The organism is Caballeronia sp. INML2, from assembly GCF_023631365.1.
GTDB lineage: Bacteria > Pseudomonadota > Gammaproteobacteria > Burkholderiales > Burkholderiaceae > Caballeronia > Caballeronia turbans.
Genome location: NZ_JALQDH010000117.1, coordinates 1 through 55,544 on the forward strand (window position 1 = coordinate 1; position 55,544 = coordinate 55,544).

Consider the following 55,544-nt stretch of genomic DNA (forward strand, 5'->3'; position numbering starts at 1 on the left):
CTTCATTTTGCTTGTCCTCCGCCGTCGGATAGCAAAATTTTAGCGCTCCAAAAATGCGTTTTGACACAATCTGGGCCAGAAGCCGCAACCCGGTATCCGAAGCAAGCGGCCGTTCGAACGACAGCAATGGCCTCCGAAGCCGACGGCTACCTGCCTGCCCAAGACTTGACGCGCTGCGGCTTCGCCCGTTCATGCAGGCTCCCGGTGCCTGGGATGCATAACAACATCGGTCCGATGGTCCGATGAACTAGGATTTGAGTTAAGCACGATTTGAGCTAAGCAGGATTTGAGTTAAGCGCGGCTACGTAAAGCCAAAAGGCTAAGCCCCTAGGACAACGCAATCTGAAGTTTTTAGAGAAAGAGACCGCGTGAGACGACTTCTGCTTCGGGATCGCAGTGTTCCATCCGCTCGCCGTGATCTGTGAAAACATAGACACAGACGCGGTCAGGTCCGGCAATGATTTCGTTTGTTTTGAACTTTTCGTTCATCGGTCGCGCCTTCTAGTCTGGAAGCGCCGTAAGTACCGTCGGCTCTGCTGACTTCATGCTGAACGTTGTCCGCGCCGCTAACCCAGTTGCAACCGGCAACTCGACTTGCGCAGCTGTAGGATGGCATCCCTCAGAAATTGCTACTCGACTGACTCTACCGTTTTAGCCACGTAGCACAATTGACGTCCCCGAAACCTCATTGCGCGTCAGAACGGACTTCGCTTTGCGATCGGACCCGAACTTGCTGAGTTCCGTGTACCTCACGGACCAGTTGCTTGCGAACTCCAGATTCTCCGCTTCTTTATTAGGGACAGAGGTTTCTACCCTACCGGCGCCAAGCAGTTCCGCCGCCACGGTATTCAGGCAAACGATACGATTCGCCTGGTCTACGACAATTAAGCCTTGGCCAACGTTCTGGAGAGCTCGTGGCTGAGACCGGTTTCGAACCATAGCGCCATACTGTTCTAAGCCGCAGTAACCAATGAACTCAATTCCTTTTCATCGGGATACTCAAAAGCCCGTATTTCGCTCGACTCACAATCGAGGATCCATTCGACTCTTTCGTCGAGCATGATCGGATCGCATAACAAGAACGCGCATCGGCACTGATTTGCAAATAACCATGCCGCTGACGCTTCTGCGGATCCTGCACGCGTATCGGCTTATGTTTCTTCAGAACGTTTCCTAACACGCCGACGTCAAGCGGCTGTGCGTGGTTGCTATCACGAGGCTCGAGATTCTTATCCGACGCGTTGGACTGCATGAGCAACTGGAATGCTCCACTGGTCTCGTCAGGACGAAAGATCGCCACATCGTCTCAGCGGTAATGTTCGCACAGCATCCCGTGCAACTTTGACTTGCAGCATCTTCACTGCTGGGTTCGAAGCTTCTATGCGATCATCGAAAGAACTTGTACAGGACGTTCGCAGTATCGGAGGCCGGCAATCATGCATTCGGAAACACCTATCGTCGACGCGGTCATTCGTTCCCGCAAAGCCGTCCGGGTCTTTCTCCCGGACACAGTTTCGCGAGGAGCAATCGTCGATATTCTGGATGTCGCACGCAGCGCGCCCAGCAATTCGAACACGCAGCCGTGGCACGTTCATGTGCTAAGCGGCAGTGTCAAACAGCGACTCAGTGCAGCCCTCGCGCGTGCGCACATGGACGATAATCATCCGCCGCTGCAGCATTTTCCAGATCCGCTACCTGTTGCTTGTCAGCCGAGGCAGGAAGAATTTGGCGCACGTTATTACGGCGCGCTCGGCATCGACAAGACGGACACCGCGGCGCGCTCGCGAGCGTCCGGCCGTAACTTCGATTTCTTCGGCGCCCCCGTCGGCATGATTTTCACGATCGATGCGTGCCTCAAGAAATATAGCTGGCTCGATTACGGGCTGTTCCTGCAAACCGTGATGATCGCGGCACGGGCGCGCGGCCTCGACACATGCGCGCAAGTCTCGTTCGCGCGTTACCACGGCGTCATTGCCGATCATCTCGAACTGGCGCCCGGCCACGACGTCGTGTGCGGGATGTCTCTCGGCTACGCGGATGAAAGCTCCATGATCAACCGCCTTGCAATTCCGCGTGAATCCGTCGACCGGTTCGCGCGCTTCGCCGGCTTCGACGAACACGCGTGACGCGTCACGCGCGTGATCGCGTGCATTCCACGCCTTCTTTCAAGCACTTTTCAAACTTCTCCATGACCATCAAAGTTCTTGCACTCTGCGGCAGCGCTCGCCGTGAACCGCTGAATCGTGAACTTCTGGAAATCGCGGCGCAAGGCGCGCCGTGACCAGGGGAGCGAGATAAGTTTCATCTCCTTGGCCGACCATCCCATGCCTTTATATGACGGCGATTTCGAACAAACGCACGGTGTTCCCGACAACGTAAAAAGACTACAGCAGGTGTTCGCGGAGCATGCGGCGGTGTTGATCGCATCGCCGGAACATAACGGCGGATATACGGCGTCGCTCAAGAACGCGATCGACTGGATCAGCCGGCCACGTGAGAACGGCGACCCGGGCGTTCGGTTGTTCGCGAGCAAGGTGGCCGCCGTGATGTCGGCGTCGCCGGGACCGATGGGCGGTCTTCGTTCGATGCTCGGCATGCGCGGCGTGCTCGAAAAGCTCGGCGCCGTCGTGATTCCGCAAGGCTTTTCGCTCGGGTTCGAGAAGGATGGCACGCTCGCCGACGCAAAGGCAGACGCCGAAGTACGAACGGTCGGAGCCGGTCTCGTCGACGTTGCGCGAAGACTGGCGCGGTCCTGATTTACGATCTGCCGCTCGCAAGTCGACTGTCAACAGAGCGCAAGCGGGCGCAACGCATGCTCGGCGCGGGCGGCAAGAAGCGAAATGCGGTTATAAGACCGCTTCCGCCACGAGATGCAACGCCGGCGCCAGCTTCACGCATACGTCCGGCCGCTCCAGCGCGTAGGCCAGATTCTTCTGCGCGATCTGCACGTGCTCGGTCGCCAGCGCCTGCGCGCGCGCGCCTTCGCCGCGCGCTAGTGCCTCGACGAGACTGTGATGCTGCTGATGCGCCATGAATAGCCATTGCCGTCCTTCTTCGATGGCCGATTGCATCGGCAGCATCGCGCTCGCGGCGGCGAACGGCAGGCGATTATTCATGTCGATGGCGCGCATCAGCGCCGCATTGCCCGAACCCTCGACGATCAGCTTGTGGAAGCGGTTATTCATGTCGGTGTAGGCGGCGTAGTCGTCGAGATCGAGCTCGGACTTGGCGAGCAGACGGTCGCCCGCGCGCAGACATTCGGCGAGCGCATTCGACAACTGGCGCGGCACGCCATGTTCCGCGACGAGCCGCGCGGCCATGCCTTCGAGATGTCCGCGTACCGCGATGGCATCGGCGATTTCTGCGGCCGTAATGCGCCGCATGACATAGCCACCGGTGGGCGACGGCTCGACCAGACCTTCCTGTTCCAGTGTGGTGAGTGCGAGCCGCACGGGCGTGCGCGACGCCTTCAAGCGTTCGGCGAGCGCGACCTCGCCGAGTCGTTCTCCGGGCGTGAATTCGCCCTTGAGTATCAGATCGCGCAGATGCACCAGAACGCGTTCCTGTTGGGATTCCATGGCTTCTCTCCCGTTGCTGTCTTTGCAGATTCTAGGCGAAGGATGCGAGTCTGTGTTCGAAAAGCGCGCGATATGTTTTTGGCTGCATGCAGAAAGGCCCAAGCAATGCCCTTTTTCGGCACAGTGCGCCCATGCGGGTAAATCCCAATGAAGCAATACCAATTCATATAAATCAAGGGGTTATCGTGAAACTATCCGGTGGCCACCGAAGATAAGCACGGGCGTGCTGAATACATTGTTTGTGCAAGATGGTTCTTATAAGTATTCTTCGTCGCATGAACACGTCGCGTTTGCATACAGCTCAGCGGCGTCTGAATTCAACGAACCGGAGCCAAAGTCATGATGAGTTCGCAGCAAAACGAGACGATCACCCGCGTCGGGCAAACCACGCCGGCCGGCCAACTGTTGCGCCGTTACTGGCAGCCCGTCGCGCTGGTCGAAGAATTGCCCGCCGAGCGTCCGGTGAAGGCCGTCCGTCTGATGGGGCAGGACTTCGTCGTCTTCAGGGACGAACAGGGCCGCTACGGCATGCTCGATCGCGACTGCCCGCATCGCGGCGCGGATCTCGCAGCCGGCCGTCTCGAAGGCGGCGGATTGCGCTGCGCATTTCACGGCTGGCTCTTCGATGTCAATGGCCGCTGTCTTTCGACGCCCGGCGAGCCCGTCGGCAGCACGCTCTGCAACAAAGTCCGTCAGTCGGCGTATCCGGTCACCGAGAAGAGCGGAATCCTGTTCGGCTATATCGGCAAAGGCGAGCCGCCCGCGTTTCCGAACTTCGATTGCTTCGCCGCGCCCGATGCCTACACCTTCGCCTTCAAAGGGCTGTTCGAATGCAACTGGCTGCAGGCGCTCGAAGTGGGCATCGATCCGGCGCATGCGTCGTTTCTGCATCGCTTCTTCGAGGACGAGGATGTCAGCGAGAGCTACGGCAAGCAGTTTCGCGGCGCGTCGGAGAATTCGAGCATGCCGATCACGCAGGTCTTGCGCGAGTACGAATCGCCCGAGATTCTCGTGAGCCCGGCGGATTACGGCTTGCGGCTCATTGCGAAGCGCACGCTCGACGATGCCCATACGCATGTGCGCGTGACGAATGTGGTGTTCCCCCAAGCCTTCGTGATTCCGATGAGCACGGAGATGACGATCACGCAGTGGCATGTGCCCGTCGACGACGAGAACTGCTACTGGTACGCGATTTTCACGAGCTTCGGCGCGCCCACCGACCGGGCGCAGATGCGCGAGCAACGGCTCGAGCTGTACGAGTTGCCCGACTACACCTCGCGCAAAAACAAGCGCAACAACTACGGCTTCAACGCGCAGGAGCAGCTCAACGAAACCTACACGGGGATGGGCTTCGATATCAACGTGCACGATCAATGGGCGGTTGAATCGCAGGGCGCGGTCCAGGACCGCACGCGCGAGCATCTGGGCACGACGGACAAGGGGATCATCGCGTATCGCCGCCTGCTCGTCGATGCGATCGATAAGACGCAGGCCGGCGAGAAGACGCTGATGCTGATCGACGAAGAGGAAGCCGTGCATCTCACGGGACCGGCTTCGATCGACGGCATCGCGCCGACGGATCGCTGGGATGAGTACTGGAAAGAGTCCGATGCGAATCGCCGCGCGCAGTCGCCGTGGCCCGCACCGAAAGCCTGAACGCAACGTCCCGCCACCTGAATGGAGCGCGCCGCATACGAGCTGCAGCGCGGATCGAACATGTCTTTCGTAGAAACGCACGGATTATGGACGGACGCCCAGCATGCCGCGTATGCCGGACTCGTCGAGCGGCTGAAGAAAAGCGATGTGAAAGTGGTGCGCTTTTCGTTTCCCGACCAGCACGGCTTGTTGCGCGGAAAAACGCTCGTCGTCGACGAGGCCATCAAGGCGATGAAAAGCGGCGTCACGCTCACGACGACGCTCTTCGCCAAGGACACGTCCCATCGCACGGTGTTTCCGGTGTTCACGGCGGGCGGCGGCTTCGACATGCCCGAGATGCAGGGCGCATGCGACACGATGATGGTCGCCGATCCCGAAACGTTCCGCGTGCTGCCGTGGGCGCCGCATACGGGATGGGTGCTGTGCGACGTGCATTTCGCCAACGGGATGCCCGTTCCGTTCGGCACGCGGCATTTGTTTCGCCGCGCGTTGGATCGCCTGTCGAATCAGGGATTCGAATTCGTGTCGGGACTCGAAGTGGAGTTTCATGTCTTCAAGGTCACCGATTCGCACATGAAGCCCGAGCATTCTGGACAGCCCGGCTCGCCGCCCGATGTCGAACTGCTGTCGCACGGTTATCAGTATCTGACGGAATTGCGCTATGACGCCGTCGACGATGTGATGGAACTGCTGCGCCGCAATGCCGAAGGACTCGGCTTGCCGGTGCGCTCGCTCGAAGTGGAATACGGGCCAAGCCAGTTCGAATTTACCTTTGCGCCGACCAAGGGCATCAAGAGTGCCGACGACATGGTGCTGTTTCGCAGCGCCGTGAAGCAGATCTGCCAGCGCAACGGGTATCACGCGACCTTCATGTGCCGGCCGCGCATTCCAAATGTGGTGTCGAGCGGTTGGCATCTGCATCAGTCGCTGCTGCATGCGGGCGCCGGCTCCAACGCGTTCATGCCAAGCGACGCATCGGAACCGTTGTCGATCACGGGGCAACGCTATCTCGCGGGTCTCCTCGCGCATGCGCGGGGCGCGGCATCGCTGTCCACGCCGACGATCAATGGCTATCGGCGCTATCGGCCCTATTCGAACGCGCCGGATCGCGCGAACTGGGGGCGCGACAACCGCGGCGTGATGCTGCGCGTGCTCGGCGGCGTGAACGATGCAGCGAGCCGCATCGAGAACCGCGTGGGCGAACCGACGGCGAATCCGTACCTGTACTTCGCGTCGCAAGTGCTGTCCGGTCTCGATGGCATGCAGCGCAAGCTCGAATTGCCGCCTTCCGCGGATACGCCGTACGAGACGCATGCCGATGCATTGCCACGCAGTCTGAGCGACGCACTCGCCGCGCTGTGCACCGACGAATGCCTGCGCGAAGGCCTCGGCAGTGCGTTCGTCGATTACTTCTGCAAGCTCAAGCAGGCGGAGATCGATCGATTCAATCTGGAAGTCACCGAGTGGGAACATCGCGAGTATTTCGAGGCGTTCTGACGCTGCGCCCGCTGCCTGGATCATTGCAAGGAGAAATGTCATGCCTCTCGTAACCTACATTTTGCGCGACGGAGAGCGTCGCGAGATCGACGTGCCAGATGGCACGAGCGTGATGGAAGCCGCGATCTACAACAACCTGCGCGGCATCGATGCGGAATGCGGCGGATGCCTGTCCTGCGCGACGTGTCACGTCTATATCGATGAATCGTCGACGGCGCAACTGCCACCGCCTGATGAGTCGGAAAGCGAACTGCTCGACGGCGTCGCGGCGGAGCGCCGTCCCGAGAGCCGCCTGAGCTGTCAGCTCGTCGCGAACGCCGCGATGAACGGACTCATCGTGCAGATTCCGCAAAGGCAAGGGTGAGAACATGAATCGCACGCTCGTGATCGTCGGCGCATCGTATGCGGGCGTTCAGCTCGCGGCGTCCGCGCGGGAATATGGTTTCGATGGCCGCATCGTGCTCCTCGGCGACGAACCCGATGCGCCGTATCAACGGCCGCCCTTGTCGAAGGCGTATCTTTCCGGTGCCTTCAGTGAGGCGCGTCTGCCACTGCGTTCACAGGCCTTTTTCGACGAAGAGAGGATCGAATGGATGCCTTCGGTGCGCGCAACGTATATCGATCGCGCGCGTCATGAAGTCGAACTGCACGACGGCACGCGCATCGGTTACACGCATCTCGCGCTAACGACGGGCGCGCGCGTACGCAAGCTGGATTGCCCCGGCGCGAAACTCGACGCCGTGCATTACCTGCGCGATCTGCGCGATGCGCGGCGGCTCGCGCAAGCCGCGCGTTCGGCGCGGCGCGCGGTGGTGATCGGCGGCGGCTATATCGGTCTCGAAGCGGCGGCATCGCTGCGTCAGATGGGCATCGACGTGACGGTCGTCGAAACCGAGGCACGCGTGCTTGCGCGCGTCGCGTCGCCGTGGATGTCGGAGTTCATGCAGCGGGCGCACGAGCTGCACGGCATCGCGTTCCGATGCGGGCGCAAGGTCGTCACCGTGCAGCCCGAGCGCGATGCGGTGTCCGTCGTACTCGACGACGCTACGCACTTGCCATGCGAACTCGTCGTGGTGGGCATCGGCGTGGTGCCGAACACGGAAATCGCGGCAGAGTGCGGACTGACGGTGACGGGCGGCATTGCTGTCGATGAATGTGCCCGTACGAACGATCCCGCGATCGTGGCGGCGGGCGACTGTGCTTCGTTCGTGCCACACTGGGCGCCGGCCGACTCGCGTGCGTGCCGCGTCGAGTCGGTGCAGAACGCGAACGACATGGCGAAGACGGCGGCCGCGACGATAGCCGGAAGGCCCGAGCCGTATCGCGCGGTGCCGTGGTTCTGGTCTGATCAATACGACCTCAAACTGCAGATGGCCGGCATCAACACGGGCTTCACGCATCATGTGGTGCGCGGTTCCGTCGAGGAAAAGAAGTTCTCGATCTTCTATTTTCGTGACGATGCGCTCATCGCCGTTGACAGCATCAATCGCCCGCAAGAGCACATGCTTGCGCGCAAGCTGCTTGCCAAAGACGCGAAGCTCACGTTGAACGAAGCCCAGGATAGCGCGTTTGACCTGAAGGGAGCCACGCAATGAAGCCGCTTGTCGGAGTGGTGTGCGACCGCTTTTTTGTCGGCGAGCATGATCTGCATAGCGCGAAGCAGAGCTACGTCCGTGCGTTGATCGCGTGTGCGCGCGTGAATCCGGTCCTGATTCCGGCGTCGCGCGATATCGAATCCGTATCGGACTATCTCGACGGCCTCAGCGGCCTGCTGTTTCCGGGCGGGGCGTCGAACGTCGAAACGCGCCAGTACGGCGGAGCGGCCGATACCGCCATGCTCGTCGATCCGGACCGCGATCATGTCGCGCTCGAACTGATGCGCGGCGCAGCCGACCGCGGCATGCCGTTGCTCGGCATCTGTCGCGGTTTTCAGGAGATGAACGTCGCGTTCGGCGGCACGCTGCACGGTGACATTCACGCAGCCGGCCATTCCGACGACCATCTCGAAGACCCGAGCGAAGCGTTGCTCATGCGCTATCGCTATCGGCATGAAATCGAGCTCGTCGATCACGGCACGTTATCGATGCTCACGGGTGGCGCGCGGCGGGTGCGCGTGAATTCGCTGCATCGTCAGGGCGTGGCCGCGCTCGGCCCGGGACTCGAGGTGGAAGCGCGTGCACCGGACGGCCTCATCGAAGCGATTCGTGTGGACGGTCATCCATTCGCGCTGGGCGTGCAATGGCATCCCGAAGCGATGACCGCGAGCGATGCGCTCTCGCGCGCGCTGTTCGAATCGTTCGGCGAGGGTTGCCGATACTACGCGATGTCGCGCACGGAGTGATGTCATGTCCGCGGACCGCATCGACCTCAACCTGCTGCGCGTATTCGACGCGATCTACGAAGACCGTAATCTCGCGCTCGCGGGCAAGCGCCTCAATCTCAGCCAGTCCGCGATCAGTCATGCGCTCGGACGCATGCGCGACGTGCTCGGCGACGATCTCTTCATCCGCACCGCACGCGGCATGGAGCCCACGGTTCGCGCGCTCGCGATGGCGACGCAAGTGCGCAGCGCGCTCGCGCAAATCAAGGCGGCGCTCGAGGTGGACGCGTTCGATCCGGGCCTCGCGCAACGAACGTTCGTGATCGCCGCGAACGACTACATCACCGCGCTCTTGCTGGGGAGGCTCAGTCAACGCCTGTGCGCGGAAGCGCCTCTGGTCGACCTCGTCGTCCGCCCGTCGACGCGGCTCGATCTTGCAGGGCAGATCGATGTCGGACGCATCGATCTGGCGGTCGGCATCTTCGCCGAGCTGCCGCGCCGCTTCCGTTCGCTCCAGGTCTGGGAGCAGACGGACGTCGTGCTGCTGCATCGCGAGCATCCGGTCGCGGATCGTGCGCTTACGTGCGAGGACTTGTTGACATATCCGCTGCTCGCGGTTTCGCAGGGCGGTGAGGAAGAAGGTGCGGTGAGCGGCTTTATCGTAGAACGCGGACTCGCGCGGCAATCGGAAATGTTCGATCGAGAAGCTCTCAACCGTGCTTTCGCCGATAGCGCCGAGATGCCGCGCGTGCGCATGGCTGTTGCGCACTCGCTCGCGATTCCCGCGCTGCTGCGTCACAGCGACATGCTGTCGCTGGCGCCTTCGTCGCTGGGCCGCGAACTGGAGCGTCACGGCGAACTGAAGATGCGCGCGACGCCTTATGAATGTCCCGACGTCGCCGTGCGCGCGGTCTGGCACGAGCGCAACGATGCGGACCCCGCGCTGCAATGGCTCAGGCAGCAACTGATCGACGTTTCGCGTCAGGTGCGCTGCTGCTGATGCGCGGCATGCAAGATCGTCATGCAAGGAATTCCCCACGATCGCGTCGTTGAGCGCGATCGCCCTAACGTCGTCGAAATGCCCTGAAACTAGGACTTTTTCTGATCGAAACGCTGCTATCGCGCGGGATGTCGCATGCCGCTTCCGTGTGGTTGGCGTCGTGCGTTCGTAGCTTGCCGGGTTGTTCGCCCGCATTCGCGCTCTTAATCTGGGCACCCGTCGATAAGAGAGGAAATCATGGAAGAGACAAAGACCGTCGATGTTCAGGCGCTCATCAACACGCGCCCGTTCTCACACTATCAGTGGCTCGTGTTCGCGATGTGCTTCGTGATCGTGCTGATGGATGGCTTCGACACAGCCGCGATCGGCTTCATCGCGCCTTCGCTCGTGGCCGAATGGCACCTGAGCCGCGCCGCGCTTGCGCCCGTGTTGAGCGCGGCGCTGTTCGGGCTCGCCTGCGGCGCGATCTCTTCCGGACCGCTTGCCGACCGTTATGGACGGCGTCTGGTGCTGATCGTGTCCGTGCTGATATTCGGCGTCGCGTGCCTCGCTTCAGGCCATGCCAACGAACTGACCGGACTCACCGTATTACGTTTCGTGACCGGCGTCGGATTGGGCGCCGCGATGCCCAATGCCGTCACGTTGATGAGCGAGTTTTGCCCGCAGAGCCGCCGTGCGACCATCGTTAACATGATGTTCTGCGGTTTTCCGCTGGGCGCGGCGTTCGGCGGCTTTCTCGCAGCGTGGATGATTCCGCAGTTCGGCTGGCGCGGCGTACTGTATTTCGGCGGCGCGGTGCCTCTTATCCTGACGGCGATGCTCGTGCTCGCACTGCCGGAATCGATTCAATACATGGTGTCGCAGCGCAAACCCGTCGAGCGCATACGCCGGGTGCTCGCGCGTATCGCGCCGGAAGTTCAGTCGGCCGATGCCTTCGTGATTCGTGAGACCGTCAAGCACGGGGCAGGCAGCGGCGGCGCAAGCGTCGTGCTGTCGCGCCCATACCTCCTCGGTTCGTTGATGTTGTGGGTCTGCTACTTCATGGGCCTCGTCATCTTCTATGGCCTGATCAACTGGATGCCGGTCCTGCTCAGGGATGCGGGACTGAGTCCGCAACGGGCCGCTATGGTTTCCGCGCTGTTTCCGCTAGGCGGCGTGGGAACCGTGCTGTGCGGCATGCTCATGGATCGTTTCAATCCGAACGGCGTCGTGGCCGCGGCTTATGCGCTCGGCGCGATCTGCGTCTATGCGATCGGTCAGACTGTGGGCAATATGGGCCTGCTCGTATGCACCGTGTTCATCGCGGGCGTGCTCGTGAATACGGCGCAAGCTTCGATGCCGTCGCTCGCGGCGGCCTTTTATCCTACGGCGGGGCGTGGCACCGGTGTCGCGTGGATGCTGGGCGTCGGCCGCTTCGGCGGGATCGCGGGTTCCTTTCTCGTCGCCGAGCTTTCACGGCAGCAGATGAGCTTGTCGGGCATCTTCAGCGTGGTGGCGATGGCGGGCGCAGTGTCGTGCGTGGCGTTGCTGTTCAAGCAGTTTGGGAGCCGTCAGAGCGCGGTGCAGGAAGTGAAAGACGGACAGCCGGTGGTCATTGACGGATTAAGACATGGTGGCCTTCAGGGAAGCGCGACATGGGCGTTCGTCCGATAATCGGGCGACCTTCACTGAACGGCGGAGACGGTCATGGATAAGGTCAAGCCTTACGTCGGTCTTGACGTGCACAAAGACTCGAAACCTGGCGTTGGTTGCCGATGGTCAAAGGCCTGATGACCCTTCGTAGCATTGACCTCATCTCCGCGCTGACCATTGTCGCTGAACTTGGCGATTTGCGACGCTTCCCGCATCCACGCGAATTCATGAGCTACTTGGGACTCGTACCGTTGGAGCATTCTAGCGGGAACACAACGCAACGCGGCGGGCTGGCGAAGACGGGCAACGCACACGTGCGCAGGATCCTCGTCGAAGCAGCGTGGAATTATCGGTTGCCCGCCAGAATCGGCGAATCGCTTCAGCCTCGTCTCGGAGGCCAGCCTCAATCCATTATCGAAATTGCGTGGAAAGCGCAGCTTCGGCTCTGTCACCGATTCCGCCGACTGCGAGCACGTGGTCTTCATCAGAACAAGACGTGCGCGGCCATCGCCGCGAACTATCTGGGTTCATTTGGGACATCGGGACGCGACTGCAGCCAACCTGATCATTCTCTCGACTCCCTCATTCATTCACAGAATTACGGAGGCGCTATAGCAGAACTGAAATTTCCTACCTGATCGGTAACGCGGCAGCGGGCGCGATGAGGGGAATCCTCGGGATTTTTTTGTGAGCACGCAATTGCGTGATCTCCGTGGTTAAGAGCGAGGCAGCCCCGTGACGGAAAGATGAAATGCGGTAACCAGCCCGCGGATATGAGCTTGATCCATCGTCGATAAGCAGCCTGTCTGCCGCGTTACCCATCAGGTCGGATACGTGGACATTCCCGATCGCGGCAGCGAGGGCGGCGTTCGTCCTGCTTGCAAAAACAGGCCATATGAAAAATCCTCTGCACGCCTTTCGACTTGCAGAGGATTTGCGCTGAGCGCTTTGCGGTTTATTGTGTGGGCGGTTCAATATCATACGCAATGCGTCCCGCAGGCAGGAAGAACAATGCGATCACGGCACCGCCCTTCGCCTCCGGATAGTGATGGCTTCCCGGGGCGGGCGCCGTCCATCCTCCGTAGCACCAGCCGCTCGGTCCGTTGAGCGCGGCGCCTTCGTCGAGCGGCACCACCATGTTGAATTCGCCATACGGATGCGCGTGATAGTCGCCGCGGAAACTGCCTTCGGGATTGTTCTGCTGGTTGCCGGTGCTGTCCATGAGAACGGCCGTGATGCTGAAGTAGAACGTGTCCGGGCCCGGCTCGACGAGCCGCGCGCGCCGGTATCGCGGACCGGAGATCTCGACGTCGGCGGCCCAGCCTTCCTTCACGCCGAGCCTGATGAGGCGCGCAAGGTCCTGATATAGCGCGCTCTCGACGCCGTATTTCGTGTTGAGCCATTGTTCGACGCTCGGGTCCGTCGTCATGTCCTTGACTTCCCGAAGAAAGGGCAGACATCGCGCTACGAGTTCGTCCTTGCGGGTTACGGCGGCTTGAATCGGGGACATTGCTTTCTCTCCTTGATCTCGAATGACGGCTTTTGCCCGAACCACGATGCCACGCCGCTCTGCATGCAGGAAGCGAAGTTATTGCAAGTGGAGCTTGAATATTCTGCAAGTCGCGCATCGGCGTAATGAATGGCGGTGTGCCGATATGCGGCGATTCATCGAACCGTTCAAGAGCGGCTTGAATACATTTCATCTCCTCCATCGGACTTCGGGTGACGTGGTGCTTCGCCTTTTTCGTAGTGGATTTCTCCTTCAACGACACAAGAGAGAAAAGACTATGCCTTTCGATTGCGTGCATCGAAGCACCCTCGTCTCGTGCGCTTTTCAGGATCGTGTTCGCGAAGCATTCAACTTCGGGATTTCCCTGTTGTCGGCCTCGCACTCCGTCCATAAGCTCGCCGCAGTGATTTTCATCAAGAGAGGCAAGCGATTCGGAAGCCGAATCAATATACAAGAAAGACACAGGAGGTTTCATGAAATTTGGCCGCACCGCGATCTCGATCGCGGGATTGATCAGCGTTTCCGCTTTTGCGCAAAGCAGTGTCACCTTGTACGGTGTAATCGATACGGGCGTCGAGTATGTGTCGCATGCCAATGCAGCGGGCGATTCCATCGTGCGCATGCCCGGTATCACGGGCGAGTTTCCCTCGCGCTGGGGCATGCGAGGCGTCGAGGATCTGGGCGCGGGGCTAAAGGCCGTATTCGTGCTCGAAAGCGGCTTCAATGTGCGCGCAGGCGATTCCGGACAGGGAGGCAGACTGTTCGGACGACAGTCGTTCGTCGGCCTGGAGGGCCCGTGGGGGGCGTTGTCTTTCGGGCGTCAATACACGATGACCTACTGGGCCATGGGCGACGCCGACATCCTCGGTCCCGACATCTACGGCATCGGCGCGCTGGATGCCTATCTGCCGAACGGACGAAGCGACAACACGGTCGCCTATAAGGGCAAGTTTTATGGCGTGAGCGTGGGTGGCACGTACTCGTTTGGCCGCGACAGCGCGGGCACGGGCAATTCGCCGGGACAGGGCACCTGCCTCGGACCGGTGCCGGGCGATGTGAGCCAATGCCGCGAATGGAGCGCGATGCTCAAGTACGACGGCACATACTTCGGGCTTGCTACTTCCTACGACGAGCAGCGCGGCGGCGCGAACGCGGCGGCGAACTTTTTCGATGGCGTGACGCCGTTGCATATCACATCGAGCGGAGAAAAGGACGCGCGTCTTCAGGCGAACGGCTATGTCAACGTGATGGGCGTCAAGCTGGGCGCGGGATGGATAGGCCGCCGCGTGAGCTCGGAAGGCCCGGAGGGCAGCGTGCGCTCGAATCTCTTCTATCTCGGCGGGCAATACTACCTGACGCCGGCGCTGGCGCTCGATGGAGAAGCGTATCGCGTGATCGTTCAGCAGCACGACACACGCGCGACCATGGCAAGCCTGCGGGCGACGTACTTTCTGTCCAAGCGGACCGCCGTGTACGGCAACGTCGCGTACCTTTGGAACAGCGCCCGAGCGCGCTTTTCGGTGAGCGCGGGCGGCGGCGGGACGACGCCTGCCGCGGGCATGGGTCAGCTCGGCGCGATCGTCGGGCTGCGACACTCGTTCTGAGCGCTTGCGGCGTGCCTTGTGGCGCCGTCAGGAAAACGGATAGGGACCGCTGGCGTTCTCCGTCGCGGCCCGATACGCCCCGGTCGTAAATGAAATGGTAATTAGGTTCAGGCGGCGTTTCGCCTCGACACCGTTCGGCCGATGGGAATTGACCGAGGTCAGCAGTCCTGCTGTCGGTTTCGACCAGTTGGAGACAGTCACCAATACTCCGCTGTTGACGCACCAACGGCCGTTCTGTTCCAGACACCCGACAACTGTCCGCTGCCCTTTGTGCGGTCGGCTACGGTATCCCCAGTTGAGTGGTCATCTTCTTGTGGCCCAATGGGAGTTGCGCATGAGAGCGCTGAAATCGCGACGGACGAAGTGGGGATCCTCATAGGCCATTACATCCGCCAAACCGGTGCCCTGGGTGGTTTCGGGTCGATGCTTAAGGCTGTCATAGAGAGCACGCATGAATGCCTCGGCGAAGTCCGGCGGGTGAGGATAGGCCATCTCGATGGCGTCTCGCTGGTCGGCGGTGAAACCGTCGTAGCCGGCGCCCACTAGATCCATGTTGGCTCCCTGAGCAACGAGTGCGGCCAGCGGCGATACCTGCGACGGGATACCGTTCGTCGTATGTAGCGCAATCGCAAGCCAAACTTGTTCGCTGGCGGCTTCGGAAATTCCATGGCTTCGCAAGAATTCCCGCGCGGCGTTGGCGCCGTCAACTTCGTATCGCATATGGCTTTGAGCATATCTCTCGGTCAAGCCGAAATCATGAAACATGGCCGCGACGTACAGAAGTTGCGGGTCGTAAGGTATGCCGCTTCGTCGCGCTGCTAAGGCAGCCCAGTAGTAGACCCGTGTTGAATGCTGGAAAAGAAAGTCTCCCTCGGCGTTACGGATGTATTGAGCGGCGTCGCGTGCCACTTTGCTGTCGGGGATCGCGACGTCCGCAATTCTAGCGGTCATTTCGGCAATCTGGTGGCTAGGCGCAGAAGGGCGGTCGGCGGCACGCACGGTGGGCGCTCGAACGCAAGATATGATGAAAATTAGAAGCACAGCGCAAGCCGTGCTTAGTAAGCTACCGATTTTCATAGTGCAACTCCTTTTCAACGAGCATATGCATGCTGCCGTCATGTGGGCGAGTGATCGCTATGTCATCGCTCGCCTCCATGGTTGTTGTGCGATCCCGGCTAAGACGGTCGTGACGATGGTCACCGGGGAATTACACGTGCTGATGCGTGGGATCTTGACAAATGCAGGCGTAGTGCGAGTCGTTCCAGGTGTTGCCCAGGATGATGCTGCAGAAGTTCATTCGACGGAAGCCGGGGTCCTCGAGCGCGAGGACGTCGTCGTTGACGGTGCCGAAGGTCGAATCGGGTCGGTGCTTCATTCCCTCGTTGAATGCATCGATGGTTTGCTCCTTGAAATTGTCTCCACGTGGGTGGGCGCTGACCACCAGCTTGCGCTGCGCCTCTGTGAACTCGTTGTATGCGAGGCCAAGGACATCCATTTCGACGCCTGCGGTCACCAGTTGAACCACGGGCTTCTTGAACTGGGGAATACCGGGGGTTGTATGCAACGCTATAGCGTCCCATACCAGATCGATCTCGTCTTCCGGGATGCGATGATTTTGAAGGAAACGTCGAGCGGCGTTCGCGTCATCGACTTCGAACCGGTTCTGGGACGAGCGAATTTGGGCTGTCAGCCCGATGTCATGAAACATCGCGCCGATATAGAGAAGTTCTGGATCGTATTTCAGCTGCCTGCGCTCCCCTGTCAAAGCGCCAAAAAGAAACACGCGAGTGGAGTGATGGAACAGCAACTCCGACTCTGTGTCACGAATGAGCTCGGTGGCCGCACGTGCCATCGCGCTGTCGGGAATCTTGATGCCTGCAATGATCGTCATGGCTAGGGCTCCTTAGGTAGGAGCTGGCGCGGCAAAATCGTTTCAGTTCCGCGTTAGAGATATGGGCGCGGTATCTGCGGAATTCGAGGGGCTTCCATGGTGTGCCACCCCGTGACGTTTACTGTTCCAGCACAGCCTGAGGCGTGTTCCGGAAGCTGATTGCCATACGGTTGTAGGTGTTCATCAGGCTAATCGCGATGGTCAGGTCAACCAGTTCTCGCTCGTTGAACACGGTGCGGGCAGCCTCGTAGGATGCGTCGGGCACACCGGTCTCTGCCACCAGCGTGACTGATTCTGCCCATGCCAGTGCGGCGCGCTCGCGGTCATCGAACAGATGGCCGGCTTCCCTCCAAGCCTGCACCAGCGCAAGCTTTTCGATCTTCAGGCCTTTCTTCAGGAGATCGCGTGTATGCATGTCGAGGCAATAAGCGCAGTTGTTGATCTGCGAGATGCGCAGGTAGACGAGGTCTACAAGAACCGGCGACAGGTCGCTCTGCATGACGTAGCCGTAGACGCCGCCGAGGGCTTTCACGCCGGCAGGTGCAATCTTTGTGTAGTCAAGACGCTTGCTCATGATGTGACTCCTTGATGAGGGGTTACTTGATGGGGGTAGTCAGGGCTTGGTCGTTGCTGTCCGCGATGAAGACGGCAAGCAACTTTGCCGGCTTCTTGTTGCTCACGTTGCGGCTTATGCGGTGAACGGCGCCGGGCGCCTCGAAGAAGCTCTCGCCAGCGTGGTAGACGCGCGTCGGACCATCGTCTACCTGGGACTCGACCTCGCCCGACACGACATAGGCATAGATGAAAGCCGAGCCCGCATGCCTGTGAGCGGGCGACGCTGCACCCGGTGGGCAATCGACGACGACAGCGGTCAACGACTTCCCCGGAACGTTGAGAATGGCGTGCTGAAAGTTCGGTGTGACCGTTTCAGTCGTGCCATGCGCCGACACTGGCACGGCGATACGAAGGCCATGGCTGCGCCGGCGGCGCTCACGATGGATCGGATGTTCATGATGTCTAGCTCCTTTGTGTTGCTCCATTGTCACGTGACATTGGGGCACGCAAAAGCACCAGGAATGAACAATTTCAATGCACCAAGAGGCGAGCGGGTGCCGGAGTCGCTGATCCGTCAGTGGCGCCCGCGCACGATTTCCAGGAGGCGAGAACAGTTGGCCGCCACTGTTCTTTCATTGAGATTCGTGACGCCGAGCAGCAGGCCCTGTTGCCCGGGCTTGCGTGTGTACCAAGGCGAGAGAGGAACTGGGGCCAGTCCGAATAGTCGCGCGCGGGAAGCGATATCCGTATCCGATACGGATTGAGGCACCGCCGCCACCACAGTCATGCCTGCCGCGGCATGGACTCCGATTGATTCCGAAGCCAGTTCATTCAGGCAACGAACCAGGGCCGCCTGTCGGGCAGCATAGAGACGCTTCATACGTCGCAGATGGCGAAGATAGTGTCCATCGTGCATAAATTCGGTTACGGCATGTTGCACGGATGAAGTCGGGGCGGGCGCGAGGCTCGCCGCGACTTCGCCGAACCGGCGCGCCATGGCGAGCGGAACTACAATAAATCCCAGGCGCAGTGCCGGGCTAATTGTCTTGCTGAAGGTGCCGATGTGCAGTACGCGACCGTCCTGATCCAGCGAGGCCAGTGCCGGTGCGGCCCGTCCTTTCAGCTGCAACTCGCCGAGATAATCGTCTTCGATGATCCATGCGTCGTGCTGTTTTGCCCAGTCCAGCAGCGAAATACGTCGAAGGAGCGACATCGTCATTCCGAGCGGCGCTTGCTGGCCAGGGGTCACCACTGCGAGGGCGGCTTCGGGCGCACTTCGAATGCCTGCATCAATATCGAGCCCATCCGCGTCTACCGGCACCCCTGCCACGGTCATGCTGGCAAGGCCGAGCGCCGTACGCGTGAGCGGAAACCCAGGATCTTCCATCCAGGCCTGTCTGCCTTCCAGTTGCAACCCGCGAATCGCCAGATTCAGCGCGCCGGCGAATCCTGCCGTGACGAATACTTGCGCGGGACTGCATTGAAGCCCGCGTGAGACGCCGAGATACGACGCGATCTCCTGTCGCAACTCCGGCTCGCCCCTCGGATCGGGATATCCGACAGGGGCCGCTGCGGCCCGGCGCGCCGCTCGTGACTGAATGCGCGACCACAGCTTGAACGGAAAGGCATCCTGGGAGGGCACGCCCATCTGAAACGCCAAAGGCGCCGTGCTGAAGTCGTAAAAGAGATCAGGAAGCGGTGGTGCGTCCGGTGACCATTTGGTCGTCGCCGGCAAGGGACGCGCCGCTACCCGAGTGCCCGCAGCGCCCAAGCCGATCGCGAACTGCTCGTCGATCAAACGCTCATAGGCGGCACGCACGGTGCCCCGGGACACGCCGAGTTGGGCAGCCAAATCGGACCAGGAGGGCAGCCGCGCGCCGGCGGCAAGCTGGCCCGACTCGATCGCACCTCGAATCGAGCCGTAAATTTGCGCGGACAGCGGGATGCGGCCGGCGCGATCAAGGCTTACAGAGAGCGTTGCCATGGGCGCGATAGTACATTGAAATTCTTCAAACTTAGGCCTTTTCCGTGACGTATGCGAAGCGTAATTTCCTCGGTGTAGCGCCTTCAGCCACTTCCGGTGCGGAATAAGCCGCCGGCGTAGGGCGGTCCCGAAGTCAGTGTGCGGCAGCAATCGCACGTTCACAGCCCGAGTACATCGATGAAGCAACATAAAACAGCGCCAGCGAATCAAATGCCCGACATCGTCATTCCTGACAGTCAGCTAGTGCGGGAGGTGACTCAGCTCATCCGCGACACCGAAAGCGAGCTGCTGTTTAACCACTCGACACGGGTCTATCTATGGGGCGCGCTTTTGGGAAAGCGAAAGAGCGTCACTTTCGACCCAGAGCTGCTCTACGTCGCTGCGATGTTCCACGACATCGGTTTGACGGCGGCCTATCGCGAAAGCGAACTGCGGTTTGAAATCGACGGCGCCAACGCTGCACGCGATTTTCTACGCAGCCATCATGTCGACGAGGCGGAGGTAGCCAAGGTTTGGGCCGCTGTAGCGCTGCATACGACGCCGGGCATTCCCGAGCACATGCACGGTGAGATCGCTCTGGTGCAAGCCGGCGCCGGGATGGACGTGGCGGGACGGGGCTTTGATGACTTCACCGACGAAGAGCGTGTGGCGGTGGTCGCAGGCTTTCCGCGCGGTCCTGATTTCGCCGGCAAGATGATCGACGCCTTCTACGACGGCATGAAACATCGGCCAGGCACCACCTTCGGCACGTTCAACGACGATTTCCTGGCGTACAAGGACCCCGGCTTCGAGCGCGTGAATTTGTGCAGCATCATCCTGAACTCTCGGTGGGGCTGACTTCCTCTGTGTATGCGCTCTAAGATTCAACGCGAACAAGTAAAGGCGGCTTTCACGCTCATTGGCACGTCCTGTGCGTGAGCACGTCGTCTCGCGCCGCGAACTCAATCGCTGCCTGCGTTCGGCCTCTATGCAATAGCCAGTTCGGTGAGGTCTCTCATAGCGCATGTCCCGACACAACATTGGGCATGAGACCCGCAACTGTCTTTCGTAGCCAGACGTTGCCAGGATCGCTGTGGAAACGCGCATGCCAATGCTGCTTCACCGAATAGCGAGGCAATTCATACGGTATGTCCAAGTGTCGAATCGGCTCGCGCGATAACATCGCCAACGCGTAATAACGTGGCACGGTCGCGAGTAGCTCAGTCTCGCTCACTATCTGCGCAACGGCCAGGAAGCTTGGCACTCGCAATGCGATGTCGCGCGTGACGCCCGAAGACGACAGTGCCTTTTCGACCATCGCGGTATGGCCTGTCGCCGGATTAGATACCTCCACGTGTCGTTCGGCGACATAGGTGCTTTTGCCGAGCCGTTTTCCAATGCGCGGGTGCGAAAGGCTCGCAATACACTGAAAGTCTTGTTCGAATAAGGCTTGCTGATAGAAGCCGGCGTCGAGTTGCGGCATGTAACCAATCGCCAGATCGATGGTGCCGTCTTCGAGCCTTCGAGGACTGTCCGGATTGATCTTCTCCGCCTCGATATGAACGTTCGGCGCATGAGGCCGCAGATGGCCGAGCAGCCGCGGAAGCAGAGCGATCTCGCCGAGATCGGTCATGCACAAACGGAACGTCCGGTGCGAACTGGCCGGTTCAAAGACGAGTGCGCCTGTGCGCGCGACTTCCAGATCTTCGCGCACTTTGTGCAGCACCGGCTGCAGCGCGACTGCGCGTGGCGTCGGCAACATGCCGCGCGACGTCCGCACAAACAGCTGATCGCCGTAATAGTCGCGCAGACGATTGAGCGCGGTACTGGCTGCGCCCTGAGTCATGCCGAGCCTGTCCGCAGCGCTCGTCACACTCAGTGTCTTGTAGATTTCGTCGAAAACCCATATCCATTCCACATCGAGCGAAGCCATTTGTTCGTTTTCCAGTGATATCGAAATTTTCGATATGCGGTATCCCGCTGTTCGGTTGTCTCGATAGTAGCCCGATGGAAGAATACACGCATTCATCATCGATATCCGGACCCGACGTGACGCACGATCAATCTCGATTAGACATGTCAACCATGCACAGGCGGCTGCAAGCCGAACAATCCGCCAGCACACTCCCTGGCGAGATTTGGCGCTGGCGCGCCGTCGATATTGCCGCACAAGTGCGGGCGCGTTCCGTCTCTTGTGTGGAGGTGCTGGAGGCGTTTCATCAGCGGATCGATTCGATCAATCCGCGGCTCAACGCCATTGTCCATGCGGATCGCGAACGGGCGCTCGAAACCGCTAAACAGGCGGACGCGTTACTGCGCAGTGCGCCGCATGAAGCGGGCATTCTGCACGGCGTGCCGTTGACAGTAAAACTCAACGTCGATGTAGCGGGCGAAGCCACGACGAATGGGAATCCGGCTTACGCGGATCGCATTGCACCGGCGGATAGTTCCGTGGTCGTCAACTTGCGCAATGCTGGTGCGAACATCATCGGCCGTTCGAACGTGCCGCCGTTCTCTTTCAGGTGGTTCACCGAAAACCCGTTATACGGCAGGACGCTAAACCCCTGGCGGGCCGATATTACCTCAGGCGGATCGAGCGGCGGCGCAGCGGTATCGGTGGCAACGGGCATGTGTGCGCTCGCGCATGGCACCGACATCGCCGGGTCGATTCGCTATCCCGCGTACGTCAACGGTGTAGTGGGGCTTCGCACTACTCCCGGGCGTGTGCCCGCCTATCATCCGACTGTCAGCCAGCGCTTCTATGGACTTCAATCCATGTCCGCACAGGGTCCATTGGCGCGATCGGTCGCCGACGTGTTACTCGGACTACGCGCGATGACCGCTGCCGACACGCGCGATGCTACGTGGGCCGATGCGCGTCTGGAACACTCCGACGATTCTTCGGCAGTGAAGGTCGCCCTGATCGATGAGATTCCGGGATCCACGGTTTGTCCCGAGATCAAGGCGGCATTGCTCGAAGCAGCGAATGCCCTCGCGGCTGCCGGCTATATTATCGAGCGGGCGCACCCTCCCGAGATCGAGCAGTGCGTCAACGTGTGGCAATCGATCGTAATGACAGAGGCTCGTTTCGGCATGATTTCCGCGGCGGATTCGACGGGAGATCCGGATGTCAAACGATTCATCCGCAGCATGGCCGATTGCGCTCCAGCCGTCGATCTTGGCGGTTACGTCCAGGCAATCGCACGGCGGGACGAATTGCGTCGCAAGTGGAACGAATTTCTCGGCCGTTATCCAATCGCACTTTTGCCGGTTTCATGCTGCCTGCCTTTACCGTGGGGCGCGGACCTCGGAACGACCGAAGAGACGCGTACGCTCATAGCCGCTCAGAGTCCTTTGATCGCCACTGCAGCACTCGGCCTCCCGGGCATCAGCGCTCCGATGGGTTTCAGTGGTGGACTACCGGTCGGTGTGCAACTGGTGGCCGATAGCTTCCGGGAGTTGCGCCTGCTGACAGCCGCGTCCGTCATCGAGCGTCATACAGGCGGGATGTCCGCACTTGATTATGGGGCGGTCTGAATAACCCGAGCAGCAATAACGACCCACGAGTATATCTCATATATATCGCAGTACAAAGCAATAAGAACGTTCGAGCTGCACAATCAGGAGATGAATCATGTCGTCGGATAACACATCATTTGAAGTCCTGGATGTACAGGATTTCATCGATCAACAAAGGTTCTCACCCTATCAATGGCTTATTCTGGCGCTGTGTTTCCTGATCGTTGCTGCTGACGGATTCGACACGGCAGCAGCCGGATTCGTCGCGCCCGCACTCGCCAAAGACTGGGGGCTGACCTGGGTCCAGCTCGGTCCGGTGTTGAGTGCCGCACTCATCGGATCTGTAGTCGGCGCGCTTGTCGCAGGCCCTCTTGCGGATCAGATCGGCCGAAAGCGTGTGCTGGTGGGTTCCGTCTTTACCTTTGGCGCGCTTAGTCTTGCGTCCGTGCAAGCCAGTTCCATCGACGCACTCACGCTCTTTCGACTTGGCTGCGGAATCGGCTTGGGCGCAGCCATGCCGAACGCGACGACGATGATCTCGGAATACGTGCCGACAAAGCACCGGGGACTGCTCGTCAACGTGATGTTTTGCGGATTCACCATCGGCGCTTCGGCCGGCGGATTTGCCGCCGCTCTGCTGATACCGGCATTCGGATGGAGAAGCGTATTCTTCGCCGGCGGAGTTGCGCCACTGCTGCTTGCCGTCGTGCTGCTCGTTTGTCTACCCGAGTCGGTTCGCTTCATGGTCACGAAGTCATGGCCCGCGGCCCGCATCAACGAGGTGCTCGGTCGAATCGCGGGCACGCCATTGCAAGCATCCCGATTCAAGCTGCATGAAGGAACCGAGGTCCAAAAACACACGCCCGTCCGGTTGATCATGTCGAAGCGCTATCGCACGGGAACGTTGCTGTTGTGGCTCACGTATTTCATGGGTCTGCTCGTCTATTTCCTGCTGACCAGCTGGCTGCCGACCTTGTTGAAAGACAGCGGGATGACGTTGCAGCAGGCATCCCTGATCACGGCGTTGTTCCCGCTCGGCGGCGGCATCGGGTCGATCGTCTGCGGGTACGCGATGGACCGCGTCAACGCTCATCGTGTCGTTGCTGTCACCTATACGCTGACCGGCGGCCTTCTTTGGGGCATTGGACAGCTTTCCGGCGACACGTTGCTCATTGGCGTGCTGATATTCACCGCCGGTACCTCCTTGAACGGTGCGCAGGTCTCCATGCCGGTGATCGCGGCCGAATTCTATCCGACGCATGGACGAGCATCCGGTATTGCGTGGATGCTTGGAATGGGCCGCATTGGCGGCATCGTCGGATCGATAGCGGGCGCCAACCTTCTCCAAGCCGGACTTGGCCTCGGCGCCATCGTCAGCATGCTTGCGATTCCCAGTTTCATTGCGGCCTTCGCTCTTTTCTTGAAGGATGCCGTAGCGCATAAGCAATCGCATGCGTCTGTGATCTCAAAACAACTTACACCCGGTTCCGAATAGAGCATGCCGCCAAAAAGCACCGGCATATTTTTCTGAAACGCATAGGATGACGAAGTAGAGAGGCGAGTCTAACTCGTTGGTTGGAGACGCAATGAAAAGACTTTTGTTTGCTTTGGTCGCGGGAATGATCTGGACCAGTGGCTGCGCATTTGGGCAAAGCGTGCAGCTTTATGGAATCGTCGATACGGGTATCGAATATGTCACCCACGCCAACAATCTTGGCGACAGCCTGGTCAGGATGCCCGCAATCACCGGGTCCACTCCATCACGTTGGGGATTGCGCGGGTCCGAGCCGATAGGAGAGGGTTATTCGGTGAGGTTCAATCTGGAAAACTCCTTCAATCTTCGGGCTGGAGATCTCAATCAAGGCGGGCGCCTGTTTGGCCGCCAGGCGTGGGTCGGGATTTCAGGGCCAACGGGTTCGTGGTTCTTCGGGCGACAGAATACGGCAACGCTCTACACGATCCTCGATAACGATGTCATGGGTCCTGCAATCTATGGAATCGGCTCCGTGGACGCGTACATTCCGAATGCTCGGAGCGACAATGCGATCGGATATCTGGGCACGTACCGGTATGTCACGATCGGCGCGACGTATTCTTTTGGCAGAGACGTAGTCGGCGGAAATTCGCCCGGGCAAGGTCTGTGCGCGGGGTCCGTACCAGGCGCGCCGACTCAATGCCGACAGTGGACAGCAATGATCAAGTATGACGGGCCGACTTTCGGCGGCGGCATCTCGTACGACGAGCAGCGAGGTGGGACAGGCGCCGCGGCCAACTTTTTCGATGGCAGGCCTCCCGTGCCGATGACCAGTGCGACTGACATCGACTCGCGGCTGCTGATCGCGGCGCATGTCACGGTGGGCAAGGCAAAAGTCGAAGGCGGCTGGCTTCATCGTAATGCCGAAAATGAATCTTCCGAGCCGGATATCGGATCAGACATCTTCTTTGGTGGTGTGTCATATCAGGTGACGCCTTCGATCATTGCAGAGGCGGAGGTCATCAGGGTCATCAATAAACGGCACGATACTCGTGCAACCTTGTCCACCGTGCGTGGCTTCTATCTGGTTTCCGAGCGTACGGCACTGTATGCGCAAGTCGGCTACCTCTGGAATAGCAGCCAGGCCGCGTACACGATAAGCGCGGGCGGAGGTGGCACCACGCCACGCCGTGGCGCTAATCAGCTCGGCACGATGATCGGCATCCGGCAATTGTTCTAGCGCGTGGTTTTGCGCCGCTTCACCCGCTTTTTCCGTACCTTCAAGGTAGTTCAGAATGAAGACATTCATAAGATTGAGCGCGACCGTGTCCATTTCGATGGGTGCAGCCTTCGTGCCCCTCTCCACGGCAGCGATAGCCGATCCGGCCAGCCAGACCATTCAAAGCGTGCATGCCACGCCAGACGACTACTTTCACACAGGCGCCGGTGCACGGTATCTGCGCAGAGCCGACTCGGATATTGTCGTGCAACCCCTTCGCGGCAATATCACAGAGCTGATGGGTTCTGGCGGCAATATCACTGTGCTGTCGGGCAAGGAAGGAAAGTTTCTCGTCGATGCAGGCATCGGTAAATCAAAGAACAAGCTGCGGGCCGCGCTCGATAAGATCGGTCCGGCACCATTGAAATACGTGGTCGATACGCATTGGCACTGGGACCATACCAACGGCAACGCCTGGATGCATGACGCGGGAGCTACCGTCGTTGCGCACAGGAACACCTCGAAGCATCTGACCGAAACGACTCATGTCGATGCGTGGAACTGGACTTTCGAGCCCGTGCCGGAAAATGCTAGGCCAACGCTCGTTATCGATGACAAAAGGACGTTTTCATTCGCGGGAACCACGATCCAAGTAGAGAATTTCGGAGGCGGTCATACGGATGGCGATCTGTGGGTGTATTTCAAGGAGGCCGACGTGCTGGCCTTGGGCGACACCTTCTGGAATGGCTTTTATCCGTATATCGACAACGAGGACGGCGGCAGCATCGATGGTGCGATCAAGTGGGCTGACAAAGCTGTCGCGCGAACGACCGACCACACCATCGTGATACCGGGCCACGGCCCTGTCGGCACGCGAACTGAACTCATCGCATTCCGTGACATGCTGGTTACCGTACGAAGCAACGTTGCAGCGCTGAAACGGCAAGGCAAGTCACTTGACGAGATTGTCGCCGCGAAGCCGACCGCCGCCTTTGACGCCGTCTGGGGCAATTTCGTGTTCAACGGCGCTCAGTTCACGAAGATGGTTTATTCCGGTCTTTGAGCGATCGGTTGACTCGCGACTGCCGGGGCACACCGCAAGGTCGTATCGACCCGAGACGATAAATCCTGGAAGCTCGTTGACCGTGAGAACGGCGCGACCGGGTGCCCGATGCGTCCCGACCTTTACTCAGGGCTTTGCGCCGCATAGCGCTGCGAATGCAGATTGCCTGACGGATTCGACAACGCAGTCATAAATTTGATCTCTCAGGCCGGATCCTTCGGATCCGGATTTATGAGCGCTATCGACAGGTAGCGCTCTTTTTTTGCAGGTGCAATCGCAATTAGATCTGTGACTACAACTCGTCAGCGCGAACATCGGTGACCGCTGCCCAAATGGCGTTTGGACGTCGCCTCATGCCGCAAAGGCACCCGACGGAGGGGTCGCGTATCTTTTCGATCAGACCGATAGTCGCCTTCTTGCTCTGACCTCACCGGCCGGGGCATGGGGGACGTACATCGGAACCAAGGACGCGTCCGGAAATTCCGCCACTGTTACCCGCTTTGTTTATGACGACCCTGACAGCACACAGAACTTCGTCGCCAATCTGACTGACGCGGAGTGCGATGTATTATTGGCGAGTGGGGACCGCTTTGCCGCCCGGCGGCGTGCTCACGCTGCACCGCGATCCATACGCGGGATCGCTGCGCTATCACCTGGGACTCGTGACGCCGAACGACGACAACTGCGCGATCATCGTCGACGGCCAGCGCTATTCGTGGCGCGACGGCGAGGAAGTCGTTTTCGACGAAACCTATCTGCACTGGGCCGAAAACAAGACGGACAAGGACCGCATCATCCTATTCTGTGACATCGAGCGGCCGATACGACGCAGAAGTTCCCTTCGCTTGCATTTCGCTTCGGCAAGCCCTTGCCTCTGCAAAGCTGAGCGGCCACCGGCATGGCTTCCGACCGCGAGTTGACGAGGTCATTGGCGCAACTGTGACAAATCTAACACGGTGCACGCCGACAAGACTTTCCGATTGAGATACAAGGGTCCCTCGAAGAATGGCCGATCAAGGCCGCACTGGGACCTGGTGTGCTGGCTGCCGCCCAACGCAGGCGAGCGGCCGAGACGCCGCCCCGCGCCTGCCAGGCTGCCTTCGTCGAGCGTGGCGATGAACACTTTCATCGCGTCTATTCGGTCCATGTCGGCTCGGCGCTTCGATTGATCGACGAAGCGCCCAGTCTACCGGAGGAAATCGCGCGGATATCCTGGCGCCGTTTGAATGGCCGCTCCACTGAAAATTCCGCTCATCTGGGGATGCTCGCCGCGTTACGGCACCGCCTTGTCTGGGCTGGCTTGCCTTCGGCTGGCCTCAGTAGCGCCAGAAAATCGCAATTGCTATCCCGCCGAACAGCAGCCACTTCACGATGTAGTAGACGATCCGGTTCCATGCCTTCAGACGCTTGCCGACGAGCCGGATCGAATACAGATATTTGAACGCGCGATTCAGACCGCCGGTACGGTCACCGATCTCGTTCGGTGAGGTAGCCGCGCGCATCAGGAAGCCGCCTACCGCGTGGTTGAACGCCTGCGCCCATCCGCCGTGTCGGTGCGTCTGCAACTTCTCGACCGGCCCGTGAGCCTAATCGATGAAGGAATCGATGTCGCGTTGCGCATCGCGCATCTGTCGGACTCGACGCTCGTCGCGATTCCCGTCGGTGAAGTGCGGCGCGTCGTGGCTGCGTCACCGGGCTATCTCGGGAAGCATCCGCGCATCGAAAAGCCCGCGGATCTTGGGCAGCATCAGATCATTTCGATGACGCACTTCGGTCTCGATTCATGGAGCTTCCCCACCGCAGGCGGCTCGACGATTCCGCAAGTCGTGCAGTTCGCGCCGCGTTTCATCGTCAACACGGTGCGCGCGGCGGTTGCGTCCGCTGTCGATGGTAATGGCCTCACACGGCTCTTTTCCTATCACGTCGCCAAGGAAGTAAAGGACGGGACGTTGCAAATCGTGCTGTCCGACAGCGAGCACGGGCCGTTGCCGGCGCATCTGCTGACGCCGCACGGACGGCTGTCGGTGCCGAAAGTACGCGCGTTCGTCGATTTCGCTATGCCGCGCCTGCGGCGTCGGTTCAGGGAACTGCAACTCGATTCGATCGAATAGCGGAAGATTGTCTTCCGATCAACATCGATTCTCTCTAGATGCGATCGAATATAGGCTGGCCTTCATCGAGGCGCGCACGCCGCGTCTCCGGCAAAGATGGAGGGGGTATGCGTTACGCAGTCTTGAACCCATCGGAACCCGAGCCGTTCCAGGTCTGGCGCGGCATGCTCGCAGGGGCGAGCGCGAGTCTCGTCGGCATCGGGCTCGCGCGTTTTGCCTATACGCCGCTCTTGCCAGCGATCATCGGAGCGCACTGGTTTCCCGCGTCGACGGCCGCTTATCTCGGCGCGGCTAATCTCGGCGGTTATCTTGCGGGCGCGCTGGCCGCGGGCTTCTTCGCGCGGCATGCGCGTGCCGCTACGGTCCTGCGCGCGATGATGGTCATCGCGACCATTGCGTTAGTCGCGTGCGCGTTTCCGGTGTCGTTTCTGTGGTTCTTCGTGTGGCGGTTCCTGTCCGGCATTTCTGGCGGCGCGCTGATGGTGCTCGCCGCGCCGACGATCATCGCGCACGTCGCGCCCTCGCGTCGCGGCTTCGCGAGCGGGGCGATTTTCACGGGCATCGGGCTGGGCATCGCGGCGTCGGGGACGATCGTGCCGTTATTGCTGCGACAAGGTCTGACGCAGACGTGGCTGGGCCTCGCGGTGGTCTCGTTGCTGCTGACCATCGTCGCGTGGAATGGATGGCCCTCGCAGGATGCACCGGCGCCCGCCGCGCAGCAAGCGAGCGTCAAGGCGCCGCCGCCCGCATTGCGCGCGCTGTTCGTCGAGTACGCGTTGAATGCAGTCGGTCTGGTGCCGCACATGATCTTTCTCGTCGATTTCGTCGCGCGCGGTCTCGGCAAAGGTGTCGATGCAGGCGCGGAGTTCTGGGTGCTGTACGGGCTCGGTGCGATCGCCGGGCCGCTGCTTGCCGGTCATCTCGCGGATCGCGCGGGTTTCGGGCCGGCGCTTCGGGTCGCATATCTGCTCCAGTTGGTTGCGGTCGCGTTGCCCGCGCTGTCGTCGAGTTCGAGCCTGCTGATGGTGTCGAGCGTGCTGGTCGGTGCATTCACGCCGGGCATCGTGCCGCTCGTGCTGGGGCGCGTGAATGAGCTGCTCGCGCATCATTCGGCCGCGCAGAGGGGCGCATGGCGCACCGCGACGACGGGCTTTGCGGTCCTTCAGGCGCTCGCGGCATACGGTCTTTCCTTTCTGTTTTCGAGCAGTGGCGGCGATTACCGCCTGCTTTTCGTGATCGGCGCGGCGGCGCTCGCGATTGCCCTAGCCGTGGATCTTTTCGCTGCGTTGAGGTCAAAATGAGCCAGGTCGTTCAACCCTCGGGAGCCCTCGGCTATGCAGAACGCAATGGCCAGTACTGGCGACGCAATCTCGCAGTCTGCGTGTTCGGTTCGTTCACGACGCTCGTGAGCCTCAGCATGTTGCTGCCGTTTCTGCCGCTCTACGTGCAGCAACTCGGCGTGAGTTCGCAGTCGGCGGTGATCGAATGGTCGGGCGTCGCGTTCAGCGCGACGTTTCTTGGCACCGCCGTCACAGCGCCGCTCTGCGGACGTCTCGCCGATCGCTACGGCCGCAAGCCGATGCTTGTGCGCGCGGCGGTCGGCATGGCCATCGTGATGTCGTTGATAGGAGTCGCGCATTCGGTGCATCAACTCGTCGCGCTGCGTCTGCTTGCCGGTCTGATCGGCGGCTACGCGTCGGCGTCGACGGTGATGATCGGCACGCAGGCGCCGCGCGAGCGGGCAGGGTGGGCGCTCGGCATCCTGTCGACGGGCGCGCTCGCGGGCAATCTCTCCGGGCCGCTCATCGGCGGCATGCTGCCGGGATTGATCGGCATACGCGGGACGTTTTTCGCGGGCGCGGGAATGATCGCGGGGGCCAGCGCTACTCACGATCGTCCTCGTGAAGGAAGACTTCCATCCCGCCGATGCGAAGAAACACGCGGCGGATCCTGCTTCAAAGTCGGCGCATCGCACGAATTACGTCGTTGTGGCCGCGCTGCTCGCCACCGCGATGATGGTGCTGCTCGCGAACATGTCGATTGAGCCGATCATCACCGTGTATATCGGCGGTCTGGGCGTGACGGCAGACCATGTGGCGCGCATCGCGGGCGTCGTGATGGCGTGTTCCGCGCTTGGCAGCATGCTGACGGCGGCGCGGCTCGGCGCGCTCGCGGATCGCATCGGAAGCTGGAACGTGATCGTCGGATGTCTCGTGCTGACTGGCATCGCGATGATCCCGCAAGCGTTCGTGCATCAGTGGTGGCAGCTCGCCGCGCTGAGGGTGCTGATGGGCATGACGCTCGCAGGTCTGCTGCCGTCTATCTCGAAGCTCGCGCGCAGCGCCGTCGATGAGAACCGAAGCGGACAATTGCTCGGATATCTGCAATCGGCACAATTTAGCGGGCAGGTCACAGGGCCACTGATTGGCGGCCAGATTGGCGTGTGGTTCGGGTTGCATTCGGTGTTCTTCGCGACGGGAAGCCTGCTGATCATTTGCGTGGGCCTCGCGTATTTGGGCGCGCACCCGCTGAATCGTGCAGCGCGGTTTGAGTTCGGACTCAAGAATTCCAACTCAAGCAGCGGGCTCATTCCCCGCTTCCGCCCCATCCCGCCAGTTCTCTCGATGGCGGGTAGCTTAGCGCTTCATACAGTTGCTGCTTCTTTGAGGGCCGGGGCGGAGCGAATCGGTCCGACGTTATGCGATGGGTTCGCCCGACGTCCCTTGTCGCCTCCTATCGACCCAAGCGACTTGATAAATATGCACTAAAACTTTGTGGACGGCTCGGAACGGGTCGCATCGGCACTTGCTCGGAAGGCTGGCGCTCAGCCCCGCTATCGGCGTACGGTGCGTCCAAAACCGGCGGCGATTATGGTCACTGTGTGGGTGGTTGGTGAGTTCGACGCGAAACGGCGCAAGGCTCATATCGAACCCCAATGCGGCTTTCACGCAGCAGGCCGACGCGTACGGCAGCTCACGTGGACATCGCGAAGCCGCTCGCCCTTCAAGACGGCCTCGCACGCCTATGTCGCGTGGCACGACATCGCGCAGAGAACGCTAAAGGACAGCACGAGCACATTGCGCTAAAGTACTCCTACTGGTCCCCCCGGGAGGCACCATGCTGGCGACACTGAATGCAGGGAACACCGAACGCGAGGCGGTAGAGCGCATTTACCGCGCGTTCGCCGCGCACGACATCGCGTTGCTGCGCGAGGCCGTCACCCCAGACTGGGAATACGTTCCCGAGCCGCCCGGCCGGAAGCCGGGCCCCGATCAGATGATCGCTATCTTCGCCGACATGGCTACCGCGCTGCCGGACCTGCGCATTGAGATCCTGGACATGCTGGTGCAGGACGATCGGGTGGGCGTGCGCGCCGAAGTGAGCGGGACGCAGTCCGGCCCGCTGATGGGCATCGCCGCGACCAGCAAGCCGGTGCGCTTCGCGATCCATTCGTTTCATCAGGTGCGCGACGGCCGCATCGCGAAGACATGGCATCTCGAGGACTGGCTGAGTGTATTTCACCAGCTCGGCCAGATGCCGCGCAGTGCCAGGCGCTGAGCCCCGAACGCCGGACGTCTTCGACGCCTCGGCCGACTAGCCGAGCATCGAGCCGTTCGAGTTCGCGCCGCGCAAAGCGGTGGCCATTGCTTTCGAATGAATCGGCGAGCGGGCATTGAGCAATTGCGTGGAATCGCAAAGCTGTCAAGGGTCGGGCAACACTGGGTTTATTCCGCGAATCAGGGCTCGATGAACCTAACTGATACCGGAGGCACTGCATGGACGAAGAGAAAATTCGTGAAGCCCTGAATCTGCACTGGCAAGCGTCGGCGGCCGGCGATCTCGATACAGAACATGACATCTATGACGACGATGCCATCTGTGACTATCCCCAGTCAGGTGAACGAATCCTCGGGCGAAAGAATTTGCAGGCACTGCGCAGTCATCATCCAGGGAAGCCCGCAGGTTTCGATGTCAGGCGAATCCTAGGCGAGGGCAGTCTATGGATCACGGAATACTCCATCACTTATAACGGGCATGCGGCTTACACGGTAAGCATTATGGAGTTCTGCAACGGCAAGGTTCTCCACGAAACACAATATTTTTCTGATCCCTTTGAAGCGCCGGCTTGGCGGAGTCAATGGGTTCAGCAGACCGAGTAACGACGCATTTTTTGAGAGAGATGCGTGATGCGTCAATTCGATATGAAGAAGACTTACTCGAGGAGAATCTCCGGGCTTGAGAAGCGAAGTGCTTAATTTAGCTCCTGCTGGACCGCTTCAATGGCGCGTCGTCTATGTGAGATATTCGAGTCGATCATTCGGAGATCGAACGCCCCAAGAGGTTGTTGTCTCGCACCACTGCGGAAACGCGACGCGGAGCACGTTCGCACTAGTGATTCGAAGTGGGGTCGAACTGCTCCCCTCGATCAGACACTTGCAGTCAAACGCGTTCCTGCGATTCAGACACCAGCCGGTACACGTTGGCAGGCGGCTCTAGCAGCTTTCGCAGTAGCCGTCTGGTATCACTATCATTGGGCCGTTGCGACGAATGTTGAGGGCGTCAGCCGCACTTAGTGAGACCGCATATAACGTCGGCAGGCTCGCGCAAGACAGGGCTGGCGCGGTAAGCGGTGCACCTGGCGCAGGGTCACACCTTTGAAGACTGTGCGTTATGTATTCTGGCTACTATCTCGGCAACACGCCGTTAGTTCACGGCTGAAAGGCAGGGAAGGCGCGTGCGCTGGGGAGACATGGTGCCGGACGCCAACGATGCGCTTGCGTTCGACACTTGGGTGGCGACGGTTGTTCGTCAATTGCGGTCAATCTCGCACCAGCGAGCAAAAAATCTCGGCGGCGACAAATCGCGCGATTTTCGATGCCCTACAATACAAGCGGCGGCCGTGCGACTCTCGTCGAATCCTTCCGCTCGGGATTGGGTTGTTCTAACTCCGCGACACGCACGATATCATTGCCGTGCGCTGCTCTACAACGTCTCCGAGAAGGCACGCCATCGGGACCGGGCTTCGCTTCGACAAAGTTGCGAAGAGCGTCAGCGCCCGGCTTCATTCCGCAAAGAACGGGACGATCAGCGCGCAGCGACTCCGCGAGCGTAGGTGGATTCCCATCCGCCGCCAAGCGCCTTGCACAGCGTGATGAGATTTTCCGCCGCCGTCGCCTTGCTCTGCTCGAGCTTGCTCTGCGCGTCGAGCAACTGCTTCTGCACGTTAAGCACATCGAGATAGTCGAGTGCGCCGGCCTTGTAGCGCTGCTGCGCGATGCCAAGCGCGCGCTGATTAAGCGTGACGACCGACGCGAGCCGCTCGTGCCGGCGTTGCTCCGCGTCGTAGACGAGGAGCGCATCGTCCACCTCGCGCCATGCTTCGAGCACGGTGCGTTTGTACATGATCGCCGCTTCCTGCTGTTGCGCTTCGCGCAATTGCAGGGTCCCCTTGAGCCGGCCTCCTTCGAAGATCGGAAAGGTTATCGACGGACCGACCACGAACTGCCCGGAAGCCCAACTGGCGAGACTCGAAAGTTGCAGACTTTGAAAGCCAGCGCTGCCGTTGAGCGATATCCGCGGATAAAAATCAGCCTTCGCCATGCCAATCGACGCCGTCGCCGCATGCAGTTGAGCCTCCGCGCGCTTGATGTCCGGCCGGCGCTCGGCAAGCTCCGACGGAAAGCCGATCGGAATCCGTTCCGGCAGCGTGGGCACCTCACGCGACGCCGCAAGCATCTCGCGCAGCGCGCCCGGCTCCTCGCCAAGCAACACGCCGATCGCGTTGACGGTCGTATCGCGCTGGGATTCAAGCGTCGGAATCAGACTCTCGATGGTTTCCATCTGCGCGGACGCATTGGCGACGTCGAGGTCGGTCGTGACGCCTTCTCGCACGCGTATGCGCGTGAGTTTCACGGAGTCGCGCGCGATGTCAAGATTCTGCTTTGCGATTTCCAGCAATGACTGCGTGTCGCGCAACGCGATATAGTCGCGCGCGAGTTCGGCGCGTGCCGACAGCAGTATCGCATTGCGGTCCTCAAAAGAAGCGTCGGACAAGGCGCCCGTCGCTTCGACACTGCGGCGCACGCGGCCCCAGATATCGAGTTCCCACGATGCATCGAAGCCCGCCTGATACAGGTCGTACGCGGGAGAGCCCTTGGACCCCGGCATCGCCGATACACCGAGCGGCGCGCTGCCGGATGCGGATTGTGGCTGGCTCTGCGATGGCGTCACGCCGAGCAGCGAAAGAATGCCGTTCTCGCTGCCGCGCTCGCGGTTGTACGACGCCGCGCCGCCGAGCGTCGGCAGCGCGGCCGCGCCGGCTACGCGCTGTTCGGCGCGGCTCTGGCGCAAGCGCGCCGACGCGGCGGCGACGTCGAGGTTAGCACCGGCGAGACGCTGTTCCAAGGTATTCAACACAGGATCGTCGAAAAGCGTCCACCAGTCGGGGTTGAAGTCCGCTTCGACCGGCTTGCTCGGCGCTTGCGCCGTTTGCGTCCGCTCGAAGACATCGGGGGTGACGGACTTCGGCGGCACGAAGTCCGGTCCGACCGTGCAGCCGACCATCGCGAGAGCCGAGAGGATGGCGAGTGCGATTCCGCGCACCGTTGGTCCGTTCGTGTTCATTTTGCATCGCCTCTCTGCGCAAGCGCCTGGCCGCCTTGTCCGAGCGCGACTTCCGCCTCGACCGAAAGCCCGACGCTCAACGCGGCTGCGGCTTCCTGTCCGCGATCGATCGTGATCTTCACGGGAACGCGCTGCACGATCTTGGTGAAATTGCCGGTCGCGTTGTCCGGCGCGATAGGCGCGAAGCTCACACCGGTCGCGGGGGAAAGGCTATCGACGTGACCTTTGATGGCCACGCCCGGGATGCTGTCCACCTTAATGCGCACGGTTTCACCGGGGCGCATCCGCGTGATCTGATTCTCCTGGAAGTTGGCGACCACGTACGCATCCAAAAGCGGGACGATGGCGAGCACCGGCGCGCCTGGCGCCACGAACGCGCCGACACGCGCTGAACGGCGCCCAACCTTGCCATCGACGGGGGCTCTAATCTCTGTGTACGACAGGTTCAGCTTCGCCTGCTCGCGCACGGCTTCGGCGCGGGCCAGCGCGCCGGCGGCCTTGTCGCGCTGCGTGCGCAGCACATCGAGATTCTGCTGAGTGGTCGCCAAGGCGGCACGGTCGTGAGCCTGCTGCGCGAGCTGCTGTGCAAGCGTGCTCCACGCGTGCTGCTGTTCCTGCGCCGTGCCCGCGCCCGCATCCGACAGGTTCTGATACCGCGCGGCATTCGCGCGCGCGAAGTCGATCGCGGCATCGTCGGATCGCAGCGTCGCCCGTGCCTGATCGACGAGCGAAGGGTGCCGCGCAATCTCGGCATCGAAATTGGCGACGGCCGCACGCGCTGCAGCGACGTCAGCATCGGCGCTCATCAACGCGGCCCGATAGTCGCGGTCATCAATGCGCACAAGCAGTTGGCCGGATTTGACCGACTGGTTGTCGTCGACGAGCACGTCGGAGATCTGTCCGGCGACCCGCGGTGCGACGAGCGTGAAATCGGCCTGAACATACGCGTCGTTCGTCGATTCGGTATGGGAATCGGAAAGAAGCCTGACGCATGCCCAGGCGCCAATGGCGACTGCCATCACGGGCACCACGACACGGATTAGCTTTGAACGGGAGAGCTTGAAGGATGACATGGAATAACTCCCCTTAACGCGAGGACTGCGGCGAAGACTGGGATGAAGGGCGCGGCGTCGCGGCCCATGGCGGAGATATGCGCACGGGCAACACCGGAATGAGGAGAAGCAACGTGAAGGCAATGCACGCCATCACGCGGTAAAGGTCGGCGGACATCAGCACGAGCGCCTGTTCATGAACCCGATGCGCAAGCTGGGCCACGCCATGCGCGGTCTCGACGCTCCGATCGGTGACGAGCGCGCGATTGCCGAGTTGATCGACGAGCATGTTCGAATGGAAGCGCTCGCGCGCGGTGCCAAGCCCTTCAATGAGCGCGCTCGCGACAGCCGCGCTGAATGTCTTGAGCGAGTTAAACATCGCCGAGGCAAACGGGCCTTCGGTCGGCGGTAAGCCTGTCGTCACGCCCATCAGAATCGCGAGAATCACCATAGGTTGCGCGACGATCTGCAAAGACTGGAGCCAATAGAAGTTATCGCGGATCCACTCGGAGGTCATGAAGCTGCCCATCGCGCAGGTCGCGATCATCAACGACAGGCCGAGCGCCATGATCCAGCGTGAATCGACGCGCTTCAGGTTTAGGAGGGCGGCCGTCAGCGGCAGCGTGAGCAAAAGCGGAACGGCAACTAGCAGTGAAAGGGGCGTCGTTTGCAGCGGCCTGTATGCGTGGATTCGCGCGAGGAACTGGCCAGGTATTGCGGCAACGCCCACTAACAGGATAACCGCGCCTGATAGTGTCGCGAGGCCATGAGAGAAGTTTCTTCGCGACAGCAATTGGAGCTTGAAAAACGGCGCCGGATGAAACCATTCATTGACGAGAAATATGGCGAGCAATGCAGAACCGCCGACGAACATCACGCGGATGAAATCCGAGTTTAGCCAGTCAAGCCGTTCGCCTTGCAACAGGCCGATGACGAGCATTGCGACCGCCGGGCCGCCGGTCATGAAGCCGCACCAGTTGAAAGAGCGAAGACGTTCGAGCTTGAGCGGATCAGAGGGCAGGCCCCACTGGATCGCCACGCAGGTCGCGAGGCCGAGCGGCATGATCTGCCAGAACGCCATCTTCCAGTTGAAGAACTCGGTCCATAACGCGGCGAGCGGCGTGCCGAGCACGGGTCCGAAAGTCGCGGTCATCGCGTAGCCGGCGAGCCCGTATAACTTGATCTTTGGCGGAAGATAGCGCAGCGCCACGATGATCAGCATCGGCGGAAGACAGCCACCCGCAATACCCTGCAACACCCGCAACGTGTAGAGCGACGCAAGATTGGGTGAGAAGGGACAAAGGAAGCCGAAGAACATCGTGGCAAGAACGGCGGCGATCGTGAATCTCTTGAGCGTGAATGTGATGCCGAACCACGGCGCGAACACCATCGTGGTGACATTGGCTGCTTCGAACGAAGTGGTCAGCCAAGTGCCGTCGTCGTGACCGATCGAAAGTGCGCCTTGAATATCGGCTAGTGCGAAGGCGGTGACCTGTTCGTTGAGTATCGCAAGCAGCGAGGCGAAGAGCATGCCGATCAGACCGATGGCAAGACGGAGCGACAACGCGGACTGCACCGGCGCCGACGAAGGCGCCTTGCTCGCGGCGAGAAGCGCGGGCGCATCTTCGATGACCGGGTCTGGGGTCATGTTCGTCGGTGAATTGGCGCTATTCATAGAGGCTCTCGATCGTGTATCGGCTTAGCGGAATTCTAGAAAGAGAGCCTCGCTTGCTGAAGCGAAAAGAGGTCGGTTATTGGGCCATTTCGTGCGTGATTTCTGCCAGTGTGGATATCTCGCTACGGCATTAGCTTTTGCGTTCCACATCAGGGAAATACTGCGGCGCTTCACGCCGATCGAACATCCCGTACTCACGGATCACGCGAATATGGCGGAGGCGTACATCATTAAGTTGGGCAGCATCGCGCTCGAATGCGTCGGCGGCTGCCTGATCGCGCCAAGTCGCGACGACGATCGCATCTCCGGGCGATAGCAGCGCATTGAACGCATCCCACGCGACGAGGCCCTGCGCTTGCGTATCGAGCCCTAGCGATTCCGCAACGCTTTGCGCGCTCGCCTGCGCGATCCACTCGGGCGCGCGCATCGCATCGAGCAAGGTTACGGCTTTGCCTGCGCCGGCTTGGGTGACGTCGAGGCGTTGTTCCGTTAGCGCCTGGCCTTCAGGCACATGCGTGTCGGATACCAACTGTCCGATGCGCAGGCGATAGTCTGCGAACACGCGGTCACGCGCGGCCTGCTGAATCTTGTGATGCTTGCTTGTCGTGCGCCACCGCACGAGCGCCTTTTCGTCGCGCCAGCTCGACAGTGAAAGCAGCCATCCTTTGCGGGCCAGGCTCGCATAACGCGTGTTGTCCACAAATCCTTCGATCTGTTCGAGCTCGGGGCGCAGCATCTTTGCCATGCCGAGATAGACATCAAATTGATCGGGAACCGGATTGACTTCTAACATTGCTGAGAACATGCGGGACTCTCTAAAGGGTTGGCCATACGAAGCGACATCGCCCGATAACTTGTGGGCGTCGCGTCATTGTCGAAGACGGCGTCGCTTTACCATAGAAAGATGGAGGCTCGAATCGGGCCAATGGATAGCAAGCGCTGGCCATGCGTGACTTATGGGCCAATGTGTGTGCGACTTAGGCCAGTTCACCGAGCAGACGAACTTCTCTGGGCCGGGGTCGATAAGATTGCAACGCAGACGAGTCGTGAGTTGGATTGGGAATGGACAGATTGCGGGAGATGGAAGTATTCGTCGCCATCGTGGACAGCGGTGGTTTGACCAGCGCTTCGCAGAGGCTCGGGTTGTCGACCGCCGCGGTGTCGCGCGCGCTCAACGCGCTCGAAGCGCGCATGGGCGCGCAGCTGCTCGCTCGTACGACGCGTTCTGTGCGCCCGACCGATGCCGGCGTAGCCTTTCTTGATGCCTGTCGCAAGGTTCTCGATTGCCTCGCCGATGCTGAGGCGAATATCGGCGCATATCACCGAAAACCGGTGGGCACGCTCACTGTATCCGCGCCGGTGCTGTTCGGCCAGCGATTCGTCGCACCACTCGTCAACGCCTTCGCGCTGCGCTATCCGGACGTAAGCATCAATGCCGTCTATGTGGACCGCACCACGCGATTGCTTGATGAAGGCGTCGATATCGCGATTCGCATCGGTCATTTGGGCGATTCGACGACATTCGCGGTGCCGCTTGGTTTTGTTCGACGCAGAACATATGCCGCGCCGTGTTATCTCAAAGCGCGCGGCGAGCCGGGGCATCCACGCGAACTGACCGGGCACGACTGCGTGTCCTTCACGGGCGTGACGAACGCACTCGAGTGGGTCTTCGTTGAGGGTGGCGTACGTTTGCCGGTGCGCTTGCAGCCACGCATGATCGTCGATCTTGCGCCCGCGGCTATCGGGGCGGCGAAGGACGGCGTTGGCATCACGCAGTTGCTTTCCTACCAGGCGACGCCCGAGGTGAAGGGCGGCACCTTGCGGCCCATTCTCTCGGCGTTCGAGCCAGACGCGGTTCCAGTCAATCTCCTGCATGTGGAGCGTCGCGGTACGAGCGGAAAGATCCGTGCGTTTCTTGAGTTCGTTACCGAAACCTTGCGCGGCCACACGGAACTGCAGTGCGGACACGACGTGCGATCGATCCGGAGAAAATAGACCCGGGAAGAATTTCCGTTTAGGCCACCGCAATGCGCAATTCGCGATAAGCGTTCACGAGGGCTTCCAGCGTGAATGACCGGTTAAGCCCGCTGGGATTGGGCAACACCCAAGTATCTGCGCCGCCGAAACGCATCGCCTGCTTTCCCCATGTGATATCGCGCTCGCCTGTCATCGCGGACAAGGCCGTCTTGCCAAGAAAGGCAATATAACGCGGCGCGATTGCTGACATCTTCTGCTCGATTCCCGACGTCGCCGCCCGTATCTCCGCGGGGCTCAGCTCATCCGCGCGTGCCGTCGGACGCGCAACCGCCGTGGTCAGTCCATAACCGAAATCGAGGAACGTGCGATCGTCTTCGGGACGAAGCTGTGCCGGCGTGAAGCCAGCAAGATGAACGGCGCGCCAGAATCGATTGTTTCTGCCTTCGAAGTGATGGCCGGCGGCCGCCGCGCGCAGGCCCGGGTTGATTCCGCAGAAGACGACCGAAAGACCGGGCGCGAGAATATCCGGGAGTGATTGCGACAAGACGGTCTCTTTCACGAATGGCTCCGATTACGCAGCTTCCGCGAATTCTTCGAGCATCGGGGCTTCTGCGACGGTCTCACGCACGGCCTGCATCGCGATGACATCCGGTGTTCCACGGAATCGCGCGCGGTACTGTTTGGGTGTGACGTTAAGCCGCCGCACGAAGGTCATGCGCATGTGCGTCGCGCTATGAAAGCCGCACTTGAATGCGATGGTCTTGAGCGGAGCATCGCTGGCTTCCAGAAGCTGCCTCGCGGTATCGACGCGAACCTGTTCGACGAACGCGGATGGTGTCACCTTCGCGTGCTTGGCGAACATGCGCGAGAACGTTCGGCGACTCACGGAAACTGCGCTGGCCAGTTGCTCGATCGACAGCGCATCGGCCAGATGCTCCGTCACGTACCGATGCACCTTGCCGATAATTGGCGCTTCTTCCTTGTCCGCGCTCACGTAAGGGCTGTATTGCGACTGGCCGCCTTCGCGCTGAATATAGACCACCAGACGCTTGGCAACCCGCACTGCCTGCTCGTGGCCCCAGTCTTCGGCGACGAGCGAAAGACTCAAATCGATGCCGGCCGACACGCCAGCAGACGTGAACAGACGTCCGTCACGAATGAAAATCTTGTCCGGCTGCACCTGAGCGTGCGGGAATTTCTTTGCGAGCCGTCCTGCATCCGACCAATGCGTCGTCACGAGTTGACCGTCGAGCAGACCGGCGTGTCCGAGTACGAACGCACCGTTACAGACCGAGCCAAATCGCGCCGCGCCGCGCGCTTGCTTGCGAAGCCACGCAAGAAACTCGACAGGCGGTTCCCAGTCGGGCAATTGCGGCCCGCCGGCCACGAGCAGCAGATCGTATTGCGTATCGGATTCGCAATAGCCGTTCGGCACGATGATCTGCATGCCGTTCGAGCACGTCACGATGCCGGCTTCCCGTCCGACGAGCGAAACCTCGTATTGCCGATGAGCGGGCAAATGAGTGTTAGCTTCGGCGAAGACATCGAGCGGGCCAGCGACATCGAGTGCCTGCACACCGTCGAACAGAACAATGGCGACCTTCATGTCGAAACCCTCATCAAGTAGATGCGTTGCCTGGCGCAACGGTGCCCCTAGTCTATCGCCAGCGCATCACGAGAATGACACCTCGGCCGGCAAATGACTTTTACCGCCATGTAACAAGCAGGCTGTGCTACCGCGGCCGACCACGGTGGCTCGAATCAGACATCAACTGGCCTGAGAACGAGTCAAATACCCCCGCTGGCGCAAATGCGGCTGGCTAGACTTGGGTTCAGGCACGCGGCACCCCGCGCACTAGTACATCGCCCATCCCGGAAAGGGACGGGCGGGGCAAAGGAAGGTCATCATGTTGATCGAGAAACTCCAAAGCACGTTCCTGTTCGGAGCCAATGCTCCGTATGTGGAAGAGCAGTATGAGTCGTATCTTGCCGATCCGGCGTCGGTTACCGAAGAATGGCGCGCGTATTTCAATGCATTGCGCGAAACGCCCGCGATCGACGGCAGCGATCGCAATGACGAACCCCATTTGCCGGTCGTGTCCAACTTCATCGAACTCGCACGACGTCCACGCAGCGCTTCATCTTCGATGGAAGGCGGTCTCGCGCTCGCGAGAAAGCAGGTGGCGGTTCAGTCGCTGATTGCGGCGTTTCGTACGATCGGTACGCGCAGCGCCAGTCTCGACCCGCTGCAATGGACGACGCGGCGCCTGCTGCCGGAACTTACGACGGCGTATTACGGTTTGACATCAAGCGACCTGTCGACGCGCTTTAGCACCGCCGACACGTATCTCTTCGATGGAGATGCGACGCTACAAGAGATCGTGACGGCGCTCGAAGAAACTTACACCGGCACCCTCGGTGCTGAATTTATGCATCTCGCCGATGCGAACGAACGACACTGGTGGGAGCTGCGCTTCGAATCCACGCGAGCGAAGCGTTCGTTCTCGGTTGAGCGCAAGCGCCGCTTTCTCGAACGGCTCACGGCGGCGGAAGGGCTCGAAAAGCATCTTCATACCCGCTATGTTGGACAGAAGCGGTTTTCGCTCGAAGGCGGTGAATCGCTGATCGTGCTGCTGGATGAACTCGTGCGCTACGGCGCCTCCAAAGCCGTGCGTTCCGTCGTGATGGGCATGGCGCACCGGGGGCGTCTGAATGTGCTCGTCAACGTCGCGGGTAAGCCACTGCATGCGCTCTTCGATGAATTCGAAGGCAAGAATGCCGAGGCGCTGCCCGAGGGCGATGTCAAATATCACAAGGGCTATAGCTCGATCACACAGACCGATGATGGTCCTGTTGAAGTGACGCTCGCCTTCAATCCGTCCCATCTCGAAGTGGTCAATCCAGTCGTGCAGGGCATGGCGCGCGCGAAAGCGGACGCCTTGGCGCCCGATGACCGCGCGACCGTGCTGCCCGTCGAGATTCACGGCGATGCCGCGATGTCGGGGCAAGGCGTCGTGATGGAAACGCTGAGCCTCTCTCGTACACGCGGACATGGGACGGGTGGCACCGTTCACGTGGTCGTGAACAATCAGATCGGCTTCACGACGTCGGACCCTCGCGACACGCGCTCATCGTTCTATGCGACCGATATTGTCAAGATGATCGAGGCGCCCGTACTGCACGTCAACGGCGACGATCCGGAAGCCGTAGCCCTGGCGGTGCATCTCGCGCTCGATTATCGCACCGAGTTTGGGCGCAGCGTGGTCATCGATCTCGTGTGCTTTCGCAAACACGGACACCAGGAGCAGGATAGCCCGGCTATCACGCAGCCGCTGATGTATCGCGCGATTGCGGCGCATCCGGGCGCGCGGACGGTCTACGCGCAAAAGCTCGTTAAACAGGGCCTGATGACGTTGGAACAGGTCGAGGCGCTGGTCGATGCTTGTCGCAAATCGTTCAGTGGAGCCCCCGCCGATACGAAGTCTGCGCCGGCGCTCTCTCAAGTTCATCTCGATGCCCCATCGCCGGAGCGACTGGGCATGCTCGCGCGACGGATCTCGAGCGTGCCCGATGGCTACGCACTTCATCCTCTCGTCAACAAAACGATCGCCGCGCGCCGTGACATGGCGAGCGGAAAGAAGCCGCTCGACTGGGGCATGGCGGAGCACCTTGCGTTCGCGTCACTGCTCGCGCAGGGCATCGATGTACGCCTGAGCGGGCAGGACAGCGCACGAGGCACGTTCAATCATCGCCACGCAATGCTGCACAATCAGTCGCGCACGACACGTTCGGACGGTGTATTCGTTCCGCTGGAGCATGTCGGTGAGAAGCAGGGGCGCTTTACCGTGACGAATTCGATTCTCTCTGAAGCTGCCGTGCTCGCGTTCGAATACGGCTACTCGACGGTGAATCGCAATGCGCTCGTGATCTGGGAGGCGCAGTTCGGTGACTTCGCGAACGGCGCACAGGTGGTCATCGATCAGTTCATCGCTGCCGCCCGCGCAAAGTGGGGACAGCAAAGCGGGTTGACCTTGTTCCTGCCGCACGGCCAGGAGGGGCAAGGTCCTGAGCACGCATCGGCGCGGCTGGAGCGTTATCTGCAACTAAGCGCGCAGGACAACATGCGCGTGACCCAGCCAACAACGCCTGCGCAACTGTTTGCTTTGCTGCACACGCAGGCAGCGTCTGCCGACAAGCGGCCGCTAATCGTGATGACGCCCAAGTCGCTGCTTAGGCATCCGGAGGCAGTCAGCACGATGGCAGAGCTATCAGGCGGCGCGTTCTACGAGATCCTGGCCGAAGGCGAGCGCATGGAATCTTCGGAGAGCTTGATCGTCGCTACAGGTAAGGTCTATTTCGATCTGCTGGACTATCGCCGGAAACACGCTATCTACGCTACGCCGATCATTCGTATCGAGCAGCTGTATCCATTCCCGGCGCAACAGTTGGCCGCCGAGTTGGCCCACTACCCGAATCTGAAGCGCGTCGTCTGGTGTCAGGAAGAGGCGCGCAATCAGGGCGCGTTGAGTTTCGTCGAGCCGCAGTTGCGCGAGCTCTTGCCTACGCGTGCGACGCTGTCGTATGTGGGACCGTCCGCGTCGGCGTCAACCGCGCCGGGATATTACGCGATCCATGCGGCGCGGCATGCGGACGTCATCGCGCGTGCGTTCGCTAAGTGAGAGAACCCGACATGACTCAGAACCCAACGCTTTTCAAACCAGCGCAGACGGATCACCTCATCTCCGGCGCCGATGTCATACTGCGCGTGCTCGCAGAAGAGGGCGTCGATACGCTGTTCGGCTACAGCGGCGGCGCGATCTTGCCGACATACGACGCCGTGTTTCGCTTCAATGAAATGCATAAGCACGAACCGACGCGGCAGATCAACTTCGTCGTGCCCGCCAACGAGCAGTCCGCCGGCTTCATGGCTGCCGGCTACGCCCGCGCAAGCGGGAAAGTCGGCGTATTCATGGTCACGTCGGGTCCCGGCGCGACGAACGCGGTGACACCGATCGCGGACTGCAACGGCGACTCCGTCCCGGTTGTTCTTATCTGCGGACAGGTCCCTCGCGCCGCGATCGGTACTGATGCGTTTCAGGAAGCGCCGGTCTTCAACATCATGTCGGCCTGCGCGAAACAAGTCTTTCTCGTCACCGATCCGGACAAACTCGAGCAGACGCTGCGCACTGCATTCGAGATTGCGCGCACGGGACGTCCGGGTCCCGTTGTAGTGGACGTGCCAAAGGACATCCAGAACTGGAAGGGACCCTATCGCGGGCACGGAACGCTGCATTTTCGCGGCTATTCGGATCGGCTGCGTCAGGTCGCTAGGGGTGCGCGCCTCGAAGGTGCGAAATGCTCGGCGTTTTTCGCCATGCTCGCACAAAGCAAGCGGCCGTTGCTGTATGTAGGCGGCGGCGTGATTGGCTCCGGTGCGACGGCAGAATTGCGTCAGTTTAGCGAGCGCTTTCGCATCCCCGTTGTGACGACTCTGATGGGTCTCGGCGCGATGCCGCCCCAACATGAACTTGCGCTCGGCATGCTAGGCATGCACGGGGCCGCATGCGCCAACTATGCGGTGGAAGACTGCGATTTTCTCATCGCCGTCGGTGCACGTTTCGATGATCGGGTGGCGGGCGGACAGCCCGACGCGTTCGCGCCCAAAGCGCGTCATGTGGCGCATATCGACATCGACGAAGCGGAGATTGACAAGGTCAAGCGCGCGGAATGGAGTCACGTCGGGGATGCAAAGGATGCGTTGCGCGCATTGATAGCGTGCGCGCCGGCGGCGTGCCCGTCACCGGACTGGAGCGCGCATGTGATGGCGCTCAAGCGCAGCCACGGGATGAACTACGACCGGCGCAGTCGGGCCATCCAGCCGCAACGAGTCATCGAGATGCTCAGCGACATCACGCTTGGACGCGCGATCATCACGACGGGCGTGGGCCAGCATCAGATGTGGGCCGCGCAGTTCTTCAAGTTTGCCGAGCCGCGCAGCTTCCTGACGTCAGGCAGCATGGGAACGATGGGCTTTGGCCTGCCTGCCGCGATTGGCGCACAGTTCGCGAAACCTGATGCGCTCGTGATCGACATCGATGGCGACGGCAGCATTCGCATGAATGCAGGCGAACTGGAAACGGCAAGCACCTACGGCGTGCCGGTCAAGGTGCTGCTGCTCAACAATCGCGGCGATGGAATGATTCGGCAGTGGCAGCGTCTTTTTTACGACGGCCGTATGTTCGTCAGCGACAAGACGCTTCATCGCAAGGACTTTGTGCTGTCGGCGCGCGCCGATGGATTCGAGTTCGCGAGTCGAGTGGAGACACTGGATGAACTTGAAGAAAAGCTCAACGCATTCGTACGGTTTGATGGACCCGCGTTTCTTGAAGTGATGATCGATCCGAACGCCGACGTGTTCCCGATGGTCGGTCCCGGTCAAAGTTATGCGCACATGGTTACAGGGCCGTTCATCGAACCGCGGGCTGCACGAGAAGTGCCCTTTGACGGCACGGACAGCAAACGCATGACAGACATGTTCTGAATCATGAACGCGGATCTGATCCACAAGGCGCTCGCGAACCCGTTGCGGCGAGACATTCTGGCGTGGCTGAAAACACCGGAGCATAGCTTCGCGCCGAATGCCGCGCGCTTCCCGCACGGCGTGCCGTCGAATACTATTCAGGCGCGCAGCGGGCGGTCTCAATCTACCGTCTCGGCGCATCTCGCGTTAATGGTCGAGGCGGGTCTCCTCGTCTCGACGAGAGTCGGTTCCTTTGCGCTGTTTTCGCGCAACGAAGCAGTGATTGACGCCTTCATTAAGCACATTGCTGAGGGGTTTTGACTCGTACCGAGGGTTTGTAGACGTGGACCGCGGCATTGACGGCGACGCCAATCTGTTGCGCGCGGCTGAACGCCTTCTACGCATGCCTCATGCGCCATCTGCGCGACCCCTTCACGCCGGAGAGCAACATCAACGCGACGACCGCGTCTTCCGGCGTTTTCATCCGTGCTATTCAATCGGGAAATCGGGGGTTTCCTCTATCAATCGACGCGCTCGGCGGTATGGACCGAATGGACGCGATTACGGTCTTCATCGCCATGCTGGGCGAAGGCAGCCTTGCATGCCGGTGGTGCCGCGTTCCATCGTGAACACGGTGCGGGCGACTGTTTTGGGTCGCTAAGGAGGTGACGGTCGCGCGCTGCATACCGCCCTCCTGGACTTGTTCTCTAACCTTGATTGCCGCAGGCTATCCTGACGCCACGGGCAGCAATGTTGACAACCTGAGTGATGACGTCGAGTACCCGGTCTGAAACCGCCCGTTCATTCGAAAGACACTCTTGCGCGGCGCGATAAGGTTGGCGGAGTATCTTTTTCGTCAACATACCGCTTGCTATTTGCTGTAACGCTGCGATGTTCCAGGGATGCGCAAAGTCAGCCATGCACCCTGCTTTCGATCGAGGATTTGAAGAGGGGACCGGGGCGACCCGACCCTGGGCCGTCCTCGCACACGGAAGGTTTCTATCAGCTAACTACCATCGTCCGGTCAATTAACCCCCCAAGCCGGAATCTTCGCTGCGGTGGCCATCCGGACGTAGCGCAGAAGCTCATTCCACGGTCCGATCAGACGAGGCTACCGAAGCGACGCACGCCGTTGCAACTCACTCAAACCTAATTATTGGGCTATACGATGGGCTCTGTAGATGACCTCAGCATCTGGTTGGGCATCTCGAGTGGTGTCTCTAACAGACTACGAGCGCTTATGTCTAAGAACCGCAAAGATGTGGCCGGGCTCGCGACATTCGCCGTTCATCGACGTCAACCTTAAGGATTCCATAAAATGCTTAACGAACTCTCTGTTGTCCCGGCGTCTGCCGATCTGCAAAAGTTGGTGCGAGGTGCGGCCACCTTTGGTCACGACGTTTTTCCGCGCAACCTAGAACTATACAGAAGGCTTGCCGAGGGGCAGTCCCCACATACGTTGTTCATCGCGTGCGCAGATTCCAGGGTTGTCCCGGAGCTGATTACACAGACCGAGCCCGGGGAACTGTTCGTCTGTCGAAATATCGGCAATATCGTCCCTGGCTTTGGCGAAATGATGGGCGGTGTGTCTGCCGTGATTGAATATGCGGTTGTTGCACTACGCGTCAGGCAAATCATTATCTGCGGCCACTCCGAGTGTGGCGCAATGAAGGGACTAGCCGCTGAGCAAGCGGTAGCTGATTCGATGCCGACCGTGCAAGCGTGGCTGCGCAATGCCGAGGCCGCGCGCAGCGTCGTACTTACACGCGAGCTTGGGAGGGGGAAAGCCCTTGTCCAGGCACTGGTTGAGGAAAACATCAGGCTGCAGTTAATGCATTTGCGTTCCCATCCGTCGGTTGCTGCTCGACTTGCGCAAGGGGCACTGACGGTTCATGGCTGGTTGTATGACATTGAGCACGGCACTGTTTCAATGCTTAACGAGGCGCAGAAGAGGTTCGAACCGCTTTCCCGAGTCGGAGCTCGTAGCGCAGAGGGGCTTTAAAATGACAATCCCGGGGCGCGTCCGTGCTGGGCAAATACTTCTTTACGTTGGGCGACCGCTTGCCTTGTTGTTTGCGTGGGACATAGTGGTGACTGTCGTGTACCTGTGTTCACACGCGAAGGTAAACTTCCCAGCGCTGCCGATGTCACTAATGGCGACCGTTGTCGCGATATATCTGAGTTTTAGGAACACGGCTGCATATGCGCGATGGTGGGAGGCACGAACACTCTGGGGATCGTTAGTGAACGCCTCGCGAACCTTCGCGCGGGAAGTCGTTATGCTGGCCGCTAGCGAATCGATCTCCTTGCAGCGAGAACTCGTGCTTCGTCATGTCGCATACGTCCATTCGCTGCGGTTGCACCTCCGTCGTGAGTCGCCATGGGAAGAGCTGTCCCTACGTCTCCCGCAAGAAGAGATTGTGAACTTGCGTCGCGTAGCGAATGTCCCAAATGCGATATTACGGCGGACCGCGGAAATCGTGGCTCGACAGTGCAACGTAGATAGTGTGAGACTCGTCGCTATCGAGCGGACCATGGCAGACATATCGAATGCTCAAGGAGGAATGGAGCGGATCAAGAACACGCCGTTTCCAAAGCAATACTCGACCTATCCGATCTTCTTCACGCATGTTTTTTGTATTCTTCTGCCGTTGGGACTAGTTGAGTCTCTTGGCTGGTACACAGTATTTGGGTCAACTGCGGCTGGCTTCTTATTCCTTGCGCTTCTCAAAATAGGTAGCGACATGCAAGAGCCCTTTGCCAACACTGAGAATGACGTTCCTATAACCACGCTTGCGAGGGCGATTGAAATTGATCTACTCGATGGACTGGACGAAAGACATTCGATCAAGCCTGTTCCAATCGAGAATAACGTTGTGTGGTAGGCGTCGCTCACCAAGGCAATCGCGGGAGACATCAGTCAGGGAGCCAAGAAAGCGCCCGTCGTTCGCTTTCGCGACGAGATGGTCGCAAAAAATACGGTTCACGAGATTGTGAGGGATTGGTTCAGCTTTGCATGGAGCCGGGCGATAGCATGATCAATTACCGCCGTTCGCCTTGCCGGTCTCGACGCGCGAGCGAGAGTGACGCTGGCATGTGCGCCGGAATAGTGTCGAATGACCATCCCTCCGTTTTTACAACGGATGGCCAATGGCGCGCTCGGTTGTGGTGCATTACGCCGAAGGAATCACAGCGTCGTCGAGATAAGTTGCCTTTACAGCCGTGTTCGAGAAGGCGGCATCGGACGCGTCCTCTTGTCAAGACTGGAATCAGATGCCGTTGCCCTCGGCTATGCGATCGTGGTCATCGAAGCAGATAGGGCGAATCGTCGGACTATCGCCTTTTGCGAGAAGAGCGGCTTCCACCACCAGCGCCGTCTTCGGTGACAGATGGTCATCGCGCTACGGCGTTGTTGAAGAAAACATTGCACGGGTGAGGCCCGCAAATAGCACTTGCCTCGGGACTACGGTGTCTCGAGTAGCGCCTGCCGGCGATTCTGTTGTCACCGCGGGCGAGGCGTCCAAGGATGCCGTCAACCAAGCGTGAGCGAGGGCGGCGCGCTTCATGCCGCCGACTTAAAAGAGTTGCGCGTCGGGCGGCCTGGGGCTACTGAGTCTGACGACCTTGCGACGTTTCGAGCCGTCCGCATGAATCGAGCAGATCATTATCCTCGGACACGCGCTTCGCCCAACACCTCAACGATGCGATCCTCGTACCGCACGAGGGTGCCGCGAGGCGGTTTGCGTTTGATGCGGCTGCGACCGGTGGAAGAAGGCATAAGGATATCAACGCGGGCGTGCGGCGATCGTATCATGCCAAGATGCGGCGGCACATCGTGTCGCTCACCGGTTCACAGCAATAGGGAAGGGCAAAATAATGCGCCGCATCGTTGACGTTCTTCGCCGGTCCACGGACGCGGCGTGTTCGCGGTGACCCAGATCCGTGCCAACGAGCAGATTCTGGAATACAAGGGCAAGCGGGTGTCGTGGGCGCAAGCACAGCGCGAGTATGCGCGTTCGGCGGCCGAAGACGGCCACACCTTTTACTTCGATCTCGACGATGGGCGCGTGATTGACGGTGCACAGGGCGGCACCTCGGCGCGATGGGTCAATCACAGCTGCGCGCCGAACTGCGAGGCCGAACAAGACGGCAGCCGGGTATTCTTCCTCGCGCTGCGCGACATCAAGCCCGGCGAAGAGTTGTTCATCGACTATGGACTAATCGTGGAAGGGCGAAAAACTGCTGCGCTCAAAACACTCTATGCGTGTCGGTGCGGGTCCGACGGCTGTCGAGGAACGATGCTGGCCGCGTCCTGAAAGCGCCCACGAAACGACACACCTGCTTCTGGCTCTCGCACGTGAACTTCCGCACATGCTCGGCCGCGACGACTTTGACGCTGCACTCTGCTGACGGAACCTGACTGTCATGCCCTCACCGAAATGGACATTTGCTTCACGCTTTAGACGCAACGCATTCGGATGGCGAAACGTCGCTGCCGATCCAACGCCTGAAGGAGGCGGTCTCCGAGATCCGTTCGGTCGCGCGCACCGATCGCCCGCTCGCGGCCGACGGGGCTGTTCTTCTTCTTGAAAAACTGTCGCCCGCACTCGAGCACGTCGATAGTTCCTCGGGCGCCCTTGGCAGCGCGGTCAATCGTGTAATCGAGGCGCTTGTCCCACTGATCGCCTCCGCCGACGTGACTTCTGCAGCACGGCAGCTGGCTGGAACGACTATTCGATGCGTTGCAGGACGATCAGGTGCCCTACATCGAGAGCCTGGGCGAACATTGGGGAACCTTGTGCGTGACGCCCGCGTTGGCATCTGACTGGGCCGACCGGTTGTTGCCGCTCGTCACACACGTGCTGGAGGCTAAACGATTCAACTACTCCGTCGGCGTGGTGCCGTGCTTGAGTGCGCTTTACGCGGCCGGCCGCTTCGAGGAAATCGTTAAGCTTGTGCCGCGCGATCGGCTGAGTTCCTGGTGGTATCGACGTTGGGCCGTCGACGCGCTGGTTTGCCTTGGGCGGCCGGGCGACGCGCTCCGCCTTGCTGAAGCGAGCCGAGGGCTGAATGCGCCCGAAGGTGCGATCGCGCGCGCCCCGGACGGTCAGTTGAAACTCCCCCAGTTTTGGTCGCGTAAAATCCCCCACCGGGTGAAGCAGGACGAGGTCGAGTTTTATTCCTCTTTCGTTTTCTGTGCAAGGGCCTCGGCGGCTTCCTTGAGGCGGTAGCTCCGGCCGTTGAACTCGAGCTGGTGGCAGTGATGCATGAGGCGATCGAGGATCGTGGTGCTCATCGTGTTATCGCCCAGATAGGGGTAATCGTCCTTTTCGTGCAAAATCTGGCGGTTTCACCTCAACCCCTTTATTTACTGGGCTCTCGGGGCGATTCTGACAGTAGTCGTCAGCTCAAAACCGCGTCTGCGGTAACATACCAGGCTGCGAATTTGGATCGCGCCGCTTCGGGGGAGTCAGGACATGCCGGGCCTGGAACTTCGCTATGTGGGACAGGATCGCCTGCCCACCCGGTTGACGGAATTTGATGTCGAACGTCACTTCGCGCTCACCGAAAATGATGTCGCCGCGATCAACGCACACTTCCGGCGCGACCGGCGCGCGGGTGCCGCGATTCAGTTGGTCTTCCTGCGGGCGAGCGGCCATACCCTTGACCATGTTGGCACCTTGCCGCGCCAGTTGCTGCGGTACGTCGGTGAGCGGCTCGACCTACCTATCCCGACGATTGCCTCGCTTCGCACGCTCTACCAGCGCTACAAGACGCAGTACGAACATCAGATCTGGGCTTGCGAATATCTCGGACTGAGGTCAATCGAGACGGGCCATTGGGCGGAACTCGAAGCATGGATGCGACGAGATGCCACCGAGTCCATTACGCTCGACGAGCTGTTCCAGCATGCCCATTACTGGCTGTATGAGCGGCGGATCCTGATACCCGCCGAGCGGACCCTGCGGGATCTCGGCCGTTCCATTTGGTCGGACATCGAGTGCGACGTGCTCGCCATGATCAAGGCGACTGTCACGGAAACGCAGCTGATACGTGCCGATGCTGTCCTCGCTACCCAAGAGGGAACCTCCGGCATGAGCGTTCTCGAATGGCTAAAAACACCCCCTGCCCGTCACAGTCCTTCGACCCTCACCGAGACCCTCGCGAAGGTCCGTTTCCTCAAGGAGCTCGGCGCACATGAGTGGGCACTTGATTCTGTGCCAATCGAAAAGCAGCGTGCGTATGCACAACGCATTCAGGCGCGCCGTCCTGCAAAGGTTCGTGAACTCAAGGCGTCGACCCGCACAATCGAGCTGATCTGTTTCCTGCGTGTGACCCTGCTCGATCTGACTGACGCGCTGCTCTATCAAACAGGGCGTCGAGTCTCCGATCTTGTGCGGCAGGCTTACGACCGCACCACGGTCCGACAGGCACGATCAGCAATCGCTTACAGGCAGAAGTTGGTCGCGATCAAGGTGCTTGTTCAGGATCACGAACGTCCGGCGGAAGACCGCATCGCCGAGATTGCCGGGCTGCTTGGTGATGTCACGGACAAACCACCCACGAGCCATGCAGCCAGCGTGCGAGAAGCGCTTACCGACGATCATCTGCGTATGCGCAACTTACTGGGTCCGTTACGAGAGTTGCAATTCGCCGGGCGGGATGCGGAACCGAGCCTGCGGCAGCTCGATCTCATCGGCGCTCTACATGATAGCGGTACCACCGAATTGCCGTCCGACTGCGACGTGCCGGTCAGTGTCGGCTGGCGTGATCTAGTCAAGGGCGACGATCGGGCACGTGCACTGCGTGCGCTTGAAGCGTCGGCAATCACGGGTCTGCGAAAGGGACTTCGCCGCGGTTCCGTGTGGATCAACCACAGTTTGTCGTTCCGGGAGCGTGACCAGTTGCTGATTCCACCCGTGCAGTGGGAAAAGGAACGAGAGCGGTACCTATCGTCGCTTGGCTTGCCGGCAACGGCTGAGCCTTTCCTCGAACGGCTGACGGAACATTTGAAGGCTGGTCTGGCAGCGCTGGAGGAAGCGCGCGAGGCAGGACGCGTAACGATCGGCGTCGACGGCGCGCTGCATCTGACGACGATCGAAGCGTTGCCGACCGATGGCATACCGAAACGCACGCGGGATCTGATATTCAAAGAAATTGGCACTGCGCAGTTCGCCGACGTGATCATCGAGATGGATGTCCACACAGGCTTCAGCGAAGTGCTGCTTTCGCGCAAGGCGCGCAATGCGGACGAGCTCATCGCGCTGTACGCCGCGCTGATCGCCCACGGCACGGAAGTTGATGCAAAGAACGTCGCTGCAATGATCCCGCAACTGGATCCAACGCACATTTCGACGGCCATGCGCTCCCTCGAGATGCCAGGTCGGCTGCCACGTGCCAACGAGCGCGTCGTGGAATTTCAACGTACGCACGCCATTACGGAACTTTGGGGTAAAGGGCGCCGGGCATCGAGCGACTCAATGAGCCTGGATACGTCACCGCACCTCTTCTATGCCCGGGTCGATCCGCGGCGACGGACCCATGCGGTGGGCATGTACACCCACGTGCTAGACCAGCACGGCATTGTCTATAACCAGCCGATTGTACTGAACGAGCGCCAGGCAGGCGTAGCAATCGAGGGCGTAGTGCGTCACAACGAGAGCCGTGATGACGGCGGACTGCTGCGGCTTTCTGTAGACACGCATGGATATACGAACGTGGGGATGACGGTGTCGAAGCTGCTTGGTTTCGACCTCTGCCCGCGTCTGCGCAACCTCTCGGAACGCAAGCTATATTTGCCCAGAGGCGTTGCCGCTTCCGGCAAACTGGCGGCGGTCGTTGCCTACGAGAGCTCCCACAAGGCGATTCGCGAGGGCTGGGACGAGCTGCTTCGCCTCGTCGCGTCGATTTACTCGCGACGCTTGAGCGCTATTGTCGCGTTGCAGCGATTCGGTAGCGCAGCGCAGGGCGACCCCGTATTCCGGGCCGCCGACCGTCTCGGTAGGTTGCTACGCACGCTGTTTCTGTGCGACTACTTCAGCAACACGGAATTTCGTCGTGAGATGCACACACTGCTCAACCGCGGTGAATCGGTTCATCAGCTGCAGCGCGCGATCTACACCGGCAAGGTCGCGCCAGAGCGTGGACGGCGTCGCGACGAAATGATCGCGATATCCGGCTCGTTGACGCTGCTAACGAACGTGGTGATTGCGTGGAACACGCAGCGCATGCAGGCGACCCTCGACGCCTGGCAAAAGAAGGGGCAAGGGATTGACGATGACTGGTTGCGGCGATTGGGACCGGCGCACTTCGCGCATTTAAATTTCCGCGGGACTCTGAGCTTTCCGATCGACCGCTACCGCGAGATGCTTCTGGATGCAGCGCCGTGGCAGCGCACGGCCGGATCGTGATGTGGGTCTTTGAGGGAGGGACGATGGACATCAATCTTGACGCCATTGACGAGGTGGTGCTCGCGCTGCTCCATCTGAATTTGTGCGACTGAAATCGCGCCTGGAAAAGCTTCGCCTCGTCTGCGCTGAACCGCTTGCACGAGAAGGGCTTTATTCGCGACCCGGTCAACCGCTCAAAATCGGTGGGGCTGACCGACGAAGGCTTGCGGGAAGCTAAGCGGTTGTTCGCAACGTACTTTGGGCGCTCGCCAAGCCCCGAATCCGAGCCCAAACCGACGTAATCAACATCAGTGCCCGTCGACAATCGGATCGTGCAGTACCGCTCCGGCCCTGCGAAAAACGGAATTTTGACAAGCAACTCCTCGATACGCCGTGCAGTTCGAGATCGTACGCCGCTGGCGTGACTGCTAGTCGCATGATGTTCGTCGATGGAAGCGCACCCGGGAACCCAGATACGGCGCGGTACATACGTACACGCGATGCGATGAGTCGCGAGAACGCCAGATTTTGCATCAAAAGGACAGGATTCAACTGTACCGACAGTCAGGCAAGCGTCTAATTTTAAACGTGATTTAGAAACAAACCGCCAGATTTTGCACGAAAAGGACGATTACCCCGAAGACTACGTTTGGTCGCCTCGGGAATAGATGGGGATCGCAAGACGCGCTCAAGCGGCGTCAACGGAGCTTCATA

46 protein-coding genes and 8 pseudogenes are annotated in these 55,544 nt (G+C 60.3%); 35 read left to right on the plus strand and 19 right to left on the minus strand.

The window, feature by feature from the left end; genetic code table 11:
* Positions 1-351: 351 nt before the first annotated feature.
* Positions 352-489 carry a hypothetical protein gene (locus NCT32_RS34105; protein WP_250491337.1) on the minus strand — a complete coding sequence of 46 codons (138 nt, stop codon included), beginning with the start codon at positions 487-489 and terminating at the stop codon, positions 352-354.
* Between the two features lie 947 nt (positions 490-1,436).
* Here NCT32_RS34105 and NCT32_RS34110 point away from each other — a divergent pair.
* The 3 genes from NCT32_RS34110 to NCT32_RS34120 are packed head-to-tail and all read left to right on the plus strand — an operon-like array spanning position 1,437 to position 2,756.
* Entirely contained in the window at positions 1,437-2,126 is a 690-nt protein-coding gene (locus NCT32_RS34110; RefSeq protein WP_061121009.1) for a nitroreductase, read from the plus strand.
* Positions 2,123-2,281, plus strand: a complete 159-nt coding sequence (locus tag NCT32_RS34115; RefSeq protein WP_250491338.1) for a hypothetical protein — start codon at positions 2,123-2,125, stop codon at positions 2,279-2,281. The genes NCT32_RS34110 and NCT32_RS34115 overlap by 4 nt, the downstream gene beginning before the upstream one ends.
* A gap of 43 nt (positions 2,282-2,324) precedes the next feature.
* The gene (locus NCT32_RS34120; protein WP_250491339.1) at positions 2,325-2,756 is read left to right on the plus strand and encodes an NADPH-dependent FMN reductase; all 432 of its coding nucleotides are present in this window, start codon (positions 2,325-2,327) and stop codon (positions 2,754-2,756) included.
* Between the two features lie 90 nt (positions 2,757-2,846).
* Here NCT32_RS34120 and NCT32_RS34125 read toward each other — a convergent pair whose 3' ends face one another.
* On the minus strand, positions 2,847-3,578 hold the full coding sequence (locus NCT32_RS34125; protein WP_061121010.1) for a GntR family transcriptional regulator: 732 nt from the start codon (positions 3,576-3,578) through the stop codon (positions 2,847-2,849).
* 339 nt (positions 3,579-3,917) lie between these two features.
* Here NCT32_RS34125 and NCT32_RS34130 point away from each other — a divergent pair, with 339 nt between their 5' ends.
* The 8 genes from NCT32_RS34130 to NCT32_RS34165 all read left to right on the plus strand — a co-directional run bounded on the left by NCT32_RS34130 (position 3,918) and on the right by NCT32_RS34165 (position 12,321).
* Entirely contained in the window at positions 3,918-5,234 is a 1,317-nt protein-coding gene (locus NCT32_RS34130) for an aromatic ring-hydroxylating dioxygenase subunit alpha (RefSeq protein ID WP_061121011.1), read from the plus strand.
* Between the two features lie 60 nt (positions 5,235-5,294).
* Positions 5,295-6,731, plus strand: a complete 1,437-nt coding sequence (locus NCT32_RS34135) for a glutamine synthetase family protein (RefSeq protein WP_061121051.1) — start codon at positions 5,295-5,297, stop codon at positions 6,729-6,731.
* A gap of 40 nt (positions 6,732-6,771) precedes the next feature.
* Positions 6,772-7,095 (plus strand): 2Fe-2S iron-sulfur cluster-binding protein, encoded by a 324-nt coding sequence (locus tag NCT32_RS34140; protein ID WP_061121012.1) that lies wholly within the window; start codon positions 6,772-6,774, stop codon positions 7,093-7,095.
* A gap of 4 nt (positions 7,096-7,099) precedes the next feature.
* Positions 7,100-8,326 (plus strand): NAD(P)/FAD-dependent oxidoreductase, encoded by a 1,227-nt coding sequence (locus NCT32_RS34145; RefSeq protein WP_086961512.1) that lies wholly within the window; start codon positions 7,100-7,102, stop codon positions 8,324-8,326.
* Complete coding sequence (locus tag NCT32_RS34150; RefSeq protein ID WP_061121013.1) at positions 8,323-9,072, plus strand: gamma-glutamyl-gamma-aminobutyrate hydrolase family protein; 750 nt, start codon at positions 8,323-8,325, stop codon at positions 9,070-9,072. The genes NCT32_RS34145 and NCT32_RS34150 overlap by 4 nt, the downstream gene beginning before the upstream one ends.
* A gap of 4 nt (positions 9,073-9,076) precedes the next feature.
* Positions 9,077-10,051, plus strand: coding sequence for a LysR substrate-binding domain-containing protein (locus NCT32_RS34155; protein WP_061121014.1), 975 nt, complete (start codon positions 9,077-9,079; stop codon positions 10,049-10,051).
* A 237-nt stretch (positions 10,052-10,288) separates the two neighbouring features.
* Complete coding sequence (locus tag NCT32_RS34160; RefSeq protein ID WP_086961514.1) at positions 10,289-11,704, plus strand: MFS transporter; 1,416 nt, start codon at positions 10,289-10,291, stop codon at positions 11,702-11,704.
* A 101-nt stretch (positions 11,705-11,805) separates the two neighbouring features.
* Entirely contained in the window at positions 11,806-12,321 is a 516-nt protein-coding gene (locus NCT32_RS34165) for a transposase (RefSeq protein ID WP_086961516.1), read from the plus strand.
* A gap of 317 nt (positions 12,322-12,638) precedes the next feature.
* Here NCT32_RS34165 and NCT32_RS34170 read toward each other — a convergent pair whose 3' ends face one another.
* The gene (locus tag NCT32_RS34170) at positions 12,639-13,193 is read right to left on the minus strand and encodes a DUF4863 family protein (RefSeq protein ID WP_061121015.1); all 555 of its coding nucleotides are present in this window, start codon (positions 13,191-13,193) and stop codon (positions 12,639-12,641) included.
* Positions 13,194-13,666: 473 nt separating this feature from the next.
* Between NCT32_RS34170 and NCT32_RS34175 the strand changes: the two genes are divergently transcribed.
* The gene (locus NCT32_RS34175; protein WP_061121016.1) at positions 13,667-14,797 is read left to right on the plus strand and encodes a porin; all 1,131 of its coding nucleotides are present in this window, start codon (positions 13,667-13,669) and stop codon (positions 14,795-14,797) included.
* A gap of 303 nt (positions 14,798-15,100) precedes the next feature.
* Here the strand turns inward: NCT32_RS34175 and NCT32_RS34180 are convergent, their stop codons facing one another.
* The 5 genes and pseudogenes from NCT32_RS34180 to NCT32_RS34200 form a co-directional block, all read right to left on the minus strand.
* Complete coding sequence (locus tag NCT32_RS34180; RefSeq protein ID WP_086961518.1) at positions 15,101-15,874, minus strand: HD domain-containing protein; 774 nt, start codon at positions 15,872-15,874, stop codon at positions 15,101-15,103.
* Between the two features lie 130 nt (positions 15,875-16,004).
* Positions 16,005-16,688, minus strand: coding sequence for an HD domain-containing protein (locus tag NCT32_RS34185; RefSeq protein WP_061121017.1), 684 nt, complete (start codon positions 16,686-16,688; stop codon positions 16,005-16,007).
* A gap of 118 nt (positions 16,689-16,806) precedes the next feature.
* Complete coding sequence (locus tag NCT32_RS34190; protein ID WP_061121018.1) at positions 16,807-17,262, minus strand: carboxymuconolactone decarboxylase family protein; 456 nt, start codon at positions 17,260-17,262, stop codon at positions 16,807-16,809.
* Between the two features lie 22 nt (positions 17,263-17,284).
* A pseudogene (locus NCT32_RS34195) lies at positions 17,285-17,700 on the minus strand (cupin domain-containing protein).
* Between the two features lie 117 nt (positions 17,701-17,817).
* A complete protein-coding gene (locus NCT32_RS34200) occupies positions 17,818-19,227 on the minus strand; it encodes a PLP-dependent aminotransferase family protein (protein WP_250491340.1) in 1,410 nt (469 codons plus the stop codon).
* 177 nt (positions 19,228-19,404) lie between these two features.
* On the opposite strand from NCT32_RS34200, the gene NCT32_RS34205 reads away from it, so the two are divergent.
* Complete coding sequence (locus tag NCT32_RS34205; protein WP_086961520.1) at positions 19,405-20,064, plus strand: HD domain-containing protein; 660 nt, start codon at positions 19,405-19,407, stop codon at positions 20,062-20,064.
* A gap of 157 nt (positions 20,065-20,221) precedes the next feature.
* Here the strand turns inward: NCT32_RS34205 and NCT32_RS34210 are convergent, their stop codons facing one another.
* Positions 20,222-21,139 (minus strand): LysR family transcriptional regulator, encoded by a 918-nt coding sequence (locus NCT32_RS34210; RefSeq protein ID WP_061121020.1) that lies wholly within the window; start codon positions 21,137-21,139, stop codon positions 20,222-20,224.
* A gap of 143 nt (positions 21,140-21,282) precedes the next feature.
* Between NCT32_RS34210 and NCT32_RS34215 the strand changes: the two genes are divergently transcribed.
* The 5 genes and pseudogenes from NCT32_RS34215 to NCT32_RS34235 form a co-directional block, all read left to right on the plus strand.
* Positions 21,283-22,743: an amidase gene (locus NCT32_RS34215; RefSeq protein WP_061121021.1), complete on the plus strand. Its 1,461-nt coding sequence runs from the start codon at positions 21,283-21,285 to the stop codon at positions 22,741-22,743.
* 97 nt (positions 22,744-22,840) lie between these two features.
* Positions 22,841-24,220 (plus strand): MFS transporter, encoded by a 1,380-nt coding sequence (locus NCT32_RS34220; protein ID WP_061121022.1) that lies wholly within the window; start codon positions 22,841-22,843, stop codon positions 24,218-24,220.
* Between the two features lie 91 nt (positions 24,221-24,311).
* Positions 24,312-25,439 carry a porin gene (locus tag NCT32_RS34225; RefSeq protein ID WP_061121023.1) on the plus strand — a complete coding sequence of 376 codons (1,128 nt, stop codon included), beginning with the start codon at positions 24,312-24,314 and terminating at the stop codon, positions 25,437-25,439.
* A gap of 55 nt (positions 25,440-25,494) precedes the next feature.
* On the plus strand, positions 25,495-26,481 hold the full coding sequence (locus NCT32_RS34230) for an MBL fold metallo-hydrolase (RefSeq protein ID WP_061121024.1): 987 nt from the start codon (positions 25,495-25,497) through the stop codon (positions 26,479-26,481).
* Positions 26,482-27,071: 590 nt separating this feature from the next.
* Positions 27,072-27,309: pseudogene (locus NCT32_RS34235) on the plus strand (aspartyl/asparaginyl beta-hydroxylase domain-containing protein); the annotation flags it as partial.
* A gap of 226 nt (positions 27,310-27,535) precedes the next feature.
* On the opposite strand, the pseudogene NCT32_RS34240 reads toward NCT32_RS34235, so the two are convergent.
* A pseudogene (locus tag NCT32_RS34240) lies at positions 27,536-27,628 on the minus strand (LysR family transcriptional regulator); the annotation flags it as partial.
* Between the two features lie 169 nt (positions 27,629-27,797).
* Positions 27,798-28,022 (minus strand): annotated as a pseudogene (locus tag NCT32_RS34245) (lipid A hydroxylase LpxO); the annotation flags it as partial.
* Between the two features lie 3 nt (positions 28,023-28,025).
* Between NCT32_RS34245 and NCT32_RS34250 the strand changes: the two are divergent.
* From NCT32_RS34250 to NCT32_RS34270, 5 genes and pseudogenes are all read left to right on the plus strand, one after another.
* Positions 28,026-28,592 (plus strand): annotated as a pseudogene (locus NCT32_RS34250) (LysR substrate-binding domain-containing protein); the annotation flags it as partial.
* A gap of 107 nt (positions 28,593-28,699) precedes the next feature.
* On the plus strand, positions 28,700-29,893 hold the full coding sequence (locus tag NCT32_RS34255; protein WP_061121028.1) for a YbfB/YjiJ family MFS transporter: 1,194 nt from the start codon (positions 28,700-28,702) through the stop codon (positions 29,891-29,893).
* Positions 29,890-31,124: pseudogene (locus tag NCT32_RS34260) on the plus strand (MFS transporter). Before NCT32_RS34255 ends, NCT32_RS34260 begins: the two are co-directional and overlap by 4 nt.
* A gap of 585 nt (positions 31,125-31,709) precedes the next feature.
* On the plus strand, positions 31,710-32,150 hold the full coding sequence (locus tag NCT32_RS34265; protein WP_061121029.1) for an ester cyclase: 441 nt from the start codon (positions 31,710-31,712) through the stop codon (positions 32,148-32,150).
* A 218-nt stretch (positions 32,151-32,368) separates the two neighbouring features.
* Positions 32,369-32,752, plus strand: coding sequence for a nuclear transport factor 2 family protein (locus tag NCT32_RS34270; RefSeq protein ID WP_061121030.1), 384 nt, complete (start codon positions 32,369-32,371; stop codon positions 32,750-32,752).
* A gap of 925 nt (positions 32,753-33,677) precedes the next feature.
* Here the strand turns inward: NCT32_RS34270 and NCT32_RS34275 are convergent.
* The 4 genes from NCT32_RS34275 to NCT32_RS34290 form a co-directional block, all read right to left on the minus strand.
* Complete coding sequence (locus NCT32_RS34275; RefSeq protein ID WP_061121031.1) at positions 33,678-35,216, minus strand: efflux transporter outer membrane subunit; 1,539 nt, start codon at positions 35,214-35,216, stop codon at positions 33,678-33,680.
* Entirely contained in the window at positions 35,213-36,235 is a 1,023-nt protein-coding gene (locus NCT32_RS34280; protein WP_409241564.1) for an HlyD family secretion protein, read from the minus strand. The genes NCT32_RS34275 and NCT32_RS34280 overlap by 4 nt, the downstream gene beginning before the upstream one ends.
* A 67-nt stretch (positions 36,236-36,302) precedes the next feature.
* Positions 36,303-37,943 (minus strand): MFS transporter, encoded by a 1,641-nt coding sequence (locus NCT32_RS34285; protein ID WP_061121033.1) that lies wholly within the window; start codon positions 37,941-37,943, stop codon positions 36,303-36,305.
* 130 nt (positions 37,944-38,073) lie between these two features.
* Positions 38,074-38,748, minus strand: coding sequence for an antibiotic biosynthesis monooxygenase (locus tag NCT32_RS34290; protein WP_061121034.1), 675 nt, complete (start codon positions 38,746-38,748; stop codon positions 38,074-38,076).
* 257 nt (positions 38,749-39,005) lie between these two features.
* Between NCT32_RS34290 and NCT32_RS34295 the strand changes: the two genes are divergently transcribed.
* On the plus strand, positions 39,006-39,938 hold the full coding sequence (locus NCT32_RS34295; protein ID WP_250491342.1) for a LysR family transcriptional regulator: 933 nt from the start codon (positions 39,006-39,008) through the stop codon (positions 39,936-39,938).
* Positions 39,939-39,957: 19 nt separating this feature from the next.
* On the opposite strand, the gene mug is transcribed toward NCT32_RS34295, so the two are convergent.
* The gene (mug, locus tag NCT32_RS34300) at positions 39,958-40,464 is read right to left on the minus strand and encodes a G/U mismatch-specific DNA glycosylase (RefSeq protein WP_284508618.1); all 507 of its coding nucleotides are present in this window, start codon (positions 40,462-40,464) and stop codon (positions 39,958-39,960) included.
* A 27-nt stretch (positions 40,465-40,491) separates the two neighbouring features.
* Positions 40,492-41,526, minus strand: coding sequence for a GlxA family transcriptional regulator (locus NCT32_RS34305; protein ID WP_061121037.1), 1,035 nt, complete (start codon positions 41,524-41,526; stop codon positions 40,492-40,494).
* Between the two features lie 301 nt (positions 41,527-41,827).
* On the opposite strand from NCT32_RS34305, the gene NCT32_RS34310 reads away from it, so the two are divergent.
* The 4 genes from NCT32_RS34310 to NCT32_RS34325 all read left to right on the plus strand — a co-directional run bounded on the left by NCT32_RS34310 (position 41,828) and on the right by NCT32_RS34325 (position 47,069).
* A complete protein-coding gene (locus tag NCT32_RS34310) occupies positions 41,828-44,599 on the plus strand; it encodes a 2-oxoglutarate dehydrogenase E1 component (protein ID WP_250491343.1) in 2,772 nt (923 codons plus the stop codon).
* A gap of 11 nt (positions 44,600-44,610) precedes the next feature.
* Entirely contained in the window at positions 44,611-46,461 is a 1,851-nt protein-coding gene (gene ilvB / locus NCT32_RS34315) for a biosynthetic-type acetolactate synthase large subunit (protein WP_061121039.1), read from the plus strand.
* A 3-nt stretch (positions 46,462-46,464) separates the two neighbouring features.
* Positions 46,465-46,761 (plus strand): helix-turn-helix transcriptional regulator, encoded by a 297-nt coding sequence (locus NCT32_RS34320; RefSeq protein WP_061121040.1) that lies wholly within the window; start codon positions 46,465-46,467, stop codon positions 46,759-46,761.
* An 89-nt stretch (positions 46,762-46,850) separates the two neighbouring features.
* The gene (locus NCT32_RS34325) at positions 46,851-47,069 is read left to right on the plus strand and encodes a hypothetical protein (RefSeq protein WP_143756426.1); all 219 of its coding nucleotides are present in this window, start codon (positions 46,851-46,853) and stop codon (positions 47,067-47,069) included.
* Between the two features lie 78 nt (positions 47,070-47,147).
* On the opposite strand, the gene NCT32_RS34330 is transcribed toward NCT32_RS34325, so the two are convergent.
* Positions 47,148-47,360, minus strand: a complete 213-nt coding sequence (locus NCT32_RS34330) for a hypothetical protein (protein ID WP_143756427.1) — start codon at positions 47,358-47,360, stop codon at positions 47,148-47,150.
* Positions 47,361-47,758: 398 nt separating this feature from the next.
* On the opposite strand from NCT32_RS34330, the gene NCT32_RS34335 reads away from it, so the two are divergent.
* The 5 genes from NCT32_RS34335 to NCT32_RS34355 all read left to right on the plus strand — a co-directional run bounded on the left by NCT32_RS34335 (position 47,759) and on the right by NCT32_RS34355 (position 51,671).
* The gene (locus NCT32_RS34335) at positions 47,759-48,442 is read left to right on the plus strand and encodes a carbonic anhydrase (protein WP_061121041.1); all 684 of its coding nucleotides are present in this window, start codon (positions 47,759-47,761) and stop codon (positions 48,440-48,442) included.
* A 1-nt stretch (position 48,443) separates the two neighbouring features.
* A complete protein-coding gene (locus tag NCT32_RS34340; RefSeq protein WP_061121042.1) occupies positions 48,444-49,325 on the plus strand; it encodes a bestrophin family protein in 882 nt (293 codons plus the stop codon).
* 231 nt (positions 49,326-49,556) lie between these two features.
* Complete coding sequence (locus NCT32_RS34345) at positions 49,557-49,826, plus strand: GNAT family N-acetyltransferase (RefSeq protein ID WP_143756428.1); 270 nt, start codon at positions 49,557-49,559, stop codon at positions 49,824-49,826.
* A gap of 534 nt (positions 49,827-50,360) precedes the next feature.
* Complete coding sequence (locus tag NCT32_RS34350) at positions 50,361-50,756, plus strand: SET domain-containing protein (protein ID WP_250491344.1); 396 nt, start codon at positions 50,361-50,363, stop codon at positions 50,754-50,756.
* A gap of 426 nt (positions 50,757-51,182) precedes the next feature.
* Complete coding sequence (locus NCT32_RS34355) at positions 51,183-51,671, plus strand: hypothetical protein (protein ID WP_250491345.1); 489 nt, start codon at positions 51,183-51,185, stop codon at positions 51,669-51,671.
* On the opposite strand, the pseudogene NCT32_RS34360 reads toward NCT32_RS34355, so the two are convergent.
* Positions 51,617-51,754, minus strand: a pseudogene (locus NCT32_RS34360) (ATP-binding protein); the annotation flags it as partial. The gene NCT32_RS34355 and the pseudogene NCT32_RS34360 sit on opposite strands and share 55 nt — an antisense overlap.
* 163 nt (positions 51,755-51,917) lie before the next feature.
* Between NCT32_RS34360 and NCT32_RS34365 the strand changes: the two are divergent.
* Entirely contained in the window at positions 51,918-54,851 is a 2,934-nt protein-coding gene (locus NCT32_RS34365) for a Tn3 family transposase (RefSeq protein ID WP_061121043.1), read from the plus strand.
* A gap of 107 nt (positions 54,852-54,958) precedes the next feature.
* Positions 54,959-55,132, plus strand: a pseudogene (locus NCT32_RS34370) (DUF6429 family protein); the annotation flags it as partial.
* Positions 55,133-55,544: the final 412 nt, after the last annotated feature.

Bases quoted from the DNA above. Each gene is read 5' to 3' on its own strand.
- NCT32_RS34110 (WP_061121009.1), top strand. From the start codon at position 1,437: ATGCATTCGGAAACACCTATCGTCGACGCGGTCATTCGTTCCCGCAAA.
- NCT32_RS34155 (WP_061121014.1), top strand. From the start codon at position 9,077: ATGTCCGCGGACCGCATCGACCTCAACCTGCTGCGCGTATTCGACGCG.
- NCT32_RS34180 (WP_086961518.1), bottom strand. From the start codon at position 15,874: ATGAAAATCGGTAGCTTACTAAGCACGGCTTGCGCTGTGCTTCTAATT.
- NCT32_RS34220 (WP_061121022.1), top strand. From the start codon at position 22,841: ATGTCGTCGGATAACACATCATTTGAAGTCCTGGATGTACAGGATTTC.
- NCT32_RS34280 (WP_409241564.1), bottom strand. From the start codon at position 36,235: ATGGCAGTCGCCATTGGCGCCTGGGCATGCGTCAGGCTTCTTTCCGAT.
- NCT32_RS34335 (WP_061121041.1), top strand. From the start codon at position 47,759: ATGCTTAACGAACTCTCTGTTGTCCCGGCGTCTGCCGATCTGCAAAAG.
- NCT32_RS34210 (WP_061121020.1), bottom strand. From the start codon at position 21,139: ATGGCTTCGCTCGATGTGGAATGGATATGGGTTTTCGACGAAATCTAC.
- NCT32_RS34295 (WP_250491342.1), top strand. From the start codon at position 39,006: ATGGACAGATTGCGGGAGATGGAAGTATTCGTCGCCATCGTGGACAGC.
- NCT32_RS34120 (WP_250491339.1), top strand. From the start codon at position 2,325: ATGCCTTTATATGACGGCGATTTCGAACAAACGCACGGTGTTCCCGAC.
- NCT32_RS34230 (WP_061121024.1), top strand. From the start codon at position 25,495: ATGAAGACATTCATAAGATTGAGCGCGACCGTGTCCATTTCGATGGGT.
- NCT32_RS34150 (WP_061121013.1), top strand. From the start codon at position 8,323: ATGAAGCCGCTTGTCGGAGTGGTGTGCGACCGCTTTTTTGTCGGCGAG.
- NCT32_RS34365 (WP_061121043.1), top strand. From the start codon at position 51,918: ATGCCGGGCCTGGAACTTCGCTATGTGGGACAGGATCGCCTGCCCACC.
- NCT32_RS34305 (WP_061121037.1), bottom strand. From the start codon at position 41,526: ATGAAGGTCGCCATTGTTCTGTTCGACGGTGTGCAGGCACTCGATGTC.
- NCT32_RS34255 (WP_061121028.1), top strand. From the start codon at position 28,700: ATGCGTTACGCAGTCTTGAACCCATCGGAACCCGAGCCGTTCCAGGTC.
- NCT32_RS34340 (WP_061121042.1), top strand. From the start codon at position 48,444: ATGACAATCCCGGGGCGCGTCCGTGCTGGGCAAATACTTCTTTACGTT.
- NCT32_RS34275 (WP_061121031.1), bottom strand. From the start codon at position 35,216: ATGAACACGAACGGACCAACGGTGCGCGGAATCGCACTCGCCATCCTC.
- ilvB (WP_061121039.1), top strand. From the start codon at position 44,611: ATGACTCAGAACCCAACGCTTTTCAAACCAGCGCAGACGGATCACCTC.
- NCT32_RS34205 (WP_086961520.1), top strand. From the start codon at position 19,405: ATGAAGCAACATAAAACAGCGCCAGCGAATCAAATGCCCGACATCGTC.
- NCT32_RS34285 (WP_061121033.1), bottom strand. From the start codon at position 37,943: ATGAATAGCGCCAATTCACCGACGAACATGACCCCAGACCCGGTCATC.
- NCT32_RS34175 (WP_061121016.1), top strand. From the start codon at position 13,667: ATGAAATTTGGCCGCACCGCGATCTCGATCGCGGGATTGATCAGCGTT.
- NCT32_RS34225 (WP_061121023.1), top strand. From the start codon at position 24,312: ATGAAAAGACTTTTGTTTGCTTTGGTCGCGGGAATGATCTGGACCAGT.
- NCT32_RS34330 (WP_143756427.1), bottom strand. From the start codon at position 47,360: ATGGCTGACTTTGCGCATCCCTGGAACATCGCAGCGTTACAGCAAATA.
- NCT32_RS34215 (WP_061121021.1), top strand. From the start codon at position 21,283: ATGTCAACCATGCACAGGCGGCTGCAAGCCGAACAATCCGCCAGCACA.
- NCT32_RS34105 (WP_250491337.1), bottom strand. From the start codon at position 489: ATGAACGAAAAGTTCAAAACAAACGAAATCATTGCCGGACCTGACCGC.
- NCT32_RS34125 (WP_061121010.1), bottom strand. From the start codon at position 3,578: ATGGAATCCCAACAGGAACGCGTTCTGGTGCATCTGCGCGATCTGATA.
- NCT32_RS34265 (WP_061121029.1), top strand. From the start codon at position 31,710: ATGCTGGCGACACTGAATGCAGGGAACACCGAACGCGAGGCGGTAGAG.
- NCT32_RS34310 (WP_250491343.1), top strand. From the start codon at position 41,828: ATGTTGATCGAGAAACTCCAAAGCACGTTCCTGTTCGGAGCCAATGCT.
- NCT32_RS34140 (WP_061121012.1), top strand. From the start codon at position 6,772: ATGCCTCTCGTAACCTACATTTTGCGCGACGGAGAGCGTCGCGAGATC.
- NCT32_RS34200 (WP_250491340.1), bottom strand. From the start codon at position 19,227: ATGGCAACGCTCTCTGTAAGCCTTGATCGCGCCGGCCGCATCCCGCTG.
- NCT32_RS34130 (WP_061121011.1), top strand. From the start codon at position 3,918: ATGATGAGTTCGCAGCAAAACGAGACGATCACCCGCGTCGGGCAAACC.
- NCT32_RS34170 (WP_061121015.1), bottom strand. From the start codon at position 13,193: ATGTCCCCGATTCAAGCCGCCGTAACCCGCAAGGACGAACTCGTAGCG.
- NCT32_RS34320 (WP_061121040.1), top strand. From the start codon at position 46,465: ATGAACGCGGATCTGATCCACAAGGCGCTCGCGAACCCGTTGCGGCGA.
- NCT32_RS34185 (WP_061121017.1), bottom strand. From the start codon at position 16,688: ATGACGATCATTGCAGGCATCAAGATTCCCGACAGCGCGATGGCACGT.
- NCT32_RS34165 (WP_086961516.1), top strand. From the start codon at position 11,806: ATGGTCAAAGGCCTGATGACCCTTCGTAGCATTGACCTCATCTCCGCG.
- NCT32_RS34345 (WP_143756428.1), top strand. From the start codon at position 49,557: ATGACCATCCCTCCGTTTTTACAACGGATGGCCAATGGCGCGCTCGGT.
- NCT32_RS34290 (WP_061121034.1), bottom strand. From the start codon at position 38,748: ATGTTCTCAGCAATGTTAGAAGTCAATCCGGTTCCCGATCAATTTGAT.
- NCT32_RS34135 (WP_061121051.1), top strand. From the start codon at position 5,295: ATGTCTTTCGTAGAAACGCACGGATTATGGACGGACGCCCAGCATGCC.
- NCT32_RS34190 (WP_061121018.1), bottom strand. From the start codon at position 17,262: ATGAGCAAGCGTCTTGACTACACAAAGATTGCACCTGCCGGCGTGAAA.
- NCT32_RS34325 (WP_143756426.1), top strand. From the start codon at position 46,851: ATGCGCCATCTGCGCGACCCCTTCACGCCGGAGAGCAACATCAACGCG.
- NCT32_RS34145 (WP_086961512.1), top strand. From the start codon at position 7,100: ATGAATCGCACGCTCGTGATCGTCGGCGCATCGTATGCGGGCGTTCAG.
- NCT32_RS34160 (WP_086961514.1), top strand. From the start codon at position 10,289: ATGGAAGAGACAAAGACCGTCGATGTTCAGGCGCTCATCAACACGCGC.
- NCT32_RS34270 (WP_061121030.1), top strand. From the start codon at position 32,369: ATGGACGAAGAGAAAATTCGTGAAGCCCTGAATCTGCACTGGCAAGCG.